The sequence below is a fragment of the Salmonella sp. 2018103 genome, from assembly GCF_026247685.1.
Taxonomy (GTDB): domain Bacteria; phylum Pseudomonadota; class Gammaproteobacteria; order Enterobacterales; family Enterobacteriaceae; genus Salmonella; species Salmonella enterica.
Genome location: NZ_CP111029.1, coordinates 346,030 through 403,700 on the forward strand (window position 1 = coordinate 346,030; position 57,671 = coordinate 403,700).

At 54.7% G+C, this 57,671-nt stretch carries 47 protein-coding genes (2 of these 47 only partly in view); 24 read left to right on the forward strand and 23 right to left on the reverse strand.

What is annotated here, in order from left to right:
* Both malP and malQ read left to right on the forward strand, forming a co-directional pair.
* Positions 1-1,793 carry the 3' portion of a maltodextrin phosphorylase gene (gene malP, locus OLG56_RS01575; protein WP_000082247.1) on the forward strand. Its footprint begins 601 nt before the window's first position, so 1,793 of the gene's 2,394 nt are visible here — the last part of the coding sequence; the start codon falls outside the window, past its left edge; its stop codon occupies positions 1,791-1,793.
* Positions 1,794-1,802: 9 nt separating this feature from the next.
* Positions 1,803-3,881 carry a 4-alpha-glucanotransferase gene (gene malQ / locus OLG56_RS01580; RefSeq protein WP_000428707.1) on the forward strand — a complete coding sequence of 693 codons (2,079 nt, stop codon included), beginning with the start codon at positions 1,803-1,805 and terminating at the stop codon, positions 3,879-3,881.
* A 118-nt stretch (positions 3,882-3,999) separates the two neighbouring features.
* Here the strand turns inward: malQ and gntT are convergent, their stop codons facing one another.
* The 3 genes from gntT to gntX form a co-directional block, all read right to left on the reverse strand.
* Positions 4,000-5,316, reverse strand: a complete 1,317-nt coding sequence (gene gntT / locus OLG56_RS01585) for a gluconate transporter (RefSeq protein ID WP_001131741.1) — start codon at positions 5,314-5,316, stop codon at positions 4,000-4,002.
* A 373-nt stretch (positions 5,317-5,689) separates the two neighbouring features.
* Entirely contained in the window at positions 5,690-6,265 is a 576-nt protein-coding gene (nfuA, locus tag OLG56_RS01590) for a Fe-S biogenesis protein NfuA (protein WP_000619387.1), read from the reverse strand.
* 58 nt (positions 6,266-6,323) lie between these two features.
* Entirely contained in the window at positions 6,324-7,007 is a 684-nt protein-coding gene (gntX, locus tag OLG56_RS01595; RefSeq protein WP_000958733.1) for a DNA utilization protein GntX, read from the reverse strand.
* Positions 7,008-7,044: 37 nt separating this feature from the next.
* On the opposite strand from gntX, the gene bioH reads away from it, so the two are divergent.
* Positions 7,045-7,815: a pimeloyl-ACP methyl ester esterase BioH gene (gene bioH / locus OLG56_RS01600; protein ID WP_000998138.1), complete on the forward strand. Its 771-nt coding sequence runs from the start codon at positions 7,045-7,047 to the stop codon at positions 7,813-7,815.
* 35 nt (positions 7,816-7,850) lie between these two features.
* On the opposite strand, the gene OLG56_RS01605 is transcribed toward bioH, so the two are convergent.
* The 6 genes from OLG56_RS01605 to greB all read right to left on the reverse strand — a co-directional run bounded on the left by OLG56_RS01605 (position 7,851) and on the right by greB (position 15,164).
* Complete coding sequence (locus OLG56_RS01605) at positions 7,851-8,777, reverse strand: Rpn family recombination-promoting nuclease/putative transposase (protein ID WP_001646535.1); 927 nt, start codon at positions 8,775-8,777, stop codon at positions 7,851-7,853.
* A 234-nt stretch (positions 8,778-9,011) separates the two neighbouring features.
* On the reverse strand, positions 9,012-9,248 hold the full coding sequence (feoC, locus tag OLG56_RS01610; protein ID WP_000157589.1) for a [Fe-S]-dependent transcriptional repressor FeoC: 237 nt from the start codon (positions 9,246-9,248) through the stop codon (positions 9,012-9,014).
* A 12-nt stretch (positions 9,249-9,260) separates the two neighbouring features.
* Positions 9,261-11,579 carry a Fe(2+) transporter permease subunit FeoB gene (gene feoB, locus OLG56_RS01615; RefSeq protein ID WP_000736973.1) on the reverse strand — a complete coding sequence of 773 codons (2,319 nt, stop codon included), beginning with the start codon at positions 11,577-11,579 and terminating at the stop codon, positions 9,261-9,263.
* 18 nt (positions 11,580-11,597) lie between these two features.
* A complete protein-coding gene (feoA, locus tag OLG56_RS01620; RefSeq protein ID WP_001160955.1) occupies positions 11,598-11,825 on the reverse strand; it encodes a ferrous iron transporter A in 228 nt (75 codons plus the stop codon).
* A 436-nt stretch (positions 11,826-12,261) separates the two neighbouring features.
* Complete coding sequence (locus OLG56_RS01625) at positions 12,262-14,592, reverse strand: Tex family protein (protein WP_000980661.1); 2,331 nt, start codon at positions 14,590-14,592, stop codon at positions 12,262-12,264.
* A gap of 98 nt (positions 14,593-14,690) precedes the next feature.
* Positions 14,691-15,164 (reverse strand): transcription elongation factor GreB, encoded by a 474-nt coding sequence (greB, locus tag OLG56_RS01630; RefSeq protein ID WP_000856695.1) that lies wholly within the window; start codon positions 15,162-15,164, stop codon positions 14,691-14,693.
* A 225-nt stretch (positions 15,165-15,389) separates the two neighbouring features.
* Between greB and ompR the strand changes: the two genes are divergently transcribed.
* Positions 15,390-16,109, forward strand: coding sequence for an osmolarity response regulator transcription factor OmpR (gene ompR / locus OLG56_RS01635; RefSeq protein ID WP_001157751.1), 720 nt, complete (start codon positions 15,390-15,392; stop codon positions 16,107-16,109).
* Positions 16,106-17,458 (forward strand): two-component system sensor histidine kinase EnvZ, encoded by a 1,353-nt coding sequence (gene envZ / locus OLG56_RS01640; RefSeq protein WP_001253818.1) that lies wholly within the window; start codon positions 16,106-16,108, stop codon positions 17,456-17,458. The genes ompR and envZ overlap by 4 nt, the downstream gene beginning before the upstream one ends.
* A 74-nt stretch (positions 17,459-17,532) precedes the next feature.
* Here envZ and pckA read toward each other — a convergent pair whose 3' ends face one another.
* Positions 17,533-19,152 (reverse strand): phosphoenolpyruvate carboxykinase (ATP), encoded by a 1,620-nt coding sequence (pckA, locus tag OLG56_RS01645; protein ID WP_001265689.1) that lies wholly within the window; start codon positions 19,150-19,152, stop codon positions 17,533-17,535.
* Between the two features lie 379 nt (positions 19,153-19,531).
* Between pckA and OLG56_RS01650 the strand changes: the two genes are divergently transcribed.
* Positions 19,532-21,241 (forward strand): DUF4153 domain-containing protein, encoded by a 1,710-nt coding sequence (locus OLG56_RS01650; protein ID WP_061377072.1) that lies wholly within the window; start codon positions 19,532-19,534, stop codon positions 21,239-21,241.
* A 108-nt stretch (positions 21,242-21,349) separates the two neighbouring features.
* On the opposite strand, the gene hslO is transcribed toward OLG56_RS01650, so the two are convergent.
* From hslO to igaA, 4 genes are all read right to left on the reverse strand, one after another.
* A complete protein-coding gene (hslO, locus tag OLG56_RS01655) occupies positions 21,350-22,228 on the reverse strand; it encodes an Hsp33 family molecular chaperone HslO (RefSeq protein ID WP_001135571.1) in 879 nt (292 codons plus the stop codon).
* 24 nt (positions 22,229-22,252) lie between these two features.
* Entirely contained in the window at positions 22,253-22,654 is a 402-nt protein-coding gene (gene hslR / locus OLG56_RS01660) for a ribosome-associated heat shock protein Hsp15 (protein ID WP_000660721.1), read from the reverse strand.
* A gap of 10 nt (positions 22,655-22,664) precedes the next feature.
* A complete protein-coding gene (yrfG, locus tag OLG56_RS01665) occupies positions 22,665-23,333 on the reverse strand; it encodes a GMP/IMP nucleotidase (protein ID WP_001520508.1) in 669 nt (222 codons plus the stop codon).
* Between the two features lie 64 nt (positions 23,334-23,397).
* The gene (gene igaA, locus OLG56_RS01670) at positions 23,398-25,530 is read right to left on the reverse strand and encodes an intracellular growth attenuator protein IgaA (protein ID WP_000104092.1); all 2,133 of its coding nucleotides are present in this window, start codon (positions 25,528-25,530) and stop codon (positions 23,398-23,400) included.
* A 322-nt stretch (positions 25,531-25,852) separates the two neighbouring features.
* On the opposite strand from igaA, the gene nudE reads away from it, so the two are divergent.
* A complete protein-coding gene (gene nudE, locus OLG56_RS01675) occupies positions 25,853-26,416 on the forward strand; it encodes an ADP compounds hydrolase NudE (RefSeq protein ID WP_061377073.1) in 564 nt (187 codons plus the stop codon).
* 95 nt (positions 26,417-26,511) lie between these two features.
* On the opposite strand, the gene mrcA is transcribed toward nudE, so the two are convergent.
* Positions 26,512-29,064 (reverse strand): peptidoglycan glycosyltransferase/peptidoglycan DD-transpeptidase MrcA, encoded by a 2,553-nt coding sequence (gene mrcA, locus OLG56_RS01680; protein WP_000673808.1) that lies wholly within the window; start codon positions 29,062-29,064, stop codon positions 26,512-26,514.
* Between the two features lie 120 nt (positions 29,065-29,184).
* On the opposite strand from mrcA, the gene OLG56_RS01685 reads away from it, so the two are divergent.
* The 12 genes from OLG56_RS01685 (at position 29,185) to trpS (ending at position 39,470) form a co-directional block, all read left to right on the forward strand.
* A complete protein-coding gene (locus OLG56_RS01685) occupies positions 29,185-29,964 on the forward strand; it encodes a hypothetical protein (RefSeq protein ID WP_000874747.1) in 780 nt (259 codons plus the stop codon).
* Complete coding sequence (locus OLG56_RS01690) at positions 29,964-30,503, forward strand: PilN domain-containing protein (protein ID WP_001608457.1); 540 nt, start codon at positions 29,964-29,966, stop codon at positions 30,501-30,503. The genes OLG56_RS01685 and OLG56_RS01690 overlap by 1 nt, the downstream gene beginning before the upstream one ends.
* Positions 30,487-30,960, forward strand: a complete 474-nt coding sequence (locus OLG56_RS01695) for a HofO family protein (RefSeq protein ID WP_000992474.1) — start codon at positions 30,487-30,489, stop codon at positions 30,958-30,960. Before OLG56_RS01690 ends, OLG56_RS01695 begins: the two co-directional genes overlap by 17 nt.
* Positions 30,950-31,351 carry a HofP DNA utilization family protein gene (locus tag OLG56_RS01700; protein ID WP_000648142.1) on the forward strand — a complete coding sequence of 134 codons (402 nt, stop codon included), beginning with the start codon at positions 30,950-30,952 and terminating at the stop codon, positions 31,349-31,351. The genes OLG56_RS01695 and OLG56_RS01700 overlap by 11 nt, the downstream gene beginning before the upstream one ends.
* Positions 31,266-32,504, forward strand: a complete 1,239-nt coding sequence (gene hofQ / locus OLG56_RS01705) for a DNA uptake porin HofQ (RefSeq protein WP_000832822.1) — start codon at positions 31,266-31,268, stop codon at positions 32,502-32,504. The genes OLG56_RS01700 and hofQ overlap by 86 nt, the downstream gene beginning before the upstream one ends.
* 464 nt (positions 32,505-32,968) lie before the next feature.
* Positions 32,969-33,490, forward strand: a complete 522-nt coding sequence (aroK, locus tag OLG56_RS01710; protein ID WP_000818621.1) for a shikimate kinase AroK — start codon at positions 32,969-32,971, stop codon at positions 33,488-33,490.
* A 56-nt stretch (positions 33,491-33,546) separates the two neighbouring features.
* Complete coding sequence (gene aroB, locus OLG56_RS01715; protein WP_000439821.1) at positions 33,547-34,635, forward strand: 3-dehydroquinate synthase; 1,089 nt, start codon at positions 33,547-33,549, stop codon at positions 34,633-34,635.
* A gap of 97 nt (positions 34,636-34,732) precedes the next feature.
* Positions 34,733-36,010: a cell division protein DamX gene (damX, locus tag OLG56_RS01720; protein ID WP_000343151.1), complete on the forward strand. Its 1,278-nt coding sequence runs from the start codon at positions 34,733-34,735 to the stop codon at positions 36,008-36,010.
* Between the two features lie 180 nt (positions 36,011-36,190).
* Positions 36,191-37,027 carry an adenine-specific DNA-methyltransferase gene (gene dam / locus OLG56_RS01725; RefSeq protein ID WP_000742132.1) on the forward strand — a complete coding sequence of 279 codons (837 nt, stop codon included), beginning with the start codon at positions 36,191-36,193 and terminating at the stop codon, positions 37,025-37,027.
* Positions 37,028-37,044: 17 nt separating this feature from the next.
* Positions 37,045-37,722, forward strand: coding sequence for a ribulose-phosphate 3-epimerase (rpe, locus tag OLG56_RS01730; RefSeq protein ID WP_000816283.1), 678 nt, complete (start codon positions 37,045-37,047; stop codon positions 37,720-37,722).
* Positions 37,715-38,473, forward strand: a complete 759-nt coding sequence (gph, locus tag OLG56_RS01735) for a phosphoglycolate phosphatase (RefSeq protein WP_000359650.1) — start codon at positions 37,715-37,717, stop codon at positions 38,471-38,473. The genes rpe and gph overlap by 8 nt, the downstream gene beginning before the upstream one ends.
* Positions 38,466-39,470, forward strand: a complete 1,005-nt coding sequence (trpS, locus tag OLG56_RS01740) for a tryptophan--tRNA ligase (protein WP_000165562.1) — start codon at positions 38,466-38,468, stop codon at positions 39,468-39,470. The genes gph and trpS overlap by 8 nt, the downstream gene beginning before the upstream one ends.
* 144 nt (positions 39,471-39,614) lie before the next feature.
* Here the strand turns inward: trpS and OLG56_RS01745 are convergent, their stop codons facing one another.
* The 7 genes from OLG56_RS01745 to tsgA form a co-directional block, all read right to left on the reverse strand.
* The gene (locus tag OLG56_RS01745) at positions 39,615-39,785 is read right to left on the reverse strand and encodes a YhfL family protein (protein ID WP_000472321.1); all 171 of its coding nucleotides are present in this window, start codon (positions 39,783-39,785) and stop codon (positions 39,615-39,617) included.
* Positions 39,786-39,978: 193 nt separating this feature from the next.
* Positions 39,979-45,633: a pectate lyase-fold domain-containing protein gene (locus tag OLG56_RS01750; RefSeq protein WP_207011581.1), complete on the reverse strand. Its 5,655-nt coding sequence runs from the start codon at positions 45,631-45,633 to the stop codon at positions 39,979-39,981.
* A gap of 336 nt (positions 45,634-45,969) precedes the next feature.
* Positions 45,970-47,343, reverse strand: a complete 1,374-nt coding sequence (gene cysG / locus OLG56_RS01755; RefSeq protein WP_000349904.1) for a siroheme synthase CysG — start codon at positions 47,341-47,343, stop codon at positions 45,970-45,972.
* A gap of 11 nt (positions 47,344-47,354) precedes the next feature.
* Positions 47,355-48,164 carry a nitrite transporter NirC gene (gene nirC / locus OLG56_RS01760; protein ID WP_000493571.1) on the reverse strand — a complete coding sequence of 270 codons (810 nt, stop codon included), beginning with the start codon at positions 48,162-48,164 and terminating at the stop codon, positions 47,355-47,357.
* A gap of 181 nt (positions 48,165-48,345) precedes the next feature.
* On the reverse strand, positions 48,346-48,672 hold the full coding sequence (gene nirD, locus OLG56_RS01765) for a nitrite reductase small subunit NirD (RefSeq protein ID WP_000084819.1): 327 nt from the start codon (positions 48,670-48,672) through the stop codon (positions 48,346-48,348).
* Positions 48,669-51,212, reverse strand: coding sequence for an NADPH-nitrite reductase large subunit (nirB, locus tag OLG56_RS01770; protein WP_079900370.1), 2,544 nt, complete (start codon positions 51,210-51,212; stop codon positions 48,669-48,671). The genes nirD and nirB overlap by 4 nt, the downstream gene beginning before the upstream one ends.
* Positions 51,213-51,529: 317 nt before the next feature.
* On the reverse strand, positions 51,530-52,711 hold the full coding sequence (tsgA, locus tag OLG56_RS01775) for an MFS transporter TsgA (RefSeq protein ID WP_000185267.1): 1,182 nt from the start codon (positions 52,709-52,711) through the stop codon (positions 51,530-51,532).
* 276 nt (positions 52,712-52,987) lie between these two features.
* On the opposite strand from tsgA, the gene ppiA reads away from it, so the two are divergent.
* The 5 genes from ppiA to argD all read left to right on the forward strand — a co-directional run bounded on the left by ppiA (position 52,988) and on the right by argD (position 56,331).
* On the forward strand, positions 52,988-53,560 hold the full coding sequence (ppiA, locus tag OLG56_RS01780) for a peptidylprolyl isomerase A (protein ID WP_000920478.1): 573 nt from the start codon (positions 52,988-52,990) through the stop codon (positions 53,558-53,560).
* Positions 53,561-53,673: 113 nt separating this feature from the next.
* On the forward strand, positions 53,674-53,841 hold the full coding sequence (gene ficA / locus OLG56_RS01785) for a FicA/YhfG family antitoxin (RefSeq protein WP_001519136.1): 168 nt from the start codon (positions 53,674-53,676) through the stop codon (positions 53,839-53,841).
* The gene (locus OLG56_RS01790; RefSeq protein ID WP_001280675.1) at positions 53,831-54,433 is read left to right on the forward strand and encodes a putative adenosine monophosphate-protein transferase Fic; all 603 of its coding nucleotides are present in this window, start codon (positions 53,831-53,833) and stop codon (positions 54,431-54,433) included. The genes ficA and OLG56_RS01790 overlap by 11 nt, the downstream gene beginning before the upstream one ends.
* 31 nt (positions 54,434-54,464) lie before the next feature.
* The gene (pabA, locus tag OLG56_RS01795; RefSeq protein ID WP_000601879.1) at positions 54,465-55,028 is read left to right on the forward strand and encodes an aminodeoxychorismate synthase component 2; all 564 of its coding nucleotides are present in this window, start codon (positions 54,465-54,467) and stop codon (positions 55,026-55,028) included.
* Between the two features lie 85 nt (positions 55,029-55,113).
* A complete protein-coding gene (gene argD, locus OLG56_RS01800; RefSeq protein ID WP_000190024.1) occupies positions 55,114-56,331 on the forward strand; it encodes a bifunctional acetylornithine/succinyldiaminopimelate transaminase in 1,218 nt (405 codons plus the stop codon).
* 42 nt (positions 56,332-56,373) lie between these two features.
* Here the strand turns inward: argD and OLG56_RS01805 are convergent, their stop codons facing one another.
* A protein-coding gene (locus tag OLG56_RS01805) for a YccS/YhfK family putative transporter (protein ID WP_000269311.1) crosses the window boundary here: on the reverse strand, positions 56,374-57,671 show its 3' portion. The gene runs 790 nt beyond the window's last position; 1,298 of the gene's 2,088 nt are visible here — the last part of the coding sequence; its start codon lies beyond the right edge, outside the window; it ends in the stop codon at positions 56,374-56,376.

The following is a 57,671-nucleotide window of genomic DNA, read 5'->3' on the forward strand; positions in this document are numbered from 1 at the left end:
AGGCCTGGGATCTGCCGGTGTTAGGCTATCGTAACGGTGTCGCGCAACCGCTGCGTTTGTGGCAGGCGACCCACGCGCATCCGTTTGATCTGACCAAATTCAACGACGGCGCTTTCCTGCGGGCGGAACAGCAGGGTATCGATGCGGAAAAACTGACGAAGGTGCTTTATCCCAACGATAACCACACGGCGGGCAAAAAACTGCGTCTGATGCAGCAATACTTCCAGTGCGCCTGCTCGGTAGCGGATATTCTGCGTCGCCATCATCTGGCCGGACGCAAACTGCATGAGCTGGCGGATTACGAGGTCATTCAGTTGAACGATACTCACCCGACCATCGCCATTCCGGAACTGCTGCGCGTGCTGATTGACGAGCACCAACTGAGCTGGGATGACGCCTGGGCTATCACCAGCAAAACCTTCGCCTACACCAACCACACCCTGATGCCGGAAGCGCTGGAGTGCTGGGATGAGAAGCTGGTGAAAGCGCTGCTGCCGCGTCATATGCAGATTATCAAGCAGATTAACGACCGCTTTAAGACGCTGGTCGATAACACCTGGCCTGGCGATAAGCAGGTATGGGCAAAACTGGCGGTGGTGCATGACCGTCAGGTGCGCATGGCCAATATGTGCGTGGTCAGTGGCTTTGCGGTCAACGGTGTGGCGGCGCTGCACTCCGATCTGGTGGTGAAAGATCTGTTCCCTGAATATCACCAGCTTTGGCCGAACAAATTCCACAATGTCACCAACGGCATTACGCCGCGTCGCTGGATCAAACAGTGCAATCCGCAGCTTGCGGCGTTGCTGGATAAAACGCTGAAAAAAGAGTGGGCTAACGATCTCGACCAGTTGAGCAACCTCGAAAAATACGCTGACGATGCGAAGTTCCGTCAGCAGTATCGCGACATCAAACGGGCGAACAAAGAACGGCTGGTGAAATTTATCCAGGCCCGTACCGGGATTGAGATTTCGAGCCATGCGATTTTTGATATTCAGATCAAACGTCTGCACGAGTACAAGCGTCAGCATCTGAATCTGTTGCATATTCTGGCGCTGTACAAAGAGATCCGCGAAAACCCGCAGGCTGATCGCGTACCGCGCGTATTCTTGTTTGGCGCGAAGGCGGCGCCGGGCTATTACCTGGCGAAGAACATCATTTTTGCTATCAATAAGGTTGCGGAAGCCATTAATAACGACCCGGCGGTGGGTGATAAGCTGAAGGTGGTTTTCCTGCCGGATTACTGCGTCTCGGCGGCGGAAATGCTCATTCCGGCGGCGGATATTTCCGAGCAAATTTCTACTGCCGGGAAAGAGGCGTCCGGCACCGGTAACATGAAACTGGCGCTGAACGGGGCGTTGACAGTGGGAACGCTGGACGGCGCTAACGTTGAAATCGCTGAGAAAGTGGGTGAAGAGAATATCTTTATCTTTGGCCATACTGTGGAAGAGGTCAAGGCGCTCAAAGCCAAAGGCTACGATCCGGTGAAATGGCGTAAAAAAGACAAAGTGCTGGATGCGGTGCTAAAAGAGCTGGAAAGCGGTCAATACAGCGATGGCGATAAACATGCCTTTGACCAGATGCTGCATAGCCTCGGCAAACAGGGGGGCGATCCGTACCTGGTCATGGCGGACTTCGCCGCTTATGTTGAGGCGCAAAAGCAGGTGGATGCGCTGTATCGCGACCAGGAAGCGTGGACGCGCGCCGCGATCCTCAATACCGCGCGCTGCGGTATGTTCAGTTCCGATCGCTCTATTCGCGATTATCAGGCCCGTATCTGGCAGGCAAAACGCTAAGGGAGCGCGATGGAAAATAAACGTCTCGATAGTGCCGCGCTGGCGGCGGGGATCAGCCCCAGTTACATCAATGCTCATGGCAAACCGCAGTCTATTGGCGCTGAAACCAAGAGACGTTTGCTGGCGGCGATGCACGGCACGACAACAGGACCACAGGCGGTCGTGCCGAATGTGAAGGTGTATACCGCGGGTAAAAAAATGGCGTTGCCGGTAGAGGGGCACGGTGAGTTTGCCTGGCTGCTGACTACGGAAGAGGGCGTGCATTACAAAGGGCGCGTGACGGGCGGTAAAAAACTTAACCTTCCGGCTACATTGCCGGAGGGCTACCACACCCTGACGTTGACCCAGGATGAACAGCGTACGCACTGCCGTATTATCGTCGCCCCGCCGCGATGCTATGAGCCGCAGGCGCTACTGGAAGGGAAAAAACTGTGGGGGGCCTGCGTCCAGCTTTATACTCTGCGTTCAGAAAAAAACTGGGGTATTGGCGATTTCGGCGATTTAAAGTCGATGCTGGTCGACGTGGCGACACGCGGCGGCGCGTTTATCGGCCTGAACCCGATCCACGCGCTTTATCCGGCGAATCCGGAGAGCGCCAGTCCCTACAGCCCCTCGTCTCGTCGCTGGCTGAACGTGATATATATCGACGTCAATGCCGTCGAAGATTTTCGCCTGAGCGAAGAGGCGCAGGCATGGTGGCAAATGCCCGCCACACAGCAAAAGCTGCGACAGGCGCGCGATGCGCAATGGGTGGATTACGCTACCGTTACCGCGCTGAAAATCACGGCGCTGCGGATGGCGTGGACGCGCTTTGCCGCTCGCGACGATGCGCAAATGGCGGAGTTTCGTCACTTTATCGCCCGTGAAGGCGAGAGCCTTTACTGGCAGGCGGCATTCGACGCGCTGCATGCGTATCAGGTGAAAGAGGATGAGCAGCGCTGGGGCTGGCCAGCCTGGCCGGAGGCGTACCAGTCGGTAGAGTCTCCCGCTGTAAAACAATTCTGTGAAGCGCACCGCGAAGAGGTGGAGTTTTACCTCTGGCTTCAGTGGCTGGCCTGGCGCCAATTCGCCGCCTGCTGGGATACCTGCCAGAGTTTTAAACTACCGATTGGTCTGTACCGCGATCTGGCGGTTGGCGTAGCGGAAGGCGGCGCGGAAACCTGGTGCGACCGGGAGCTGTACTGCCTGAAAGCATCTGTCGGCGCGCCGCCGGATATCCTCGGCCCGCTCGGTCAGAACTGGGGGCTGCCGCCGATGGACCCGCATATCATTGTCGCCCGGGCGTATGAGCCCTTTATCGACCTGCTGCGCGCCAATATGCAAAACTGCGGCGCGTTGCGCATTGACCATGTCATGTCGTTGCTGCGTCTGTGGTGGATACCGTATGGCGAAACCGCGGATCGCGGGGCATATGTTCAGTATCCGGTTGACGATCTGTTGGCTATTCTGGCGCTGGAGAGCCAACGTCACCGCTGTATGGTGATAGGCGAAGATCTGGGGACTGTGCCAGTTGAGATTGTCGGCAAGCTGCGCGATAGCGGGGTCTATTCTTATAAAGTGCTGTGGTTTGAAAATGACCTTGAGAAAAACTTCCGCGCGCCAGGCGCATATCCGCAACAATCGATGGCTGTCGCCTCGACGCACGATCTCCCCACGCTGCGCGGCTATTGGGAATGCGGTGACCTGACGTTGGGTAAAGCTCTGGGGCTTTATCCGGATGAAGTGATTCTGCGCGGGCTGTATGAGGATCGCGAGCGGGCGAAACAGGGGCTATTGGACGCGCTGCATAAATATGGCTGTCTGCCAAAACGCGCCGGGCATAAGGCATCGTTAATGTCGATGACGCCAACGCTAAATCGCGGACTTCAGCGCTATATCGCCGACAGTAACAGCGGTCTGTTGGGGCTTCAGCCGGAGGACTGGCTGGATATGGCCGATCCGGTTAACGTACCGGGCACCAGCGATCAGTATAAAAACTGGCGGCGGAAGCTCACCGCCACGCTGGAGCAGATGTTTGCCGATGAGGGCGTAAACAAGCTGATTAAGGATTTGGATAAGCGCCGAAAAGCGGCCGCGAAGAAGAAGTAATAAAGCCGGGGATTTCCCCGGCTTTATGATGGTGAGAGCACGTAGGCCTGATAAGCGCAGCGCCATCAGGCAATCCTGGCGCACATTGCTGCCTTATCCGGCCTACAAGCCGCCTCGCTTAAACCACCATACCCAGTAGCAGACAGCCGATCAGGCCGCAGACGGAGATGATCGTTTCCAGCATCGACCAGGATTTAATGGTCTCGCCGATAGTCAAATTGAAATACTCTTTGAACAGCCAGAAGCCCGGGTCGTTGACGTGAGAGAAAATCACGCTCCCGGAACCGACCGCGATAACCATCAGTTCAGGGCTAACGCCGGTAGTGGCGATCAGCGGCGCCGCAATGCCGCCTGCGGTAATCGCCGCGACAGTCGCGGAGCCCAGCGCGATACGCAACACCGCCGCGATAGACCACGCCATCAACAGCGGAGAGACATTGGTTTCATGCATCATTGAAGCGATGTATTTATCCACGCCGCTATCGACCAGCACCTGCTTGAACGCGCCGCCGCCGCCGATGATCAGCAGCATCATGGCGATAATTTTGATGGAAGAGACTAGCGTATCGTTAATCTGATCCATGGAACGTCCGCGGTTCAGGCCAAAGGTGAACATCGCAATCAGTACGGCAATCAACGTAGCCATGACCGGGTCGCCCAGGAACTCGGCAACGGGCAGGAAAGCGTGGCCTTTTGGCAGAATCATCTCGGCAACCGCACGCATCGCCATCAGAATCACCGGAACCAGCGACGTCCAGACGCTGACGCCAAAGCCCGGCATCTCTTCTTCCGTAAAAGTTTTCGCGCTGTACAGGCCTTCCGGGATCGGCTTATCGATGCCTTTCAGAAAACGGGCGTAAACCGGGCCGGCAAGGATCACGGTCGGGATCGCCAGAATCGTACCAAACAGCAACGTTTTACCCATATCAGCATGGAAAATCGTGGCAATCGCGGTTGGGCCCGGGTGCGGCGGTAGGAAGCCGTGTGTGACGGAGAGCGCCGCGGCCATCGGCACGCCGACGTACAGTAACGGGATATTCGCCGCTGCGGCAATGGTGAATACCAGCGGCAGCATCAGAACAAAGCCCACTTCATAGAACAGAGCGAAGCCGACGGTAAAGCCGGTTAACACTACGGCCCACTGAATATGCTTTTTACCAAATTTCGCGATCAGGGTAGTGGCGATACGTTGAGCGCCGCCGCAGTCGGCAAGCATTTTGCCCAGCATGGCGCCGAACCCCATAATCAGGGCCAGACTGCCAAGCGTACCGCCGACACCGGCTTTGATGGAGCCGATGACTTTATCCAGCGGCATTCCCTGCATCAACCCGACAGCGAGCGCTACCAGGACAAGGGCGATAAATCCGTTCATTTTGAAGCGGATCATCAGAAGAAGTAACAAGATAACACCGATAGCAACGATGACTAATGGCATGATTTACCTGGCCTTTACTTTGTTATGGGTAACGTCATTGTTTCGACGACAAATTCCTGTTGTTCCCGACGGGAACAGAGTCGCAATAGCACCAATACTGATTACCGTTGAAACGAATGAGCGTAGTCAGATGTTATATGGATGTTAGGTGCCCATAAGAATGATACGGGTAACATATGGGTGTTGAAAATGACCCTGGCAGGCAAAATTTAAATTATGAGACACAGGTCATGTTATCGGCGAAAGAAGAACCATTGTTCTGAGATGTGGCTGATGGCGCAGAATGGCGGCGTAGACGCCTTATTCGGCCTACGGTGGGGCAGACAAGGCCCGACAGGCGCAAGCGCCATCGGGCATGAATGCGGGGAAAATCTTAGTAGTAGGAGTGCTCGCCGCGCTGGTGTTCGGTCAGATCGCGAACCCCTTTCAGTTCCGGGAATTCATTCAGCAACTGTTTCTCGATCCCTTCTTTCAGCGTGACGTCAACCATCGAGCAACCGTTACAACCGCCGCCAAACTGCAGAATTGCATAGCCTTCATCGGTAATTTCCATCAGCGAGACGCGACCGCCGTGGCCCGCCAACTGCGGGTTAATCTGCGATTGCAGAGCATATTCCACGCGCTCCATCAGCGGCGCGTCATCGGCCACTTTGCGCATCTTCGCGTTTGGCGCTTTCAATGTAAGTTGAGAACCTAGCTGGTCGGTCACGAAATCAATTTCCGCGTCTTCCAGATAGGGCGCGCTCAGCTCGTCGACATAAGCGGTCAACAGGTCAAATTTCAGTGCAGTATCGGTGGCTTCTACGGCGTCGGGCGGACAATAAGAAACGCCGCACTCTGCGTTAGGAGTGCCGGGATTAATGACAAATACGCGGATTTGCGTCCCTTCTTCCTGATTTGCCAGCAGTTTGGCAAAGTGCGCTTGTGCAGCATCGGAAATACGGATCATAGTAATGGCCTAATAGTTGACTATTTTAGTTGGTTATAATACGCCCATCATCGAGGCTCTACAAGGTTCGACACAGGCACCATACCTGGACAGTCGCTGCGCCGTTGCGCAAAAGCAGTTGCGCGATTTCCGCGACGGTACTTCCGGTAGTGACGACATCATCCACAATAACCATATGGAGACCCTGTACCGGCAATTCAAGGCGAAACGCGTTTTTCAAATTGCGCTTACGTAACCTGGCGCTGAGATGATGTTGTGTTGCGGTCGCCCGTACCCGCGTGATGGTTTGGCTGTCCCACGCGCAGCCAAGCCAGCGCGCTAACGGTTGACATAACAGATCGCTTTGGTTAAATCCCCGCCGCCAGTGTCGGCGCGACCAGAGCGGAACGCTGACGATTCTGTCGGGAAGCTGCAAGCCAGTGCTGCGGCGCGCCATGAGGACTTCCTGCAACAGTAGACGCGCCAGAGCGGCGGCAATTTCGCTGCGGCGGGTAAATTTAAGCTGATGCACCAGTAAACTCAAGGGCGGCGTATAGTCACTGACGCTCACCAGACGCTGCCAGGGCGGTGGTTTTTGCAGGCAGCGACCGCAGGGGAGCGAAGGATGCGCGGCAGGTAATCCGCATTGCGGACACAGGCTGACGCGCTGACGAACGGCGCGCGCGCATACGGAACAAATCCCCCAGTGGCTTAACGCCAGCGGCATTCGGCATAGCCAGCATAATCCCGGTACTGTTAGCATAGGTGCATCCTTGTTAGACAAAAGAGAACAGTAACTGATGAATGACATCTGGTGGCAGACCTACGGCGAGGGAAATTGTCATCTTGTGCTGCTGCACGGATGGGGATTGAACGCGGAGGTATGGCATTGCATTCGCGAGGAACTCGGCTCGCATTTTACGCTGCATCTGGTCGATTTGCCGGGCTATGGCCGTAGTTCGGGGTTTGGCGCTATGACGTTTGAAGAGATGACGGCGCAGGTAGCGAAAAACGCGCCGGACCAGGCTATCTGGCTTGGCTGGAGCCTGGGCGGCCTGGTGGCGAGTCAGATGGCGCTCACACACCCTGAACGCGTTCAGGCGCTGGTGACAGTCGCCTCTTCGCCATGCTTTAGCGCGCGTGAGGGGTGGCCGGGAATAAAACCGGAAATCCTCGGTGGATTCCAGCAGCAGCTTAGCGACGATTTTCAGCGCACGGTGGAGCGTTTTCTGGCGCTGCAAACGTTAGGGACGGAGACGGCGCGTCAGGATGCCCGCACCTTAAAAAGCGTGGTGCTGGCGCAGCCTATGCCGGATGTAGACGTGCTCAATGGCGGACTGGAAATCTTAAAAACGGTCGATCTACGAGAAGCGCTTAAAAATGTGAACATGCCCTTTTTGCGTTTGTATGGTTATCTGGACGGTCTGGTGCCGCGTAAAATCGTGCCTTTGCTCGATACGTTATGGCCGCACAGTACATCACAGATAATGGCGAAGGCGGCCCATGCGCCGTTTATCTCGCATCCGGCGGCGTTTTGTCAGGCGCTGATGACGCTAAAATCATCGCTGTAACCAGGGCGTTGCCGGGCACAGGCCATTCTGCCAGATTAATGACTTTCAGACGCCAGATCGGCAGGCGCCAGCCCGGTAACCCTAAGCACGGTATCGCGATCGAAACCATCGTTTAGCATGGAGCGGGCAATGCGCAATGCGGCGAGCCGTTGGCCTTCCTGTTTGCCTTGCTGTAGCCCTTTCTGTAACCCGTTACGATGCCCTTCCTGACGTAATCTTTCTGCGATAGTCATGATCTTCTCCTTATGCTGTGGGATACGCATAGCCACCTGGCGGATAAACGTATTGAAGCGCGCGGCGTCGCCAGTGTGCATCATGTAATTAAACAGACTTTGAAGCTGGGTGTCATTAGCGTATCCCTTAACCAGCAGGGCGACCAGCTGTTCGACAAGCCCCATTAGATCACGCTGGCGGATGTGTTTTTGTATGAGTTCCAGCAGCGCGACGCGTCGGTGCCGCATAATCTCGTCGTCCGGCACGACCGTAATATCGACCAGAGGAAAGGCGGTGGCGTATAGCTTACGCGCCATCACCGGGTCGGCAAATTCATCCAGCCAGCATAATGAGAACGGATACGGGCTTCGGTTTCCGTGGTAAAACAGCATTGGCACCACTAACGGCAACGTCTTATGCCCGGCCTCCAGGTGCCGTTGCATTGCAGCCATCGCGTAACGCATCAGCCGAAATGCCATATGCGCGTCCGGCGTACTCTGATGTTCAATAACCACGTAAATGTAACCTTCACCTTCACTTGTTTCCAGCGACCAAAGAATATCGGAATAATGGGGGCGTAAATCCTCTTCAATAAAGCTACCGGACTCCAGCCGTAACGTATTCAGATTACAGATTTGACGTAATGTCGTCGGGAGATGAATTTCCAAAAAATCCCGTGCAGTATCGGGGTGGCATAAAAACTGTTTGAATACCGCGTCATGCGGCGTGGATGTTGTTGAGGTCGCCATATCGATCCGTCATCGGTGAAGTTCAATGGCGTGACACTACGCGCAGATCGGGCTGATTGCAGTAGAGGATTAGTGCGCTTGCGAGACGCATGGGGAGATAAATGCGCACGGCGGTAACGCTTTCATCTTTGTGGAAGGCATGACGCAAAATTGCCCGGCAGCGTGACGCGTACCGGGCAACATAACGCGGGATAAAGGTCGGATAAGACGCGTTACGTCGCTACCCGGCGAAGGCTAACGCAAGGCCCACCATTCGCGCAGGCAGGCTTTACCTTCCGGACAACTTTTACAGCTGCCTGAAAGGCAGCCGTCCGGTTCTTCCGGGATACGTACCGCTTTACCCATGATCTCCAGTTGATTCAGCATGGCGTCGATCATGGGCTGCGGAGCGTGCAGCGTATGGCTGATTTGCGTTGCCTCCATACGCCCCCGTAGCGCCAGTAGATCGCGAACCTGTATCAATGAAGCCATTTTTTACATCCCTTAGTGACAATTGCCCGCAGTGCCCGAACAACAGGAACTGACGTTTTTGCGGGTTGCCAGCAGTTCAATGTCTACACGGCTGCGGGCGCGGCGCAACAGGCTTAACACCACAACGTTAAAGACGATCACTGCCAGAATACAGATCAGGCTGTATGTCGGGTGTTGACTGAAGCTGGTAACCTGGTAGAACAGCGTGGCGAGCGAATAGGCGATATTCAGCCCCCACAGGATGGAGAAGCCCATCCAGCCGCGGCTGGACTCGCGGGCGATAGCGCCCATTACCGAGATACACGGTACGTAAAGCAGGACGAAAATCAGGTAACTGTACGCCGCCGCGGCGCTGCCGAATTTTTGATCCATCACGCCCATCGCGCCGGTCGCCATTTCGCCGTCGCCTTTACTCGCTTCGATCGGGTTAGCCAGTACGCTCAGGCTAAAGGTGTCTTTCAGGCTTTGCCAGGTATCGTCAACCGCGCCCAGCAGTTCATCGCCGAGGTGGAAGTCGGCAGGATTAAACGCTTCGTCCTGAATATTTTCGGCGGTGTAGAGCGTGTTCAGCGTACCGACGACAACTTCTTTCGCCATGGCGCCCGTAAACAGACCCACGGTCGCTTGCCAGTTATCCTCATGGACGCCGATCGGTTTAAAGACTGGCGTGATGACCCGGCTTACAGAGGCGAGGGCGGAGTCATTAATGTTATCGACGATTTTGCCGCTCAGCGAGAAACTGTTAAACGCGCTCAGGAAAATACTCACGATGATAATGACTTTACCGGCGCGTAGTACAAAACCTTTCAGGCGTTGCCAGGTCTGGATGATCAGGCTCTTGATATGCGGTACGTGGTAAACCGGCAGCTCCATCACAAACGGAGAGGCTTCGCCGCGCATAATGGTATGCTTCAGCATCAGGCCGGTTAATACCGCCATGACAATACCCAGCACGTACAGCGAGAAGACCGCCAGCGCGCCGTTTTGCCCGAAGAAGGCGGCGGCAAAGACGGCGAAAATCGCCAGGCGCGCGCCACAGGACATAAACGGCGCCATCATGATGGTCATCAGGCGTTCGCGCGGAGCGTCAAGCGTGCGGGCGCCCATCACGGAAGGCACGTTACAGCCGAAGCCGACAATCAGCGGCACGAAGGATTTACCCGGTAGTCCCAGCGCCTGCATCAGGCGATCCATGACGAAGGCCGCGCGCGCCATATAACCGGAGTCTTCAAGGAAGGAGAGGAACAGGTACATCATCCCGATTTGCGGCACCAGCGGCAGGACGGTATTGATCCCGCCGCCAAGACCTTGCGCCAGGAAGATGGTTAACCAATCCGGGAAGTGCAGCGTGTAGCCAATCCATTGAATGCCATGAATAAAGATGGCGACGGAACCGGCATCAAACAGGGGTTGCAACGCGCCGCCGATGTTAATGGCGAGCAGGAACATCAGGTACATCACGAACAAAAAAATCGGTAAGCCGAGGAAGCGGTTCAGGATAATTTTATCGACCGCCCTGGTGAAGCGGCTGGGTTCGGCTGTCAGGGTATTGCTGACCACGTCGCAAATAGCGGCGATACACTGATAACGGGCGTCGGCGATATGCAGCGCCGGGTCGTCCATTTCGTCCTTCAGACGGGCCAGGGAGGTGTCCAGGTTTTGCGCCGCCTCGCCTGCGTAAGCCCGGCTGTAGATATCGCCCTCCAGCATTTGCAGACCCAGCCAGCGGCGCTGTTGTAAAGGCATCTCCTGGGCCATCGCGTCGGCCAGGAAATCCGCTTCGCGCAGCAGCGGCTGGGCATAATGCACCAGTTCGACGTTGTCGTTAGCGTTGTGACGGTCAATGGCCAGTTTCAGCGCCTCGATACCGCGACCGCGAGTCGATACCAGCGGCACGACAGGGCAACCCAGACGCGTGGACAGAGCGTCGACATCAATACGAACCTGCTGTTTTTCAGCGATATCCAGCATATTGAGCGCGACAATACAGGGGATACCCAGCTCCAGCAGTTGCAGCGTCAAATAGAGGTTGCGCTCCAGATTGGAGGCGTCCACAACGTTTATCAACAGATCGGCGTCGCCGCTCAGGATGTAGTGGCAGGCGATCTGTTCGTCGAGAGAGGTTTGTGACGAGATGGTCGTCAGAGAATAGGTGCCGGGTAAATCTACCAGCGTGACCTGGTGGTCAGTTGTCGCGAACTGGCCCTCTTTACGCTCGACGGTGACGCCCGCCCAGTTCCCCACACGCTGACGCGCGCCGGTGAGTTGGTTAAATAAGGTGGTCTTGCCGGAATTAGGATTACCAATTAAACCAATGGTTAATTTTTTCATTTTTATAGACTCACTGTATTAACAGGAAACCGCTTCCACTTCTATTAACGCCAAATCCTTTTTACGCAAAACCAGACTCACGCGTCGTGTTTCGATATGGATCGGATCGCCTAAGGGCGCGACGCGGACGACATTAAATGAAGAGCCGGGCAACATGCCGAGCGAAAGCAGTTTTTGACGATACGCCGGGCTGATTTCACGCGCAAAGCCGGTGATTTTCCACGCAGTGTCAGGAGTGAATTGCATACGACCTACTTGTTTCTTACTAACTGGATGTATACCTCATGCGGCGCTCAGGGGGGCGGCAGGAGACCCGATGTTTAGCCAACGAAGGAAAGAGTAAATAATCAACAACACAATGATAATGAGAATGGTTTCTATCTTCAACGATTAAAATGTGACGGAATGTACAAATAAGCGATAATTTGCGCCGATGTTGATATGGCTCAACATTTATTTGTCTTTTTGCAAATACCCCTAATGCGCAAATATTCACCGTTTTTAATGTTTAATTAAGGTTTCATCTGTTAATAAAGTGATAATTAATAGTGCGGATAGCAGAAGAAAATTAATTAACAGGTTCTAATGGGTAAGATTTAATTGTTAATTAAAAAAGAAAGGGTTGGACGTATTGCAAAATCGCAGGCCGGATAAGAAGTAACCCGGCCTGCGTATTACCCGATTAGCGTTTTTTTCCCATTGCCGCTGCCAGCGCGTCCATCATGGCGCTGTTACCGGCTGGCTGGGCGTCACGACCGCGCGGTTTCGCCGCTTTAGATGCCGGGCGGTTGCCCTGAGCGCGATCGGCGCCGCCGCCGCGGCGAGCGGCGGTTTCGCCGGGCTGTTCGTCCAGGCGCATCGTCAGCGCAATACGCTTACGTTGCAGATCCACTTCCAGCACTTTCACCTTCACGATGTCGCCCGCTTTCACCACGGTGTGCGGATCTTCAACGAACTTATTCGAGAGCGAGGAGATATGCACCAGGCCATCCTGATGAACGCCGATATCGACAAACGCGCCGAAGTTAGTGACGTTAGTGACCGCCCCTTCCAGAATCATCCCCGGCAGCAGGTCGTTCATGGTTTCGACGCCATCGGCGAATTGCGCGGTTTTAAATTCAGGACGTGGGTCGCGGCCCGGTTTTTCCAGCTCTTTGATGATATCGCTCACGGTCGGCACGCCGAATTTATCGTCGGTAAAATCAGCGGCCTTGAGGTGACGCAATTCGTTGCTGTTGCCCATCAGATCTTTTAGCGCTTGCTGCGTCGCCGCCAGAATGCGTTCGACAACCGGATAGGCTTCCGGGTGGACGGTGGAGGCATCCAGCGGGTTATCGCCGTGGTTAATACGCAGGAAGCCCGCGCACTGCTCAAACGCTTTCGGCCCCAGACGGCTCACCTTCAACAGTTGCTGGCGGTTCTGAAACTGACCGTTCTCATCGCGCCAGGCGACGATGTTTTGCGCCATCATGCGCGTTAAGCCCGCGACGCGGGTCAGCAGCGGTACGGAGGCGGTATTCAAATCGACGCCGACGGCGTTTACGCAGTCTTCGACCACCGCATCCAGCTTACGCGCCAGCTGCGTCTGGCTGACATCGTGTTGATATTGGCCGACGCCGATCGATTTCGGATCGATTTTCACCAGTTCCGCCAGCGGATCCTGCAGGCGACGCGCGATAGAGACCGCGCCGCGCAGGGAGACGTCGAGATCCGGAAACTCCTGCGCCGCCAGCTCAGAAGCGGAATACACGGACGCCCCCGCTTCGCTGACGATCACTTTCTGCGCCGTCACGTTCGGGAACTGTTTCTGTACGTCGAGATAGAAGCGTTCGGTTTCACGTGAGGCCGTACCGTTGCCAATCGCGACCAGTTCGACGTGGTATTTTTCGCACAGCGCGGCGATCACGGTAGCCGCTTTGGCCGCCTGACCGGTATGCGGATAAATGGTATCCGTCGCCACCAGCTTGCCGGTGCCGTCAACGACAGCGACTTTTACGCCGGTACGCAGGCCAGGATCAAGGCCCATCGTGGCGCGCAGGCCTGCGGGGGCTGCCATCAGCAGGTCGTGCAGGTTACGGGCAAACACGTTAATCGCTTCATCTTCCGCACGTTCGCGCACGGTGCCCATCAGTTCGGTTTCGAGGTGCATTAAGACTTTGATACGCCACGTCCAGCTCACTACGCCTTTGCGCCAGCTATCCGCCGGGGCGTTATTTAGCCGCAGGCCGAGATGGTCCATGATGATTTGCTCGCAGTAGCTTTCTTTCGGCGGCTCATCAAACTGTGGGTCGGCATTGAGCGAAAGTTGCAGAATGCCTTCGTTACGACCACGGAACATGGCCAGCGCACGGTGAGACGGGACGTTAGCAATGGGCTCATGATGGTCGAAATAGTCGCGGAATTTTGCCCCTTCTTCCTCTTTGCCGCTCACGACCGTGGCGACCAGATGGGCGTTCTTCCACAGGTAATCACGCACTTTCGCCAGCAATGCGGCGTCTTCGGCAAAGCGCTCCATCAGAATGTAGCGTGCGCCGTCGAGCGCGGCTTTCGTGTCCGCCACGCCTTTGTCGCCATCAATGTACTTTGCCGCTTCCACGTCAGGATCGTGGGACGGTTCGTTCCAGAGCAGATCGGCCAGCGGCTCAAGGCCGGCTTCAATGGCGATTTGTCCACGGGTGCGGCGTTTAGGTTTATAGGGCAGGTAGAGGTCTTCGAGCTCGGTCTTACTTAACGTAGCGTTGATGGCGCCAGCCAGCTCATCGGTCAGTTTGCCTTGTTCGGAAATGGACTTGAGGATGGCCTGACGCCTGTCTTCCAGCTCACGCAGATAGCCCAGACGCGTTTCCAGGTTACGCAACTGCGTGTCATCCAGACCGCCGGTGATTTCTTTACGATAACGTGCGATAAACGGCACGGTGTTCCCTTCGTCAAGCAGGCGAACGGCAGCTTCAACCTGCCCGGCATTTGCCTGGATTTCACCCGCAATAATGCGGCAGAAAGAATCATTCATCATGGGTTAGCTTCGTCTTCAGGATAAAAATCAGGGGATAGTTATACGGATTGGCTGGCAAAAATGCCAGCCATCAGCGGGGGCTTAGGATTCTTCTTGTCTTATTTGACGTATTCGATCGCATTGACGTACCAGTTTGCTTCGCCGACAGGGGTGTTGACCACCGCCAGATCGCCCACTTCTTTTTTCAGTAGCGCCCGCGCCATCGGCGAGTCGATAGAGATGTAATCCTTACGTCCGAAAATTTCATCGTAGCCGACAATGCGGAACTTCAGCGTATCGCCGTCATCATTTTCAATTTCCACCCAGGCGCCGAAGAAGACTTTGCCCTCCTGCTGCGGGGAATAATCCACGATTTTGAGATTTTCCATGCATTTGGTCAGATATCTGACGCGTCTGTCGATCTCACGCAGGCGCTTTTTATTATACTGATAGTCGGCATTCTCGCTGCGGTCGCCCAGACTCGCAGCCCAGGTCACTTTTTTGGTGACCTCCGGGCGCTCTTCACGCCAGAGATAATTGAGCTCTTGTTTGAGTGTTTCGTACCCTTCGCGGGTGATCAGGGGCGTTTTCATCTCGTTGATTTACCTTTGCTGTCGATATTGCGCACACGGGGTATAACGTGATCGTCCCGACAGAATAAATAATGGGGTTGCCGATTAATTGTATATTTAAGCTGCTGTTAAATATGCTTTGTAACAATTTAGCCTGAAATTCATACCAGAATTTGCTGGTGACTCACGTGAGCTTTTTTAAGAATACACACTTACATTTGTTGCGAACCTTTGGGAGTACAGACAATGCAAGAGAATTATAAGATTCTGGTGGTTGATGACGATATGCGTCTGCGGGCGCTACTGGAACGTTATCTGACCGAGCAGGGCTTCCAGGTTCGAAGCGTCGCTAACGCCGAGCAGATGGATCGTCTGCTGACCCGTGAATCTTTCCATCTCATGGTACTGGATTTAATGCTGCCAGGTGAAGATGGTCTGTCGATTTGTCGTCGCCTGCGTAGTCAGAGTAATCCAATGCCGATCATTATGGTCACGGCGAAGGGTGAAGAGGTTGACCGTATCGTCGGGCTGGAAATCGGCGCCGATGACTACATTCCTAAACCGTTTAACCCGCGCGAGCTGTTGGCGCGTATCCGCGCCGTGCTACGTCGTCAGGCAAACGAACTGCCCGGCGCGCCGTCGCAGGAAGAGGCCGTTATCGCGTTCGGTAAGTTTAAACTGAACCTCGGTACGCGCGAGATGTTCCGTGAAGATGAACCGATGCCGCTGACCAGCGGGGAGTTTGCGGTACTGAAAGCGCTGGTAAGCCACCCGCGCGAGCCGCTCTCTCGCGATAAGCTGATGAATCTGGCCCGTGGCCGCGAGTATTCCGCGATGGAACGCTCCATCGACGTCCAGATCTCCCGCCTGCGCCGTATGGTGGAAGAAGATCCGGCGCATCCGCGTTATATTCAGACCGTCTGGGGCTTGGGCTACGTCTTCGTACCGGACGGTTCTAAAGCATGAGGCGAATGCGCTTCTCGCCGCGAAGTTCATTTGCCCGCACGCTGTTGCTCATCGTCACCTTGCTGTTCGTCAGCCTGGTGACGACCTACCTGGTGGTGCTGAACTTCGCGATTTTGCCGAGCCTCCAGCAGTTTAATAAGGTTCTGGCTTACGAAGTCCGTATGCTGATGACCGATAAGCTGCAACTGGAGGACGGCACGCAGTTAGTCGTGCCGCCTGCGTTTCGTCGGGAAATCTATCGCGAGCTGGGGATCTCTCTCTACACCAACGAAGCCGCCGAAGAGGCCGGGCTGCGTTGGGCGCAACACTACGAATTCTTAAGCCACCAGATGGCGCAGCAATTAGGCGGCCCGACGGAAGTGCGCGTTGAGGTCAACAAAAGCTCGCCTGTCGTGTGGCTCAAAACCTGGCTGTCGCCCAATATCTGGGTGCGCGTGCCGCTGACCGAGATTCATCAGGGCGATTTTTCTCCGCTTTTCCGTTACACGCTGGCGATTATGCTCCTGGCGATAGGCGGCGCGTGGCTGTTTATTCGTATACAGAACCGACCGTTAGTGGATCTTGAACATGCCGCCCTGCAGGTAGGGAAGGGAATTATTCCGCCGCCGCTGCGTGAATATGGCGCCTCTGAGGTGCGCTCTGTGACTCGGGCGTTTAACCATATGGCAGCCGGCGTGAAACAATTGGCTGATGACCGTACGCTATTGATGGCGGGCGTCAGCCACGACTTGCGCACGCCGCTGACCCGTATTCGTCTGGCGACGGAGATGATGGGCGAGGAAGACGGTTATCTCGCGGAGTCGATCAATAAAGACATCGAAGAGTGTAACGCCATTATCGAACAGTTTATTGACTATCTGCGTACCGGTCAGGAAATGCCAATGGAGATGGCGGATCTCAATTCCGTACTGGGCGAGGTGATTGCGGCGGAAAGCGGCTATGAGCGTGAGATTAACACTGCGCTTCAGGCAGGCAGTATCCAGGTGAAAATGCACCCGCTCTCGATTAAGCGCGCGGTGGCGAATATGGTGGTTAATGCTGCCCGTTATGGCAACGGTTGGATTAAGGTCAGTAGCGGCACCGAGTCGCATCGCGCCTGGTTCCAGGTAGAAGATGACGGGCCGGGCATTAAGCCGGAGCAGCGTAAACATCTGTTCCAGCCTTTTGTACGCGGCGACAGCGCCCGTAGCACCAGCGGCACAGGGCTGGGGCTGGCGATTGTGCAGCGCATTATCGATAACCATAACGGGATGCTGGAGATTGGCACCAGCGAGCGTGGCGGATTGTCAATTCGCGCCTGGCTACCGGTTCCTGTGGCTCGCGTCCAGGGGACGACAAAAGAGGCATAAGAAAGGGAGGTATTACCCTCCCTTTCTTCTTAACGCCGGATGACGCCGTTCAAAGCCGCCATCCGGCCTGTTCCTTACAGCTTCGGTCCGGCGCTAACCAGCGCTTCGCCTGCCGGGGTATCCGTATACTTCTCGAAGTTCTCAATGAACAGTTTCGCCAGCGCGGTGGCTTTTTCCTGCCATTGTTCCGGCGACGCGTAGGTGTTACGCGGGTCGAGAATGTGGGTATCCACGCCTGGCAGTTCAGTCGGGATCGCCAGATCGAACAGCGGCAGACGGAAGGTTTCCGCGTTATCAAGAGAACCGTTCAGAATGGCGTCGATAATCGCGCGCGTATCTTTGATGGAGATACGTTTGCCGGTGCCATTCCAGCCGGTGTTAACCAGATAAGCCTGCGCGCCTGCTGCCTGCATACGTTTCACCAGCACCTCAGCATACTGCGTCGGGTGCAGCGTCAGGAACGCGGCGCCGAAGCAGGCGGAGAAGGTGGGGGTCGGTTCGGTGACGCCGCGTTCGGTGCCGGCCAGTTTAGCGGTGAAACCCGACAGGAAGTGGTACTGCGTCTGGTTAGCGGTTAAACGGGAAACCGGCGGCAACACGCCGAAGGCGTCCGCCGTCAGGAAGATAACCTTGGTGGCGTGACCTGCTTTGGACACGGGCTTAACGATGTTATCGATATGATAGATCGGGTAAGAGACGCGGGTGTTTTCGGTTTTGGAACCATCATCGAAATCAACGGTGCCGTCTTCGCGCACGGTGACGTTTTCCAGCAGCGCATCACGGCGAATCGCATGATAAATTTCTGGCTCCGCTTCTTTCGACAGTTTGATGGTTTTGGCGTAGCAGCCGCCTTCAAAGTTGAACACGCCGTCGTCATCCCAACCGTGCTCATCATCGCCAATCAGACGACGTTTCGGGTCGGTGGACAGAGTGGTTTTTCCGGTACCGGAAAGGCCGAAGAAGACCGCGACATCGCCTTTTTCACCCACGTTGGCGGAACAGTGCATTGAGGCGATACCTTTGAGCGGCAGCAGGTAGTTCATTACCGAGAACATCCCTTTTTTCATTTCGCCGCCGTACCAGGTGCCGCCAATAAGCTGAATACGTTCAGTCAGGTTGAACGCCACGAAGTTTTCCGAGTTCAGCCCTTGCTCTTTCCACTGCGGGTTGGTGCACTTCGCGCCGTTCATGACAATAAAGTCAGGTTTGAAGCCTACCAGCTCTTCGTCCGTTGGGCGAATGAACATATTTTTAACGAAGTGGGCCTGCCAGGCGACTTCCGTAATAAAGCGCACGGAAAGACGCGTGTCGGCATTTGCGCCGCAGAACGCATCAACAATGAATAAGCGTTTACCGGAAAGCTGATGCGTCACCAGACCTTTCAGGTGTTGCCAGGTTTCCTGGGAAAGCGGCTTATTATCGTTTTTACCTTTACCCTTATCGGACCACCACAGCGTATCACGCGTGGTGTCGTCGCGAACAATATACTTATCCTTAGGCGAACGACCGGTAAAAATACCGGTATCAACGGCAACAGCGCCCAGGTTAGTTAACACGCCACGCTCATAGCCTTCCAGACCAGGATTAAGTTCTTCCTGATAAAGGGTGTCGTAGCTGGGATTGTAAACGATATCCTGGACGTCGTTGATACCATAAGCCTTGAGATCTTGCGGGGTTAAATTGTTAACGCGCATATCACTGCTCCTTAGCCAATATATATTACCGAAAATAGTAAGGTTTTTTGAGGTTGGTTAACCGCGACAAGGCTCATAGATTTACGTATCTGGACAAAATCACGATTGACGAAAAACACTGTGACTCCTGTCACGCAGCGGCGGTTATTATGGCAGGAAACCTACTTTTGTTGTGGAAAATGTTCTGAAAACGTTAAAAGGAAGTGTTTTTGACCGACATAATGTGACTGTAATCGCATTCATGTAAGAAAGTTACGTAACACCAACATTAACAATATCGATTCACCTCTCTGCGTTTTTTTCTGAATTATGCATGACGACGCCTGGCGGTGAACAGATGATGCAATAATGCGACTTTCTCATCATTCTGGATAACGACATGGAAAGTGTAGCGCTTTCACGTACTACTCGCTGGGGTATGTTGCTCACCGGTTTGCTGCAGGGCGTCTTGTGCTACCTGCTGATGGCCTGGCTGGTACCACAAAATAGCGACTGGCTGTTCTATGGTATGCCTGCGACGATAGCGTTGTCGTCAATGCTATTGCTTACCGTGGTCTCTTTTAAACAGCGCGCGCTGTGGGGCTGGCTGGGGCTGATCTTTGTGGTCGTGCTGGCAATGAGCGGCTGGCTGAAATGGCAGGTTGAGGCGGTGGAGAAATGGCGCCTGGCTGAGCTCCTCTGGCTGTATGGTCTCCGGCTTGTGTTGATGGCGATGCTGGTATTGCCCTGGATGCAATATCAGCTACATTCGCAAACCGGTTCGGCGCGTTATCCCCAGTTTTATCTGCGGTTATGGCATAACGTACTGACATTGTTTATCGTCCTGGTCGCCAACGGACTGTTCTGGCTGGTGCTTCTGCTCTGGAGCGCGCTATTCAGGCTGGTGGGCATCCGCTTTTTCAGCACCCTTTTCTTTGAAACTGAAGCCTTTATTTATGTGACCATCGGCCTGATTACGGCGCTGGCGGTCATTCTCGCCCGCACGCAGTCGCGCCTTGTGGCGGCGGTGCAAAAGCTGCTGACGCTGATCGCGACGGGTTTACTGCCGGTGGTGTCGCTGCTGGCATTGCTGTTTATTGTGACGTTACCCTTTACCGGACTGGAGGCGATTTCTGCGCGTGTTTCCGCTGCGGGGCTGCTATCCACGCTGACGCTGATGCTGCTGCTCCTCGTGGCGATTGTCAACGAACCGCAAAAGCGCGTATTACCCTATCCGCGCGTACTACGCGGCATGATTAGCGCCTCGCTGTGCGTTGCCCCGATATATATGCTGCTGGCGGGCTGGGCGTTATGGGTACGCATTCAGCAATACGGCTGGACGCCGGATCGTCTGTATGGCGCGCTGACGGTGTCTGTCTTGCTGGTATGGTCCTTCGGTTATCTGATCGGTCTGTTACGCCGCGGACGCGACCCTGGTGAGTGGCAAGGCAAGGTGATACTGAGCGTCTCTTTATTGACGCTGGTGATATTGCTGTTGCTGGCCTCGCCTGTACTTGATGTCTGGCGTATTAGCGTCAACAGCCATATGGCGCGTTACCATAGTGGTAAAATTACTGCGGATCAGATCAGCCTGTATATGCTGGATCACAGCGGCAAACCTGGCCAGGAAGCGCTGAAATCGTTGCGGGATGACGAGGCGTTTACGCAGAACAGAAAGCGCAATCGTGAACTGATGACGTTTTTGCAGAGAAATAAGGTCTCTCCGACGGCGGACGATTTAGCGCGGGTGGTGATGATTGCGCCCGGTAGCCAGAAGCCGGATGCCGCATTTTGGGCGTTTGTCAAAGAGCAGAGTTATTCGGACGATTCCTGCCTTGAACTGGATGCCTGCGTGCTGGTGAGTCAGGATCTTAACGGCGACGGTCAGCCTGAGCAGGTGCTGTATAACTTTATTGTTGCCGAGAGCCAGGTCTACGGCTTAAAAGAGGGGAAATGGACGCAGAAAGCGTTCGCCCGATTGCCGGACGGGTTTTCTAAGACGCAACTGTTGCACGCGATTGCCGGGCATCGGTTAGACTCAGCCCCCAAAGCCTGGCGCGATATCATTATTGATGGTCAGCGGTTGGATGTGGATTACTACAACGAGTAAGCTTTTTGCCTGATGGCGGCATAAATGTCTTATCCGGCCTACGGAGCGGGATGCTGTAGGCCAGATAAGCGCCGCCATCAGGCAATGATGTTGTCGACTGAAAGGCGATTAATGAACCTGTGGATCGGCAGGAGAGGCGTTGTTACGGATCTCCGCGATATCCATCGCATTGAACAGGTAATGATTGCCGCAGTAATCGCAGTGCATATCGATTTCGCCTTCTTCCGCCAGAATGCTGTCCACTTCTTCATCCGGCAATGTTTTCAGCGCGCCCGCGCAACGTTCGCGTGAACAGGTGCATTTGAATTCAACATCTTGCGGATCGTAGAGCGTGACTTCTTCTTCGTGATACAAACGCCACAGCACGTCATTTGCCGGTAACGTCAGCAGCTCTTCGCTTTTAATGGTTTCCGTCAACATAGCCAGATGGTCGAAATCTTCCGCCTGCGCATTCTGTGCCGGCATCACCTGAAGCAACATTCCACCTGCCGCCGGTTTACCGTCGACATCGCCGGTACGAATAAACAGGCGCGTCGGCAACTGCTCGGAGCGCAGGAAGTAATCTTCCAGGCACGCCGCCAGAGTATCGCCTTCCAGACCCACCACGCCCTGATAGCGCTCACCCTCTTCCGGCGTAATGGTGATCACCAGATAGCCGTTGCCAACCAGTGTTTTGAGATCCGCATTGTCAGGGATGTCGCCCTGAACGCGAGCCACGCCGCGCATCTGCTGCTGATTATTGCCATTGATCACCGCCAGGCTTAACGGCCCGTCGCCCTGGAGCTGTACCGTAATGTCACCGGCAAACTTCAGCGTTGCGGTCAGCAGGCTAGTGGCGACCAGCAGTTCGGCCAGTACGGTTTTCACCGGCTGTGGGTAGGTATGATTGTCGAGGATCTGTTGCAAGGTTTCCGAAACGGTCACCAGCTCGCCGCGAACGGCAAAGTTTTCAAACAGATAACGATGTAATTGGTCATGTTGCGGCATAATCATCTCTCTTGCGGGTGACAGTTATTCGCTGTCGCCGTGTTTAAATCGTAACAGGTCGCGGCGCTCTTTCTTGTCCGGTCGCCTGTCCGGATGCGGCATGGTCAGGGCGTTAAGCTTGCGCGCCTGCGCCATTTTTTCGCGTTTTTCCACGCTTTCCGCCGTCTCTTCATACAGAGCGACGGCTTCGCTGGCCGGACGGCGCTGTTCGGTGATGGCTTTAACGATCACCGTCCGTTCGTCATTTCCCTGACGCAGGGTAAGGGTTGCGTTCAGCTCGACGATTTTGCTCGGCTTACTGCGCTGGCCGTTGTAATGCACCTTACCGCCTTCAATCATCTCGCGGGCCAGCGCGCGGGTTTTATAAAAACGCGCGGCCCACAGCCATTTATCCAGTCTGACCTCAACGGAGGACTTTTCTTTCATGGCGTCTCCTTCACATCAGCGAGGGGATCAGACGGCGGTAGTCGTTCAGAGACGGATGGCGCGTATAGTGCTTTTCCGCCAGGCCGGAATCAGGATTCGTCACGCCAAGACAGTAGCGAATACCAAACCGGGCGGCGGCGTCGAGAATCGGTTCGCTGTCATCGATAAACAGCGTTTTCTCTGCGCTTATTCCCGTTTCCTCAGTGACAGCGCGCCATAACCGCTGATCCTCTTTGGGATAACCAAATGTGTGGGTGGAAAGTAATAAATCAAGGTGTGAGGCCAGACCGGTATGCTCCAGCTTCACCGCCAGGTTATGTGGATGCGCATTGGTGAGCAGAATCCGACGTTTTCCGCTGGCTTTTAACGCATTCAGAAACGGTACGGTATCGTCGCGCAAAACGGCGCGCGGCCCTTGCGCCGTCGTCATGGCGCAAATATCCAGACCCAGACGCTCGCTCCAGTAATCCAGACAGTACCAGTTTAGCGTATGCTGTACGGCATGATACTGCTGACGAATATATTCCTGCGCGTCCTGCGGCGAAATACCCTGCTGCGCGCCGTAGGTTTCCGGTACCAGCTTTTGCCAGAAATAGTTATCGAACGCGAGATCGAGCAGCGTGCCGTCCATATCCAGCAAAACGGTATCCACGTTTTGCCAGTCAATATCAATATGCATGGGGAACTCCAGGGTAACGCAATTTGTGCGACAGGGTAGCATACCCTGTCGCACGGCGGCGCTATCAGATGAGATTTTCCGGAGAGACGGTTAACCTGGGATTGAGGCAGCTTTCATAGTATTCCTGGATGTCCGCCATACGGGTACGGTGGCGTTGATAACGTCTGAACGCCTGAATGCCGTTGTAGACCGCGCTCACTATCATTGCCAGCATCAGCAGCGTGGTACCGAGGTAACGCCACCAGCCGGATTTATCGGGGATACGATGCAGGCTGATATGCTGCGTGCCGTTGGCATCGGTATACACGCTGGTGACAATGCCCTCGGCGCTAAATGGCGTCTGCATGAGCGTTTGCGCCAGACGCTGGAAGGCGCTCCACTGTTCCTGCGCGGGATAGTCATACAGCGGCGTTGACGGCCAGGCCTGATCAACCAGTTCGCTGCCTTCATCGCTGGCGATCAGGAATCCGCCGGGAGCGGGGCTATTCAGCGACTGGGCGGCACGCGCGGTCTCGCGAGAAATAAACGGCGCCGTTGAGGTCGTGACCAGATTTTCCAGCGACTCTGCGCTTACGGGGCGTAGCAGCACGTTGACGCCGTCCAGTTTGCCGGCGTTCGCGCGTTTCACCAGCGCGTTCCAGTCCTTACTGTTACCGAGATTAACCAGCGCATTTTTCAGGCGCACGCACTCGTCTTCCGCCGCGCACAAATCAGCGGTTTTCAGAACAATATCGCCAAAGTCATCTAATAATACCATGCCCGATTTTTGGATCGCGGAGCGTAAAGATGCGCTGACGCGCGAGTCGTCTTCGGGTTTTGGATGGAGCTGACGATTTACCGCCTGGCTTAGCGCCATCGCTTTATTCACCAGGTCTGATTCCGGTAGCGGTAACGCAGGCGCGTCATTCCAGATGATTTGCGAGCAATCGAACGGCATAAACGGTGAGTTAGACTGGCCGCTCCAGGTCGCGCCGGAATGAATATTACACATTCCTTTACCGCTCAGGTGCAGTGTATCGCCCACCCGCACGCCAGCTTTTTCAAGCTGTTTTACCGTCGTCGCTTCAATGGTTTGCGCGCCTTTCATCCACGATAGCGTGAACTTGATTGGCATATCCAGCGGGATCCAGAACAGCAGCATAAACAACACCAGCAGCGAACCGATAGCAATAACAGTGCTGCGTAACCAGTGCTGCAACGGGAAGTTTTTCACTTCATCATGCAGGGATAAAAACCGGCCCTGGCGAGCGACATGGCGATCAAGGTAAATATCAATATCCGTTTGTTGCCCAAGATCCTGCGTAATGTAGGGTTGCCAGTGGGCAGGGTAAATAAGGTCGATGATGCCCAGCGAAATATTGTTAATCTGCTCCTGATTATTCTCCCCAAACAGTCCCCAGCGGCGAGGCGTTCCCCGCAGACAGTGAATTTCCCGCAGCGCGCTTTTCGACGGCGGCGCAAAAAGTCCCCAAAGTCCGGCTGCCAGCAGCAGGATAGCACCGCCTATCATCCACGGTACAAAAACGTCTGGCGTTATCAGACAGAAAAAGAATAACAAAAAGGAGGCGACGATTAACAACGCTTCGCGCAAGCCAGCCGGGCGGCTGAGCGCATATTCTTCGTGGGTCTCCTGACGGATATTCAACAGCTCAATCTGCTCGCTCTCTTCGCCGCGAATCGACGCCTGCGTAGAGGCCGTATTCTGTAGCGCGTAGCCGCGCGACTCCTGCATATACTCTTGCAGCGTATGGCCGTTTAAAGAGATCACCAGCGGCAGCGTATCCGTGAGGATCAGCTCAACGTTGTTTTCATCATTGATGTACTGTTCCCAGAAAGGCGGCAGATGGACTTCGACGGAGTCGAGGTAGTAGCGCCATTTATTAGGATCGTCAGTGGTAATGCCGTAGCGGGTGATGGAGTGGGTCAGTATCACGACACTGTTGCTTTCCGCGTTCAGCGTCAGCGAGATGGGCGCAGCACTGGCACCTGTCGGCCCCGGAACTTGCTGGATCTGGCTAAGGTTATCGAGATAGTTTTCTACCGCGCTGCGCTCTTCGGGCAACAGTTTACGCGTTTGCGCGTCCTGAAAGGCGCTGATCCACGGTAAGCTCCCTCGTCTGGACTTTACCCGGAACCGCCATATTGCCAGTAGAGAGCAGGCCAGCAAAGCAGCTATAAAAATCAGAATGGTGCTCATGCTTTCCCCATCTTACTAAGTCTGTCAGGCGTGGTCAGTCGCACCCTGTCCAATAAACATTTTTCTGTGGTTGGCTATCGGCAAGCGTGGAGTTGAACTTGAGCATTGTAAAGCGCATCCCAGTGAAGGCAAATCATAGCAATACCACCAAAAACGGAATATCAGCAAATTCCTGGAGTTATTTCAACCTATTGACTTTTAATTTGAAATAAGAATTAATTTTTATTACGTTACATAAATGTAAATAAACGGCAATTCGCATTGCCGAAACCGTGCGGTATGTCGCACAATGACCACAGATTACACTGCAAAGATTCTCACAATGAGCAAATCATTACAAAAACCCACCATTCTGAAAGTGGAAACCGTCGCACAATCCCGACTGTTTAACGTAGAAAGCGTGGATCTGGAGTTCAGCAACGGCGTGCGTCGCGTGTATGAACGTATGCGACCATCAACCCGTGAGGCGGTAATGATTGTGCCGATCATTGATGAGCATCTGATTCTTATTCGTGAGTATGCGGTGGGAACCGAATCCTATGAGCTGGGATTCTCGAAAGGATTGATCGACCCGGGCGAGACCGTTTTTGAAGCGGCGAACCGGGAGCTCAAAGAAGAGGTCGGGTTTGGCGCGCATAACCTGACCTTCTTAAAAAAACTCAGCATGGCGCCCTCTTATTTTTCCAGCAAAATGAATATCGTGGTGGCGGAAGATCTCTATCCGGAGTCGCTGGAAGGCGACGAGCCTGAGCCATTGCCGCAGGTACGCTGGCCGCTGGCGCATTTAATGGATCTGCTGGAAGACCCCGATTTTAACGAGGCCCGCAACGTCAGCGCGCTGTTTCTGGTACGCGAGTGGTTGAAAGCGCAGGGCCGAATTGCCTGATGGCGCGGCGTTGATCAAGCCAACGGGAGGTTCGTCTCCCCGTTCGCCGTCATCCGCTAAACACAATAAAAAAGGCGCCGGAGCGCCTTTTTTGATCAGAACAGTTCGTGTGTTTCACCATTATCAATAATGGTGGTTCCCACCTCGTGTACCGCCTGTTGTGTCGGCTGCGTGCCTTCGATGAAATACTCTTCACGGCTGTTACCGCCGCTCGCCAGTTGTCCGGTACTGCGGTCGATATTCACCGTGACGATGCCCGGCGGCGGCGTTAGCGGCTGTTCCGGCACGCCTTCCAGCACGGCTTTCATATAGGCGTCCCATGCAGGTTGCGCGCTCTTCGCGCCGCCCTCATAGCCGGAGATTTGATCTTTGATCGCGCCGGAAGCGGTAGTGCGGCCTAAATCACGGCGGTGATCGTCAAAGCCGATCCATACGGAAGTGACGACGCCAGGACCATAGCCGGAGAACCATGCGTCTTTCGAGCTGTTGGTCGTACCGGTTTTGCCGCCGATATCGCGACGTTTAAGGTCACGCGCCGCACGCCAGCCGGTACCCATCCAGCCGGGTTCGCCGAAGATATTGGTGTTCAGCGCGCTTTTGATCAGAAACGCCAGCGGCGTATTGATCACATGCGGCGCGTACTCCTGCGTGCCGTTTTGCGCGACCAGCGCCTGGTTTGCCTGTTCCAGCTCAGGCATCGGTACGGCGCTGTTTTGCTGCTCTTGCGAAACCGCGACCTCTTCCACATTGGTGTTTTCCAGCACGTCGGATTTCTGCGTATTGCCGTAAATGACCGGGATATCGCACTCCGGGCAGGCGATTTTCGGTTTCGCTTCGAAGATCACGCCGCCCTGATCGTTCTCAATCTTGCTGATGAAATACGGGTCGATCAGGAAACCGCCGTTCGCCATCACCGCATAACCGCGCGCAACCTGCATCGGCGTGAAGGAGGCGGAGCCCAGCGCCAGCGATTCGGTATGCACGATATTCTGCGCCGGGAAGCCGAAGCGTTGCAGATATTCCGCCGCATAGTCGACGCCCATGGCGCGCATGGCGCGTACCATCACCACGTTTTTCGACTGCCCCAGCCCCTGGCGTAAACGAATCGGTCCGGCGTACTGCGGCGGGGAGTTTTTCGGACGCCAGTCTGAACCTGCCCCGGCGTCCCAGCGGGAAATCGGCACATCGTTGAGCATACTGGCGAGCGTCAGCCCTTTATCCATTGCGGCGGTGTAGAGGAACGGTTTGATGTTCGACCCCACCTGACGCAAAGCTTGCGTCGCGCGGTTAAATTTACTCTGATTAAAATCGAAACCGCCGACCAGCGCCAGTACCGCGCCAGTTTGCGGGTTAAGCGAAACCAGCGCGGAGTTCACTTCCGGTACCTGCGCCAGCCACCAGTCGTTATCCACCTGACGAACCCAGATTTGCTGACCTGTCTGGACGACATCGGTAACTTTACGCGGCGTCGGCCCCTGCTGTGTATCCGAGCGGTAAGGCCGCGCCCAACGCATTCCTTCCATATGTAGCGAAACGGACGTACCGTCGGCAAGCGCAGCGGTCGCCTCTTGCGGATTAGCGCTGGTGACCACGGCGGGAAGCAGCGGTCCGTAGGTCGGCAACGCTTTCAACGTATCGGTAATTTTTTTACTGTCCCACGCCGTTTCGCCCACTTTCCATAGCACATTCGCCGGGCCGCGATAACCGTGGCGCATGTCATAGTCCAGCACGTTATTACGCACCGCCTGTTGCGCGGCCTGCTGCACTTTGCGGGTGATGGTCGTGTAAATACGATAACCATCTTCATAGGCGCTTTCGCCATAACGGTTATACATTTCCTGGCGCACCATTTCCGACAGATAAGGCGCGGAGAAGGCGATTTCCGGCGCGTGATAATTTGCGTCGATAGGTTCGCTACGGGCCTGATCGTACTGCGCCTGAGTGATATATCCCTCGCTTAACATTCGCGAAAGCACTACGTTACGGCGCGCTATCGCCCGATCCATCGAGTAGAGCGGGTTAAAGGTAGAAGGCGCTTTAGGTAGCCCGGCGATAACCGCCATTTCGCTTAGACTAAGCTGGTCGACCGTCTTACCAAAGTAGACCTGTGCCGCCGCGCCAACGCCATAGGCGCGGTAGCCGAGATAGATCTTGTTCAGATAGAGTTCGAGGATCTCATTTTTATTCAGCAACTGCTCAATACGAATCGCCAGAAACGCTTCCTTGATCTTGCGCATCAGCGTGCGTTCGGGGCTAAGGAAGAAGTTTCGCGCCAGTTGCTGGGTAATGGTACTTGCTCCCTGCGATGCGTGACCGGAGAAGAGCGCGACGCTGGCCGCACGGAAAATACCTACCGGGTCAATGCCGTGATGCTCATAAAAGCGGCTATCTTCGGTGGCGATAAAGGCGTTGATCATTTCCGGCGGAATTTGATCGAGCGTAACGGGAATACGACGTTTTTCGCCATATTGCGCGATAAGTTCGCCATCCGCGCTGTAAACCTGCATCGGAATTTGCAAACGCACATCTTTCAATGTCGCGACGTCAGGTAGCTGTGGCTCAATATAGCGATAAAGGCCATAAATCGAGCCTGCTCCCAGCAGGATGCAACATACTGCAAGGATCAATAAATACTTTACGAACTTCACTGGAGATTTCCCATTTAGTGTCATTTGGGCAGTTTATAAACAAACGCGCGGTAGTATAAAGGCAAGCCAGACGCATTGATATACCCGTTAACGCGACGGGTGATAAGGAGATCGACCGTTATGGCTTTTAAAACCTGGCAAATAGGATTGCATATTCAGCAGCATGAAGCGCTGGCCATCGCCGTTATTCGCGGCGCATCGGGCTGGTCTCTGCAACGTTGGTGGCGACTGCCGCTGATGAACGCCTCCACGGCAGAGGGTACGATTCCTGACCCGCAATCGCTGGCTCACGTACTGCGACCCTGGAGTCGTGAGCTGCCGCTACGTCACCGTATTTATCTCTCTTTTCCCGCAAATCGGACATTGCAACGCGCTTTTCCACATCCGCCGATGCGTCTGCGGGAACGTGAGCAAGTCGCATGGCTTTCACAAACGATGGCGCGTGAGCTGGATATGGATCCGGACTTATTGCGTTTCGACTTTCAGGACGATGCGCTAAGCCCCGCGTTCAACGTTACCGCCGTGCAAAGCAAAGAAATTTCAGAGCTGTTAACGCTGGCGCAAACGCTCAATGTGCGCATCGCTGCTGTAACGCCCGATGCCTGCGCGTTACAGCGCTTGCTGCCGTTTATACCTTCGGGGCGGCAATGTCTGGTCTGGCGCGATGAGAGCCAGTGGCTGTGGGCGACGCGCTATGCGTGGGGGCGTAAATCGGCGCGCGAGGCGACGACGCTGCATGACCTTGCCGCAACATTGTCCGTCGTGCCGGAACATATTTCATTATGCGCCGAAGGCGAATTCGACCCCTGGCGCGCCGTTACCGTCCGCCAACCGCCGGTTCCGCCGGATGGTTATCGCTTTGCGATTGCGCTGGGTTTAGCCATAGGGGAGATACGCTGATGGCGCATTCTGTCAATTTGCTCCCCTGGCGGCGCCAACATTACGTAGCGCGTCTGCGGCTGTGGTGCGTGGTATGGGGCGCGTCCCTGCTGCTGATAGCAAGCCTCGCGACGATCGCCCGGTTGGTTTTTTGGCAGGAGGGGAGGATTAATGAACTGCTACTGACGGCGGAAAACGGACGCACGACGGCGCTTGCGGCGAACATACCGCAGTTGCAGCAACGTCAGCGGCAGCAACAGGCGCGATTACAACGTCAGGCGCAGCGTGAACTGACGCAAGCCTGGCAATCTATCTTGACTGACCTTGCCAACCTGTTGCCAGATCAGGCATGGCTGACAAGCCTCAATTATCAACAAGAGACGCTAGAGCTGGAAGGGCTGGCGAGAACGTTTGACGCCCTGCTCACGCTTGAGACATCGCTTCGTCACTATGTCAGTTTTCCGCTAAACCGCACGGGCACCACGCGGCAGGATACGCAAGGGCGCTGGCAGTTCCATTATCAGTTAACGAGGAGCGCCGCCCGTGAACGCGCTCTTTGATATCTGGTACGGGATGTCGCGCCGTGGTCGGGTTTTTTGTTGGTGTGCAGGCGTGCTGTGCCTGACGCTGATGGTCGCGTTATCTGTGGGCTATCCCGGCTGGAAAACGCTGGATACGCAACAAACGCGGTTAAGCCAGCAGCGCGAGGCCGCCCGGCAACAGTGGCGTCATCTGCGCCGTCTGAGCATCGCGGCTGAACTGCTTTTCGGGGGCACCGTTGAAAATCCGCGTCCTTTTTCGCCGTTAGATTTCCAGGCGCCTCCTCTGCGTTTGCTGCACTGGCAGCCATCGGCGCAGGGGGGAGAAATGGCGCTGAAAACGTCCTGGGATGCGGTGCCGTCACTGTTTGTCCGGTTGGCCGAAAGCGAGATGAGCGTAAGTCGGTTTTCATTGCGTAGAGAGGGGGCGGAATTATTGATAACGCTGCAACTGGAGCGCCTGGCGAATGAAGGCTAGCCGTAGTGTATTGCTCTGTTTTTGTTTGCTGACGTTGACGGGAATGCGCGATCCCTTCCGCCCGCCGGAAGATCGCTGCCGGATAGCGGAACTCTCGCAGTGGCGATATCAGGGCGCGGTACGTAAAGGCGAGCGATGGACAGGCATTCTTAAAGATAGCCAGCAAAAATGGCGGCGAGTGGAAGAAGGGCAGACGCTGGAAAACGGTTGGACGATTGTCCGCCTGACGGCGGAAGCCTTAACGTTAACGACCGGTAAAAATTGTGCGCCGCCGCAGTGGCGGTGGCTACGTCAGGGAGCGGGCAATGAAGCGATGGATAGCCATAATACTGATAGTCTTGATGCCCGCCGCACAGGCGGGAAAAGCGGCGAAAGTGACGCTGGTGGTTGACGACGTCCCTGTGGTGCAGGTTTTGCAGACTTTAGCCGAGCAGGAGCGGCAGAATCTGGTGGTGTCGCCGGACGTCAGCGGGACATTATCGCTACATCTGACGGATGTGCCGTGGAAACAGGCGCTACAGACGGTGGTCAATAGCGCGGGGTTGGTGCTGCGTCAGGAGGGGAATATTCTTCATGTTCATTCACAGGCCTGGCAGAAAGAACACAGTGCGCGGCAGGATGCCGAGCGGTTAAGGCTTCAGGCTAATTTACCGCTGGAAAACCGCAGCATTAGCCTGCAATACGCCGATGCCGGCGAACTGGCGAAAGCGGGCGAGAAACTCCTGAGCGCGAAGGGAACCATCATGGTAGATAAGCGCACCAACCGCCTGCTGTTGCGCGATAACCGCGCGGCCCTGGCGGAGCTGGAAAAATGGGTATCGCAAATGGATCTGCCGGTGGCGCAGGTGGAGCTGGCGGCGCATATCGTCACCATTAACGAAAAGAGTCTACGGGAACTGGGCGTAAAGTGGACGCTGGCTGACGCGTCGCAAGCGGGCGCGGTGGGTGACGTGACGACGCTTTCCAGTGATTTATCCGTCGCCGCCGCCACCTCACGCGTCGGGTTTAATATCGGGCGCATTAACGGACGCTTGCTGGATTTAGAGCTGTCAGCGCTGGAACAAAAGCAGCAGTTGGATATTATCGCCAGCCCCCGGCTGCTGGCTTCCCATCTGCAGCCAGCCAGTATCAAGCAAGGTAGCGAAATTCCTTATCAGGTTTCCAGCGGCGAAAGCGGCGCGACCTCCGTGGAATTTAAAGAAGCGGTGCTGGGAATGGAGGTAACGCCCACCGTTTTGCAAAAAGGGCGCATCCGCCTGAAGTTACATATCAGCCAGAATGTCCCCGGTCAGGTACTACAACAGGCTGATGGTGAAGTGCTGGCGATAGATAAACAGGAAATTGAAACGCAGGTAGAGGTAAAAAGCGGCGAGACGCTGGCGCTGGGCGGTATTTTTTCGCGAAAAAATAAATCGGGTAGCGATAGCGTGCCGCTGCTGGGGGATATTCCCTGGCTTGGTCAGCTCTTCCGCCATGACGGCAAAGAGGACGAGCGACGCGAATTAGTGGTGTTTATCACCCCCAGACTGGTGGCGACAGAATAATTTATGCATAAAAAAGCGCTGTTTTTGCACTGAACGCATCTGCGGGATTTGACGTGCGGATGTATTTAGCATACAAGGAGTACCGATTTGAGAGTCGTGCTTTTCGTTGCTGACGCATTGATTAATGCGCTTTGCCTTGCCGAAGGTGTGCATAAGACCGATGATAAACGGCTGAATGTCCGCTGATGCAGACGTATTGGTTCTGCGGATTGCGCACAATTGTTTGAAAGTAGAGCAATTTGTAGGCCGGATATGTTGTTCTGGTCGCCATCCGGCAACGCTAACTCGGGTTTTGCAACAATCAGGCTTGGTGATTTATTCAGTTGCCAAACCCGCTTGAGTATTGAGATAATTTTCAGTCTGACTCTCGCAATATCTTATGAGGTTTCAGTTCATGTCCTGCTGCGCTGGGTGTCTGTGAAGCGGGTTTACCATTAACGAATAGTCTTAGTAGTACCGAAAAAATGGCAGAGAAACGCAATATCTTTCTGGTTGGGCCTATGGGTGCCGGAAAAAGCACTATTGGGCGCCAGTTAGCTCAACAACTCAATATGGAATTTTACGATTCTGATCAAGAGATTGAGAAACGAACCGGAGCTGATGTGGGCTGGGTCTTCGATGTTGAAGGTGAAGACGGCTTCCGTAATCGTGAAGAAAAAGTTATCAACGAATTGACGGAAAAACAGGGTATTGTGCTGGCAACCGGCGGTGGCTCTGTAAAATCGCGTGAAACGCGTAACCGTCTCTCCGCGCGTGGCGTCGTGGTCTACCTTGAAACGACCATCGAAAAACAACTGGCGCGCACGCAGCGTGATAAAAAACGCCCGCTGTTGCAGGTTGAAGCGCCGCCTCGCGAAGTTCTGGAAGCGCTGGCTAACGAACGCAATCCGCTGTACGAAGAGATTGCCGACGTCACCATTCGCACCGACGATCAAAGCGCTAAGGTTGTGGCAAACCAGATTATTCATATGCTGGAAAGCAACTAATTCAAGCAGAATACGCTGGGTAAGCGGGCACAAGTAACTAAGGTGGATGTCGCGTCATGGAGAGGATTACAGTCACTCTCGGGGAACGTAGTTACCCGATCACCATCGCGGCTGGTTTGTTTAACGAACCAGCTTCATTCTTGCCGCTGAAATCAGGCGATCAGGTCATGTTAGTGACCAACGAAACCCTGGCGCCGCTTTATCTGGACAAGGTTCGCGGCGTACTCGAACGGGCGGGCGTTAACGTAGACAGCGTGATTCTTCCTGACGGCGAGCAGTATAAGAGCCTGACGGTGCTGGATACGGTGTTTACGGCGTTACTGAAAAAACCGCATGGTCGTGATACCACGCTGGTCGCGCTTGGCGGCGGCGTGATTGGCGATCTCACCGGTTTTGCGGCGGCCAGCTACCAGCGAGGCGTACGTTTCATCCAGGTGCCAACTACCTTACTGTCGCAGGTTGATTCTTCCGTGGGCGGGAAAACCGCCGTCAACCATCCCCTTGGCAAAAACATGATTGGCGCGTTTTACCAACCCGCTTCTGTGGTTGTCGATCTTGATTGCCTGAAAACGCTTCCCGCACGCGAACTGGCATCGGGACTGGCAGAGGTGATCAAATACGGCATTATACTCGACGCAGACTTCTTCACCTGGCTTGAGGAGAATCTGGATGCGCTATTGCGTCTGGACGGCCCGGCGATGGCGTACTGTATTCGTCGTTGTTGTGAGCTGAAAGCCGAAGTTGTTGCCGCCGACGAGCGTGAAGCGGGCTTACGTGCTTTACTGAATCTTGGACATACCTTTGGCCACGCCATTGAAGCGGAAATGGGATATGGCAATTGGTTACATGGTGAAGCCGTTGCCGCAGGTATAGTGATGGCTGCGCGCGCATCCGAGCGTTTGGGGCAGTTCAGTTCTGCTGATACGCAGCGCATCATCGCTCTACTCGAACGGGCCGGGTTGCCAGTCAATGGCCCTTGCGAGATGTCCGCGCAGGACTATTTGCCGCACATGCTGCGAGATAAAAAAGTGTTAGCGGGGGAGCTGCGTTTAGTGCTTCCGCTGGCCATAGGGAAAAGTGAAGTGCGCGGCGGAGTGTCGCACGAAGTCGTTCTTAGCGCGATTGCTGACTGTCAGCAGGCGTAACAACAAGAAAGGTCAGACTGATATTGCGTAGATGTCAGTCTTTTAGCTTCAGGTTATGTGCAATGTCGTAAGCATTAACCTTTGAGTGGGGTGTTAAATGGATGAATTCAAACCAGAAGACGAGCTGAAACCCGATCCCAGCGATCGTCGTACTGGTCGTTCTCGTCAATCTTCAGAACGCGATAATGAGCCGCAGATCAACTTTGATGACGTTGATCTGGATGCCGACGATCGCCGTCCGACGCGTACGCGTAAAGCGCGTAGTGAAGAACCTGAAGTTGAAGAAGAGTACGAATCCGATGAAGACGATACGGTGGACGAAGAGCGTGTTGAACGCCGTCCACGTAAGCGTAAAAAAGCGGCCCATAAGCCAGCCTCTCGTCAGTACATGATGATGGGCGTTGGCGTACTGGTGCTGCTGCTATTGATTATCGGTATCGGCTCCGCGCTGAAAGCCCCCTCAACGTCTTCCAGCGAGCCGTCGGCCTCTGGCGAAAAGAGTATCGATCTTTCCGGTAACGCCGCCGATCAGGCGAATGCGACCCAGCCTGCGCCGGGCACCACCTCCGCAGAACAAACCGCGGGCAATACGTCGCAGGATATTTCGTTGCCGCCGATTTCTTCAACGCCGACGCAGGGACAGTCGCCTGTGGTCGCTGACGGTCAGCAGCGCGTGGAAGTGCAGGGCGATCTGAATAATGCGCTGACGCAGAATCCAGAGCAGATGAACAATGTTGCGGTGAACTCTACGTTGCCGACAGAGCCTGCAACCGTCGCGCCAGTTCGCAATGGCAGCACGACGCGTCAGGCGGCGGTTAGCGAACCTGCCGAGCGTCATACCACGCGTCCGGAACGTAAACAGGCCGTCATTGAACCTAAGAAACCGCAGACCACGGCGAAAACCACGACTGCGGAACCGAAGAAACCGGTCGCGCCAGTGAAACGCACGGAACCGGCAGCGCCAGCCGCGACGCCGAAAGCGACCACCACGACGGCTGCTCCGACAGCGACGGCAAGCGCTGCGCCGGTACAAACCGCGAAGCCAGCGCAAGCCTCGACGACGCCTGTCGCAGGCGGCGGGAAAAGCGCCGGCAACGTTGGCGCATTAAAGAGCGCGCCATCCAGCCACTACACATTGCAGCTCAGTAGTTCTTCAAATTACGACAACCTGAACGGTTGGGCGAAGAAAGAGAACCTGAAAAATTATGTGGTATACGAGACGACGCGTAATGGACAACCGTGGTATGTGCTGGTAACGGGGATGTATGCTTCGAAAGAGGATGCTAAACGTGCGGTGTCCACCTTACCTGCCGATGTGCAGGCGAAAAACCCGTGGGCAAAACCGTTGCATCAGGTTCAGGCCGATCTGAAATAATCCAGGCTGTGTCCTGCAATTGCCTGTGAGTGTCGCTGACAGCTATTTTTGTTCAGGACAGGCGCGAGGGGCGCATTTGCTATCGTCAAATGCGCCGTAAAGCAACGCGGCACAGCCTAAAGCGCAGGATGCTGTCGGAGCTTTCTCCACAGCCGGAGAAGGTGTAATTAGTTAGTCAGCATGAAAAAAAATCGCGCTTTTTTGAAGTGGGCAGGGGGAAAATACCCTCTGCTTGATGATATCAAACGACATTTGCCAAAAGGCGAGTGCCTTGTCGAACCTTTTGTGGGTGCCGGATCGGTGTTTCTTAACACCGACTTTTCTCGTTATATCCTCGCCGATATCAACAGCGACCTTATTAGCCTCTATAACATCGTGAAGTTACGTACTGACGAGTACGTACAGGCTTCGCGCGAGCTGTTTATGCCTGAAACTAACCAGGCTGAGGTCTATTACCAACTCCGTGAGGAGTTCAACACCTGCCAGGACCCCTTTCGTCGGGCGGTACTGTTTTTATATCTGAACCGCTACGGTTATAACGGACTCTGTCGCTATAACTTGCGCGGGGAATTTAATGTACCGTTTGGTCGTTATAAAAGACCTTACTTCCCGGAAGCGGAGTTGTACCACTTTGCAGAAAAAGCGCAGAATGCGTTCTTTTACTGTGAGTCATACGCAGACAGTATGGCGCGTGCGGACAAGTCGTCGGTGGTCTATTGCGATCCGCCTTATGCGCCGTTGTCCGCCACGGCTAACTTCACAGCGTATCACACCAATAGTTTTAGCCTGACGCAACAAGCGCATCTGGCGGAAATCGCTGAGAATCTGGTCAGTAACCGGATACCGGTGCTCATTTCCAACCATGATACGGCGCTCACACGTGAGTGGTATCAACTCGCAAAATTGCATGTCGTCAAAGTTAGACGCAGTATAAGCAGCAACGGCGGCACACGTAAAAAGGTGGACGAACTGCTGGCTCTGTACCAACCAGGAGTCGCCACGCCTGCAAGAAAATAATTCTCAAGGAGAAGCGGATGAAACAGTATTTGATTGCCCCCTCAATTCTGTCGGCTGATTTTGCTCGCCTGGGTGAAGACACCGCCAAAGCGCTGGCTGCCGGTGCTGATGTTGTACACTTTGACGTCATGGATAATCACTATGTGCCGAACCTGACTATCGGCCCGATGGTGCTGAAATCCCTGCGTCAGTACGGTATTACCGCGCCAATTGATGTCCACCTGATGGTCAAGCCAGTCGACCGTATCGTGCCCGACTTTGCCGCCGCTGGCGCGAGCATCATTACCTTTCACCCGGAAGCCTCCGAACATGTTGACCGCACGCTACAGCTGATTAAAGAGCACGGCTGTAAAGCGGGGCTGGTATTCAACCCGGCAACGCCGCTCAGTTATCTCGATTACGTCATGGACAAACTGGATGTGATCCTGCTGATGTCCGTGAACCCAGGCTTCGGCGGCCAGTCTTTTATTCCGCAGACGCTGGATAAACTGCGCGAAGTGCGACGCCGCATTGATGCGTCCGGTTACGACATTCGCCTGGAAGTGGATGGCGGCGTGAAGGTGAACAATATCGGCGAGATCGCCGCAGCAGGCGCGGACATGTTTGTTGCGGGGTCGGCAATTTTCGATAAGCCCGACTACAAAAAAGTGATTGATGAAATGCGCAGTGAGCTGGCAAAGGTAAGTCATGGATAAGTTGCAGAATATTCGGGGCGTCGCCTTTGATCTTGACGGCACGCTGGTGGATAGCGCGCCGGGTCTTGCCGCGGCGGTGGATATGGCGCTGTATGCGCTGGAACTGCCGGTCGCGGGCGAGGAGCGCGTGATTACCTGGATTGGTAACGGCGCAGACGTATTGATGGAACGCGCGCTGACCTGGGCTCGCGAGGAGCGCGCCATGCTGCGTAAGACGATGGGGAAACCGCCCGTTGATGAAGATATTCCTGCCGAGGAACAGGTACGCATTCTGCGTAAATTGTTCGACAGGTATTATGGCGAAGTGGCGGAAGAAGGCACCTTTTTATTTCCGCATGTCGCCGACACGCTGGGCGCGCTGCACGCCAGCGGATTGTCATTAGGTTTGGTGACCAACAAACCGACGCCGTTCGTCGCGCCGTTGCTGGAATCGCTTGATATCGCCAAATACTTTAGTGTGGTTATCGGCGGCGATGATGTGCAAAATAAGAAGCCGCATCCGGAGCCGCTGTTGCTGGTGGCAAGCCGGCTGGGCATGATGCCGGAGCAGATGCTTTTTGTCGGCGATTCGCGTAATGATATTCAGGCTGCAAAAGCGGCGGGCTGCCCTTCGGTTGGCCTGACATACGGCTACAATTATGGCGAAGCGATCGCTCTTAGCGAGCCGGACGTCATTTATGACAGTTTTAACGATCTTTTGCCCGCACTTGGGCTTCCGCATAGCGATAACCAGGAAATAAAAAATGACTAAGCCCATCGTTTTTAGTGGCGCACAGCCCTCAGGTGAATTGACCATTGGCAACTATATGGGGGCATTGCGTCAGTGGGTAAACATGCAGGATGACTATCATTGCATCTACTGCATCGTAGACCAACATGCTATTACCGTGCGTCAGGACGCGCAGCAGCTACGTAAAGCGACGCTGGATACGCTGGCGCTGTACCTGGCATGTGGTATTGATCCTGAAAAGAGCACTATTTTCGTTCAGTCCCATGTGCCGGAACATGCGCAGCTTGGCTGGGCGCTGAACTGCTATACCTATTTCGGCGAGCTGAGCCGTATGACGCAGTTTAAAGATAAATCTGCGCGCTATGCGGAAAACATTAACGCCGGCCTGTTTGATTACCCGGTGCTGATGGCGGCAGACATCCTGTTGTACCAAACCAATCTGGTGCCGGTAGGCGAAGATCAGAAGCAGCATCTGGAACTGAGCCGCGATATCGCCCAGCGTTTCAACGGGCTGTATGGCGATATTTTCAAAGTACCGGAACCGTTTATTCCAAAATCCGGCGCGCGCGTGATGTCGCTGCTGGAGCCGACAAAGAAAATGTCCAAATCGGACGATAACCGTAATAACGTGATCGGCCTGCTGGAAGATCCGAAATCGGTAGTGAAGAAAATCAAACGAGCGGTCACTGACTCCGACGAGCCGCCGGTAGTGCGTTATGATGTGAAAGAGAAAGCGGGTGTCTCTAACCTGCTGGATATTCTTTCCGCCGTGACCGGTCAGAGCATTCCTGAACTGGAAAAACAGTTTGAAGGTAAAATGTATGGCCATTTGAAAGGCGAAGTAGCGGAGGCGGTTTCCGGAATGCTGTCTGAGTTGCAGGAGCGCTATCACCGTTTCCGCAACGACGAAGCGTTTTTGCAGAAGGTGATGAAAGACGGGGCGGAAAAAGCCAGCGCACGTGCGGCCGAAACGCTGAAAGCCGTTTACGAAGCCATTGGCTTTGTGGCGAAACCGTAACAGTTATTGCTTGCCCGATGGCGCGAGCTTATCGGGCCTACAAACGAGCGTAAGTTGGACAAGGCATCTGCGCCGTACCGTTTATCTGACCTGTAAAAAAACCGGGAAAATCCCGGTTTTTTTGTATCTGCGCAGTCGTTTCTATTATTGATCGGCAGCCGGGCCGCAACCACCAATAATTTTAGAAATAGAAATTGCAGGGTGCAGCAAATAATCGTAGCTGCAGTTGTTTTTTTTGTTTTCGATATGACCGGTACAGGCGGTGAGCGTTGCCAGAACCCCTGCCACAATGGCAATTTTTACAAATTTGAACATGTCAAAATCCTTGTTGATAAAACGAACACTAATGGTGGAATAAATATAAGATCTATTTAGCGTATAGTACGATAGCAATTAATAAACCATGCAGGTAGTCCAAATAAGGACTTCATCTTTACCTGGAAATCTGATTTAAAAAAGGCCGCTTAATAATAAGCGGCCTGTATTAGTGTTATATAATGTCGTTTATTTAACGAAATGTTTTCTTAACGTTAAGCATAAAGCCTTTATCGCTGATACCGTCTTCCTTCCACTGGTACGCATCCAGATGTAGCGCAGTATCATTGCTGCTATATTTCACGCTGATGGTTGCCAGGCCATTAACGCCGCCGCCTTTTTGACCGTCATCTATGCCGAACGATTGACCCGTCGCACCCTGTAATGACGCTGTACGCTGGCTCTTGCTGTAGCTCAGGTTCGGGCCACCTTCCAGGGTAGCGGTGGCGCTCCAACCGTCTTTCCTGGCGTAATCCAGCTTCAGGCCGACAAGAGAGTCTACCGCCGTTTCGTTGCCAGAGTTCATGGACAGGTTAAAATCTCCGGCGCTGCGCTCTTTGTAGCCATCTTCCATGGTGTGACGGAATTTCACCCCGGCATACGGCGTGACTTTCAGCGTATCACTCATCATGGTGAAAGTTTTCGCCCCTTCGCTGCGGAACTCAAGGTACTGCTGACGTACGTCGGAATCCGCCACCTTGCTGGTGTTGCCGTAAGAGACGGAGCGGCTGCTGTCCAGGTTATGCACGTCGTAGCGCAGGCTGTTATTCCACGCCAGGCCTTCTTCAAACGCCATGCTGTGCTTCAGGCCAAAGAACTGGCTGTAGCCGCCGGTCAGACCGTTATCACCGGCGTTTTGCGTGCCGTTGCCGTCGAGACGGGCGATGCCGTACTCCAGCGTCAGATTCTGGCTGGCGGTTAAGTCCAGCTTCTGGCGCAGCGCCAGCATGTCGTACTGAGTGTCGTTGCCCAGTTCGGCGCGCGGGTCGCCTTTCGCCACCACGTTGAACGCCAGACCGTTACCCACCTGCGGCGCGGCGTCGGCCAGCATACTGAAGCGGTTGCTCAGCACGCGGGCTTCGCGGAACACGGTGGTGGCCTGAGCGCCGCTGACCTGTTTCAGCGCGCTGTTCAGTTCGGCGGTGGTGCCAACGTTGAGGCTGGTGTACAGCTCGTTGTTGGTATAACCGGCGTCCAGCGCGCTCGCCACGCCGGAGACGCTGGCGTCGGTCGCGATATCGGCATAGGCGTTTTTGGTCATGGTGACGTCAACGTTGCCGTCGCTGTCCTGGCTTCCCTGCGCGTTCCACACCACGGTAGTGGACTGGATTGCGCCGGCGTCAGACAGGTTGCTGCCTTCGACCACGTTGTCGAAGCTGACGGTGGTGTCGGCGGTGCCTGCGGCAAAGCCGGTGTTGATTTCCACGCCGTTCATGCTGGCGTTGCTGACTTTAAGCTTACCGGCGCTGCCGTCGGCGCTGGTGCCGACCACGTAGCCGGACAGGTTGTTGGTGGTGGATGAGCCTGCGCTGTCGCCGGCTGTTACGGTCGTCATGCCATCGTTAATGGTCGGTTCCGTTGGCGCAATAAAGTCAACATAATGCACTTCCGTACCGTCGCCGTTTTCACCGCTGCCTTCGATGGTTTTACCGCTCTGCTTGATAAAGCCGGAGCCGGTTACGCTGTCATCAATATAAACCGTACCGTTGTTGACGATATGGCCGTTGCTGCCTAACTGGCTGAATGCATACGAATTACTGGCGTAGATATTGATGGTGCCGTTGTTTTCGATAACCGCATCGGATTTTGCGTCAGACTCAAGCTGCATCCCGACCATGCCGGTCTGCGTGGTGCCTTTAGTACCGACGTTAATTTCACCGTTGTTGACCATCTTCGCGCTGCCATGCGCCGACATCGCCACATTGCCGGTTTTATCAATGTTGATGGTACCGTCGTTAATTGCCTTGCTGCCGCCGTTATTTTTCGCCGTGGTGATCTGCCCGTTGATGACGCCAGTGCTGCCGTTATACAGAGTGTGTGTATTTTTTCCCGTCGCGATATCGGCATCGCTATTCACCGTTCCCCAGTTATTGAAGGCGCCAGCCCACAGGCCGTCGTTTATTAGCGTTACGACGCCGCCTTCGAGGTTATTAAACGTACCGCCTTTATCAACAGAACCATTGTTGATGATCCCTGCGTTATTAACGGTTGCGGCACCGGTAAAGTTCAGCTTATCGATTTCGCCGCCTGAGTAGTTATTCAGTACCGTACTGCCCGATGCGCCGACCCAGGCCGACACTGTGCCTGTGTTATTCATGGTGCTGGCCCACTGCTCAACCGCGTTCATGGAACCGCTGTTGTTGATAATGGAACCCGCTACCGTGGTCCCCGTTTTCCCGGTCACGGTGCCGGTATTGTTGAACATGCCGCCGTCTACGGAAACGGCAGCCGTTGTTCCCTCGTTGGTGTAGACGCCGCCTTTGTCGATGCCGACGCTGCTGATGCTGCCGGTGGCTTCGTTGATGACATCACCGTAATTTCTGACGGTGACCTTGCCGCCGCTGACGATGCCTGCGTTGGTGACGTGTACGGTCTGCGTTGCGATCGGACTGGTGATAATGGTTTCGCCAGTAAGCGTTTCACCTGCGGCGGTAATGACATCGCCATCAGCAAAAGCCAGGGAGACGTTGCTGTCGGTCGGGTTGTACTGGTCGCTGCTCTGACAGTTGCTGTCAAAGCACACGGTGCCGTAGTTAATCACGCTGCTGTTGTTGTCGGCCAGGAACGGTTTACCGTAAGAGGCATCGATATTGATGGTGCCAGTGGTATCGTTGATGACGGTCCCGCCGTTGAGCGCCGCCATGCCGACCAGCTGGTTATCATCGGTTTTGGTGACGCCCTCATCGGCGGTGAGATTAATGGTGCCCTGGTTAATGGCGACGCCGCCATTGAGCGCCATCATGCCAAACCCGGCGTTGTTAACGTTAATGGTGCCGGTATTGGTGGCGGTGGCGTCGCCATCACCGTCGGTTGAGCCTGCGACCATTCCTGAACTGGTGAGATAGAGCGATGACGGATGCCAGTAGTCTGTACTGGTAATATTACCTTCATCATCCAGCGTCGGAACAAAACCGTCCAGATAAATATCGCCTGCGTTCAGCGCCGTTCCTCTGCTGGCGCTAACCCCATATACGCCAGCACCCTGCAAATGGATGGCGGCGTCTTCATCATTGACAACATCGCCATATCCAGAAGCGAGCATTGCATAGAAGGTATGGCTGTACCATTTCAGCGGGAAATAGGAAATACCGTAATTTTTTACAGGTTGCCGGTCAGATATGATGGTGATATCGCCGCCAGATTGGTTATGAACCACTGAACCTGCGCCGTTGGCGCGGGTAACGGCAGTACGATCGTCGCCGCCGTTGTTGCTGGTTGCGTAAATCAGGATCTCACCGCTGTTGCTGATGGTTGCGCCATTGTCGGCGCGCATAATGGAATAGACGCCGTGGCTTGTGATATCGCCCTGGTTCGCAATTGATGAATTTTCTCCGTTAGCGATTAATAGCGCATTGTCAGTGTAAGCGTCAACATTGATATAATTGGCATTAATATCAATGGTTGAGTCGTCATCCAGAATCAGAGAACCGCCGTTGCTGACCCTGGCCAGTATGACCTCGCCTCCTGTAACGGTGGTTGTATCTATTGTGGACTGGCCGCTTAGCGTAACTTCGCTGTCGCCGTTGAGATTGATACCTGTGACGGTGCTGGACGAGGTATCCCCACCCTCGCTATGGGTAATGTCAATACCGCCGCGGATATTTACGTTGTTACCGTCACCTGTAATGTCCAGACCGGTGACGTCCAGAGCTTGCCCGCTGACTATCGACAGATCGCCGACGTTGATGTCAAGTGCGCCATTAAGGGCGATATCGTTGTTGGCGCCGCTCACGGTGATACCGATTAGTGAGGGCTGCCTGGCGATCAGAGAATCCTGTTCGTGCTCAGCGTTCATATTCACGTTGCCAGCGATATTGACGGTGTTGCTGTCGCCGCTCACGTTTACACCCGTCGCGCCGCGGAATACGCCATCGCTGTCCTGCACGGAAATAACGTTAATATCGCCATCCAGCGTAACCTGTGACGTATTGCCGCTCACCAGCGCGCCGGTGCCGTTGAGGCTGACGTTAATATTCCCTTTGTTGCGGAAGGCGTTTTGTTCGCCAGCGACCACAAAACCCACCGAGTCCTGATCGCGGACGGTGGCGTTACCGGTATTTTTTGCTTCATTTCCGGTGCCGTAGGTGATGATACCTATCGCGCCGTCGGTGACCAGCAGATCGCCCGCCTGGGTCAGACTGCCGTTGTCGCCATTGATAACTACAGCGGCAGAGCCTGCGCCATCCACTGCGATATCGCCGGTATTGGCGATACGGGCCTTACTGCCGTCAATTCGCGTACCGGTCGCGCCGCCGGAGATGGTCTGATCGCCTTCATTGATAATGAGCGTGTTATCGCCATCGACATACAACGCAGCGGACCCCGCGCCGCTGACGGTGGTGTCCCCGACATTATCGATAACCGCGTTGTCGCCGATAATATGGCCGCCGGTGGCGCCGTCGGTGATGGTCATATCGCCGTCGTTGCTGACGCGCGCGTTATTGCCGTCAATGGTGGTGCCAGTGGAGCCTGCGCCGCTGATACTGGAAGTACCGGTATTCTGAACCGTGGCGTTGTCGCCATCAATGACGATGGCGGTGCCGCCGCCGCTCACGGTAATGTCGCCGGAGAAATCGGTGGTGGTGTTATTGCCGGAAATCAGCGCGCCGGTGGCGTTATCCACCGTTGAATGGCCTGAAATGGCGTTGGTGGTGCTGTCGCCGGTGATCACCATGCCGGTGGCGCCGTCGGTCACACTGGAGTCCCCGGTGAGCGTGTTGACGGTTCGATCGCCGGAAATAATCACGCCGGTGCGATCCTGGCCGCTGATATCCATGCCGCGATCGGAGGTATGCGATTCGCCGTCGCCGGTGATAACCGTGGTGTTATCGTCGGCAATAATCAGATAGCCCCGGCTGTCGTACTTCCAGTAGAGACCGTTTTCCTGGGTGCCTTCAATCACGGCGGCATTGGCGTCAGTCACGTCCCAGCCGGTGACGTTCAGCGTTTTGCCGTCTTCGGTGGTCAACTGCCACTGGTCATCCTGTTCTGAATAATTCCACACGGCGCCCTCGAGAACGCTGCCGTTATCCAGTTTGAAGCTATCGAAGGCCAGGGTGTCTTTGCCTTTATCGATGGTGACGCCGTTGCTGAAGGTAGTAACAGAATTATCAGTGGGCGTGTCGTCGTCATCGCCGCTATCGTCAGGCGGGGTCACATCGTCATCGCCGCTATCATCGGGCGGGGTCACATCGTCATCGCCGCTATCGTCAGGCGGGGTTACATCGTCATCGCCGCTATCATCAGGCGGGGTCACATCGTCATCGCCGCTATCATCGGGCGGGGTGACGTTGCCGCCATCGTCGGGCGGAGTGACGTTGCCTCCATTGTCGGGCGTAGGGGGGGTATAAGAATGAGTAGAATCTCCGCCACCGTTATTTTCAACGCCAATAGCCACACCTGCGACCAGGGCAGCAACGCCGCCAGCAACCCAGCCCCAGTGATTATCATTTTCAGGTAATGTAGCAAGGCAGGTCGGTGAGAGTTTTGCGCGTTTTTCTTTAGGCAGGGAGGAGATATTACTGGGACATTCTTTTTCATCATCGTTATTTTCTGCGGCGATGGCCGGAGTGTAATAACTTTGTAGCGTTAAAGCGATCGCGATAGAAATAAGTTTTTTCTTTTGCATAGGGTTCATCCTTAATTAATATTTTCCTTGCGTACTAAACATATGCAGAGAGCGATACAGGCAATGATGAAATGGCCAGAAGAAAATTATGCTTTAGTGTTTATTTTATCACCCGATAACCAGGTCAGGTCAAATTGAGTGCTTAACGGTGTTATTTATTAGGTGAATGAATGATGGGGGAATTTGACGAATAAAAGGGTTTTTACGCAATATTATTAATATTTAAATTCACGTGGTGTATTTAAAATGGATTGCTTAATTTAATTTTAAGTAAAAATAATTTGGGGTTACGAGTAGTTGTAAAATAAAGCCCTGAATAACAGGGCCTTATTTTAATTAATGATTAGAGAACCAATTTAATTTATCGCGTAAACCAACGACCCGGCCAACGATAATCAGCGCCGGGCTTTCAACCTGTTGCGCTAATTCCCCGAGCTGCGTCAGCACACCGTGGACGACGCGTTGCTTCACGGAGGTGCCGTTTTCTACCAGCGCAACCGGCATATCGGCCTGCATACCGAATGCGATCAGTTTTTCCTGGATAGTTGCTGCCTGATTAAGCCCCATGTAGAACACCAGCGTCTGTTTTTCTGCCGCCAGGTTTTCCCAGTCCAGCTCGCCGCCGGTTTTCAGGTGACCCGTGACCAGACGTACGCTCTGGGCGTAATCGCGATGGGTTAGCGGAATACCGGAGTAGGCGGAGCAGCCGGAAGCCGCGGTAATCCCCGGCACGACCGAGAAAGGAATACCGGCATGGCACAGCGTTTCCAGCTCTTCGCCGCCGCGACCAAAGATAAAGGGATCGCCGCCTTTCAGGCGTACCACGCGTTTACCTTTTTGCGCTTCACGCAGCAGGATCTGGTTGATTTCCTCCTGTGGGACGCAGTGGTAACCCGCGCGTTTCCCCACAAAGACCCGATCGGCATCGCGGCGTACCAGGTTCATAATGTCGTCGGAGACGAGGCGATCGTAAACCACGATATCCGCCTGTTGGATTTGTTGTAACCCTTTCAGCGTCAGCAGTCCGGCATCGCCCGGCCCGGCGCCAACCAGCACGACTTCGCCACGGTGATCCAGCGGTTCGCTAAACAGGTGCTCGGTTGTCGCGTTAACCGCTTTCTCATCGGCATTCGCCAGCGACTGCGCCAGTCGGTCATTGACGAAAAATTTTTCCCAGAAGCGACGACGTTCGCCCATCGTGGCAAACTGCTTTTTCACTCGGGCGCGGAGTTGCCCGGCGTAGCGCGCGACCTGCCCCAGATGCTGCGGCAGCAGCGACTCCAGTTTCTCGCGCAGCAGACGCGCCAGCACCGGGGAAGTGCCGCCCGAGGAGACGGCGACCATCAGCGGCGAGCGGTCAATGATGGAGGGCATGATAAAGCTGGCGGCTTTCGGCGCATCCACCACGTTGCAGAAGATACGGCGTGACTCCGCCGCTTCGCTGACACGCTGGTTGACGGTATCGTCGTCGGTGGCCGCGATCGCCAGCCAACACGAGTCGAGAAGCGTTTCGTCGAACGGTCCCTCAACCAGAGTCAACATGCCTTCATTTGCCCATACGGTGAACTGTGGAATAAAGGTTAGCGCATTGACCGTTAAACGTGCGCCTGCTTCCAGCAATAACCGTGCTTTGCGTTCTGCGACATCGCCACCGCCGACGATCAGACAGTCGCGGTCGCGTAATTGACAAAATATAGGCAAATGGTCCACGACATTACCCCTTAATTATTGGCAGCAGCCTCTGGCTGATTGATTTTTGCCGGAGCCGGACGCTCCGATTTCGGCGTAGCATACCAATAACCCAATCCCATGAACACGACGCCGGACAAAGTATTGCCCAGAGTGACCCACAACAGATTGTGTCCGATTCCGGACAGGGTATAGGCGTCGCTGTGATGACCAAACCAGGAGAGGGCGAACAGCGTCATATTCGCGACGGAGTGCTCGTAGCCGGAAGCGATAAACGCCAGCAGACACCACCAGATAGCAAGAAATTTTGCCGTGCCTTCGGTGCGGATCGCCATCCAGATTGCCAGACAAACCAGCCAGTTACACAGCGCGCCTTTGAAGAACAGTACCGTGGCGGGCGCGGTGGTTTTCGCCAGCGCGACTGAGTGAACGATGCTGGTATCGACCGGCAACAAACTGCCGCCGCCCCAGCTGTAAAGCAGGGCGACAAAGACGGAGCCGACCAGGTTGCCAAGCCAGGTTTGCGGCAGGATAGCCCACATTTGACCGTGGCTGATGGTGCCAGCTTTGACGCCCAGCGTCAGGAACATGGTGTGGCCGGTAAACAGTTCGGAACCGGCGATGATGACCAGCGTTAAGGCGATACCAAAAGTGGCACCCATTACCAAAGGACGCACGGACGGGTCGAGCAGATTGCCGAGGGTGAAAATAAGAATGATGCCGAGACCGACATAAGCCCCGGCCATTGCCGAACTGACCCAGAAGCCGAGCGGATTATTCGCCGACAGGCGTGCGATGCGCGCAGCGTTAGCCGCACACTTATTAATAGTGTCTGTAAACATTTGATTATCCTTGAAGTACAAAAAATAAAAAAATCGTAACCGTAGGCCGGATAAGGCATTTATGCCGCCATCCGGCAATGTGCTTTTGCAATTGCCTGATGGCGCTACGCTTATCAGGCCTACCAATAAAAGACCTACAAATACGTCAAAAAAGGGGAGGCGTTGCGCCTCCCAAAAATAATTAACCGCGCAACTGCACCACGCCGTCTTTTACCCGCGCGTCGTAATGTTTCACAGAAAACTGTTCGTCTTCCATGCACAGACCGTCGCTTAAACGAAAGCGCTGTTTCTTCAGCGGGCTGGCGACCCACAGTTCGCCCTGGTGTTCCGCAATCAGTCCACGAGACAGCACGCTGGCTTCAAAGAACGGGTCGATGTTGCTGATCGCGAATACCTGATCGCTATGGTAAGGACGGAAAATCGCGACTTGTTCAGTGCCTGACAGCGCGCAGACGCCGGTTCCCGGCAGAATGTCATCGATTTTGCAGATGTTTTGCCACTGGCTCATGCGTTTTCCTCCACCAGAGTGACCGGGATACGTTCATACGGCGTGGCCGGACGATGCTGTTCGCGTTCCGGCACAACCTGAACATTTGGGTCGCGCTTGTCGCTGTTGATAAAGTGTTTGAAACGAACCTGTGCGGATGGGGTGTTGACGGTCTCCGTCCACTCGCAGACCACCGCTGCACGCAGGCGCGCCATCTCTTCTTCCAGATGTTCGTTCAGGCCCAGCTTGTCGTCGATGATGACCGATTTCAGATAGTCGATGCCGCCTTCCAGGTTGTCTAACCACGGTGCGGTACGGGTCAGTTTGTCGGCGGTACGGATGTAGAACATCATAAAGCGGTCGAGATACTTGAGCAGTGTTTCGCGATCGAGATCGGCTGCCAGCAGATCCGCATGACGAGGTTTCATGCCGCCGTTACCGCAAACGTACAGGTTCCAGCCTTTCTCAGTGGCGATGATACCCACATCTTTACCCTGCGCTTCCGCACATTCACGGGTACAGCCGGAGACGCCGAACTTCATCTTGTGCGGGGTGCGAATGCCTTTGTAGCGGTTTTCCAGCTCCACGCCGAAACCGACGCTGTCGCCCACGCCGTAGCGGCACCAGGTGCTGCCGACGCAGGTTTTCGCCATCCGCAGCGCTTTGGCGTACGCGTGACCGGTTTCGAAGCCCGCTTCAATCAGTTGACGCCAGATTTCCGGCAGATCGTCTTTTTGCGCGCCAAACAGACCGATACGCTGAGAACCGGTAATTTTGGTATAGAGGTTAAACTCGCGGGCGATACGACCCACGGCCACCAGACCTTCCGGGGTGATTTCACCGCCAGCGGAGCGCGGGATCACCGAGTAGGTGCCGTCTTTCTGGATATTCGCCAGGAAGTTATCGTTAGTATCCTGTAGCGGCGTGTGCTGCGGTTTGAGGATGTATTCGTTCCAGCACGACGCCAGCAGCGAACCGACGGTCGGCTTACACACTTCGCAGCCGTAGCCTTTACCGTGTTTCGCCAGCAGTTCTTCAAAGGTTTTAATGCCTTCCACGCGGATTAAGTGGAACAGTTCCTGACGAGAATAAGCAAAGTGCTCGCACAGGTTGTTGTTGACTTCAATACCCTGTTTCGCCAGTTCGGCGTTCAGTACCTGCGTCACCAGCGGGATGCAGCCGCCGCAGCCGGTTCCGGCTTTGGTTTCCGCTTTCAGCGCCGCCACGGTATGACAGCCTTTATTGATAGCGGCGATCAGATCGCCTTTAGTCACATCGAAGCAGGAGCAGATCTGCGCGCTGTCCGGCAGTTTATCCACGCCGATAGAGGGTTTACCACTACCCGCGTGCGACGGCAGGATCAGCGAATCCGGGTTTTCCGGCAGTTCGATGGCGTTCAGTACCAGTTGCAGCAAATTGCCGTAATCGCTGGTGTCGCCGACCAGTACTGCGCCGAGCAGCGTTTTGTTATCTTCGCTGACAATAAGACGTTTGTAGACTTCTTTGCTTTCATCGAGGTAAACGTAGCTACGCGCGCCCGGCGTGCGGCCATGCGCGTCGCCGATGCCGCCGACGTCCACGCCCAGCAGCTTCAGCTTGGCGCTGAGATCCGCCCCTTCAAAGGCGTTTTCACTGCCGAGGATATGGTCAATGGCGACCTGGGCCATTTTATAGCCTGGTGCGACCAGACCGTAAACGCGGTTGTTCCAACTGGCGCACTCGCCGATAGCGTAGATATCCGGGTCGGACGTCTGGCAGGTGTCGTTAATCACGATCCCGCCGCGCTGCGCGACGGCCAGACCGCACTGGGTAGCCAGCTTGTCGCGGGGGCGAATACCGGTAGAGAAGACGATAAAATCGACTTCCAGCTCGCTGCCGTCGGCAAAACGCATAGTCTTACGCGCTTCGTTACCCTGCTGAACAATCTCTTGCGTGTTTTTACTGGTGTGTACACGCACGCCCATGCTTTCGATCTTGCGACGTAGCTGCTCGCCGCCCATCTGATCGAGCTGTTCCGCCATCAGCATTGGCGCAAATTCAATGACGTGCGTTTCCACGCCGAGGTTTTTCAGCGCGCCAGCGGCTTCCAGCCCCAGCAGACCGCCGCCGACCACCGCCCCGCGCTTGCTGCGACGGGCGCAGGCTTCGATAGCGTTGAGGTCTTCAATGGTACGGTAAACGAAGCAATCCTGGGTTTCGGAGCCTTTAATCGGCGGAATCCACGGATATGAACCGGTCGCCATGATCAGCTTGTCATAATAAACGGTACGACCCGCGCTGGAGTGAATCACTTTCTCCTGACGGTTAATGGTAATTGCGCGTTCGCCAACCAGTACCTTTACGCCGTGCTTCTCGTAAAATCCTTCACGCACCAGAGAGAGCTCTTCCGCGGTGTGGTGAGAGAAGTAGGATGACAGGTGGACACGGTCATAGGCTTTACGGGGTTCTTCACAGAACACGGTAATGTCGAACAGGCTAGCGTCGGATTTATCAAGGAGATCCTCAATAAAGCGGTGGCCGACCATACCATTACCGATAATAGCGAGTCTGACTTTGCTCATTTTTGCCTCGATTTCTTTTCTATTACCGCCTACCTTAACGATTCAGCAACCCCGCTTATTGATGTAAATCAAATTCACCTTTATATACCTCTTAATGGGTATATGGCTGATTTGTCTGGATTTTTATAAGTGGCGGAATTGTCAGGCTTTTCAGGTTTGTACAAATAACATACAAAATGAGGGGTTTTTAGACCAACAGGCCTACCTCGTCAGGAGGGGGATAGAGTGCCGGAGGGCGACGTCGCCTTATCCGGCCTACCAACAGCTTACGCTGTAGGCCGGATAAGACGCATCGCGGCGCCATCCGGCAATCATTATCAATGCGTAGCCGGCGCGCTATGCTGGCGATGACGGGACACAAAGCCGAGCGCAAAGCACATCACAAAGACCACCGCATACAGACCATTCGCGGTGAGTAACGCCGCCTGTGGACCGCTGTGCGCCACAATCGGGCCGGTGACGACGAAGGTCAGCATCGTTCCTATGGTGCCGCAGGTCAGAATAAAGTTAACCAGCTTAGGCGAGGCCACTTTCGTTTGCTGCGATCCCAGCGTAATGATGGAGGTATAAATGGCGCTGGAGAAGAAGCCCAGCGTCAGAATAAACCACGGCATATGCGCCTGCGTGCCGGTAATAAACAGATACATCAGTACCGCCGCCATACCCGCCAGTACGGTCAGAATGCGTTGCAGATCGAAAAAGCGCAGGATAAAGCTGAACGCCCACATGCCAAACATATAGGACATCCAGAAATCACTCACCAGCGCCCCGGCGTCATTCAGGCTCATGCCGAGGCCTTTGGCATATTCCGGCACCCAGGAGATAAAGCCCAATTGACCGAGGATATAGCACAGCGCGGCGACGGCGAGAAACAGTACGCCAATGCCCCATTTTTCTTTGACGACAGGCGCCTGAGAGTGCTGCGCATGTTTACCCAGCGCCGGAAATTCACAGCCGAAGGTCAGGATGAAAATCGCCAGGTAGACCAGGCCGATACAGGCGTAGACCCAGTACCACTCAATACTACGCGCCAGCAGGAAGGCGGCGACCATAGGAAAAATCATCCCCGCCATGCTGAAGAAGGAGTCGGTAAACAGCAGCCGGGAACCGCGCTGACGCCCTTCATACAGTTGCGTAATCAGGAAGGTGCCAATCGACATGGTGATCCCGCTGACCAGCCCCAGCACAAACATCGCCGCTGAGAACAACGCCAGGCTGTGGCTGAACATCAGCCCGGCCACCGCCAGCACCATCAGGATAAAACCAAAGCGTAGCTGTGTTTTCAGCGGGATGATTTCCATCAGCCACGCATTGAGGAAGATCGAGATCAAAATCCCGGCGTTCAGGAAAGTGAAGGTGTTACTCATGCTGGAAACGGGCAGCTGAAAATAGTCTGCGATATTTCCCATCACCATCCCGGTGACAATCACCAGCGCCCCGGTCAGGGCGTAGGAAAGAAAGCTGATCCATGTGAGCTTGATGCGGTTGCTGTTAGTCATGTCTGGCCTTGAAGAGAAGTGAAGCGCGTGGAGGGCGCGTTAAGCGGGCAGATTTTAGGCGCTTTTGTGATGCATTTAAATAATTATTAGTGATAGTAATGTTCATTACATTTTTTAATGTGATGTTTGTCACATCATATTGCACGAATACGGCGTTGCGTCGTAACGTTACATTTGTTTCATATACGTAAAATTAGGTAAAGGGCTGGCCTGGCCCAGGAAGGCTCTTTAAAATCATTCCACTTGCTTTATTTCTGCTCTCTTTAAGGAAATCTCATGCTCAAATCGACTCTGGCGGCTGTCGCAGCTGTTTTCGCTCTTTCTGCTCTTTCTCCCGCAGCGTTGGCAGCAAAAGGCGATCCTCATGTGCTGTTAACCACCTCCGCCGGGAATATTGAGCTGGAGCTGAACAGCCAGAAAGCGCCGGTTTCTGTGAAAAACTTTGTCGATTACGTCAACAGTGGTTTCTATAACAACACTACGTTTCACCGCGTTATTCCTGGCTTTATGATTCAGGGCGGTGGTTTTAACGAGCAGATGCAGCAGAAGAAACCGAATCCGCCGATTAAGAATGAAGCCGACAACGGTCTGCGTAATACTCGCGGCACGATCGCGATGGCGCGCACCGCAGATAAAGACAGCGCCACCAGCCAGTTCTTTATTAACGTCGCGGATAACGCTTTTCTCGACCACGGCCAGCGCGACTTTGGCTATGCGGTATTTGGTAAAGTGGTAAAAGGTATGGATGTCGCCGATAAAATCTCACAGGTACCGACGCACGATGTCGGGCCTTATCAGAATGTGCCGACAAAACCAGTCGTTATCCTTTCCGCGAAAGTCCTGCCATAAAATAAAATATGACTGCGCGGGTGCGAGCCGCCCGCGTTTTCTCCCTGTCTCAGCGTAACCTGAAATTGCTGCTTATACTTGTGGTCAAGCACAGACATATTCAGGGAGGCCAGGTGAAGAAACTTACCGATAAACAAAAGTCACGCTTTTGGGAACAGCGGCGCAACGTTAACTTCCAGCAAAGCCGCCGTCTCGAAGGTATTGAGATCCCCTTAGTAACCCTGACCGCCGATGAAGCGCTGGCACGTCTTGACGAGCTTCGGAGGCACTATGAGCGATAAATTTGGCGAAGGGCGCGATCCGTACCTCTATCCGGGGCTGAATGTGATGCGTAATCGGCTGGGGATTCATCAGGCCCAGCGACTGGCGCAAGCGGCATATGAAATGACCGCGCTCCGCGCCGCCACGATTGAACTGGGGCCGCTGGTACGCGGCTTGCCTCATCTGTGCGCGATTCATCGCCAGCTCTATCAGGATATTTTCGACTGGGCAGGGCAATTGCGGGAGGTCGATATTTACCAGGGCGATACCCGTTTTTGCCACTTTGCCTATATCGAAAAAGAGGGCAACGCTCTGATGCAGGATCTGGAAGAAGAGGGCTATCTGGTCGGTCTGGCGCACGAGAAGTTTGTCGAGCGGCTGGCGCATTACTACTGTGAAATTAACGTGCTTCATCCGTTTCGTTTGGGGAGCGGGCTGGCGCAGCGCATCTTCTTTGAACAGCTGGCGCTACATGCAGGCTACGCGCTGAGTTGGCAAGGTATTGCGGTTGAAACATGGAAGCAGGCGAACCAGAGCGGCGCGATGGGCGATCTCTCCGCTTTGCAGGCGATTTTTCAGAAAGCGATAAGCGAAGCTCGCGAAACTGAGTAAAATAGTGCGGTTCTACTGACCCGGAGCCGCCATGATCCTGCTTATCGATAACTATGATTCCTTTACCTGGAACCTCTACCAGTATTTTTGTGAACTGGGCGCGGAAGTGCAGGTCCGGCGCAATGATGCGCTGACGCTGGCGCACATTGACGCTTTGAACCCGCAAAAAATCGTTATCTCTCCTGGCCCCTGTACGCCAAATGACGCTGGCATTTCACTGGCGGTTATCCGCCATTATGCCGGACGTATTCCGATGCTGGGCGTTTGCCTGGGTCATCAGGCGATGGCGCAGGCCTTTGGCGCGTCGGTGGTGCGGGCAGCGAAAGTGATGCACGGTAAAACGTCACCTGTTACGCATAATGGACAGGGCGTGTTTCGGGGATTGCCCAGCCCGTTAACCGTGACACGTTACCACTCGCTGATTGTCGACCCTGCCACGTTGCCAGAGTGTTTTGAGATCACCGCCTGGAGTGAAACGCAGGAGATTATGGGCATTCGCCACCGCGAGTGGGATCTGGAAGGCGTGCAGTTCCACCCGGAAAGTATTCTCAGCGAACAAGGACACGCTCTGCTGGAAAATTTCCTCCGGCGTTGATTTGTGGTTGCTATTGAGTGATTTTTTATTCATATTTTGTGATTATAATTTCACTGGCATTTCTACTTAACCGGGTGGTAATGATATGGCAACTGAACAAACGGCTATTACGCGCGCAACTTTTGATGAGGTGATTCTGCCTGTTTATGCACCGGCGGACTTTATTCCGGTCAAAGGTAAAGGCAGCCGCGTATGGGATCAGCAGGGCAAAGAGTATATCGATTTCGCCGGCGGGATTGCAGTGACTGCGCTGGGCCATTGCCATCCGGCACTGGTCGAGGCGCTGAAATCCCAGGGGGAAACCTTGTGGCATACCAGTAACGTTTTTACCAATGAACCGGCGTTGCGTCTGGGACGTAAACTGATCGACGCCACGTTTGCCGAGCGCGTGCTGTTTATGAATTCCGGCACCGAAGCGAACGAAACCGCTTTTAAACTGGCGCGTCATTATGCCTGCGTGCGCCATAGCCCGTTCAAAACGAAAATCATTGCCTTCCATAACGCCTTTCATGGCCGTTCCTTGTTTACCGTCTCTGTAGGCGGGCAGCCGAAATATTCCGACGGCTTTGGGCCGAAACCCGCCGATATTATTCACGTTCCCTTCAACGATCTTCATGCGGTGAAAGCGGTAATGGATGACCACACCTGCGCGGTGGTGGTCGAGCCGATTCAGGGTGAAGGCGGCGTGCAGGCGGCTACACCGGAATTCCTCAAAGGGTTACGCGACCTGTGTGACGAGCATCAGGCGTTGCTGGTGTTTGATGAAGTGCAGTGCGGGATGGGGCGCACCGGAGACCTGTTTGCTTATATGCACTACGGCGTCACGCCGGATATCCTCACCAGCGCCAAAGCGTTAGGCGGCGGTTTTCCGGTGAGCGCCATGCTGACCACGCAGGAGATCGCCTCGGCCTTCCATGTCGGTTCGCATGGTTCAACCTATGGCGGCAATCCGCTGGCCTGTGCGGTGGCTGGCGCGGCATTCGATATTATTAATACGCCAGAGGTACTACAAGGCATTCACACTAAGCGGCAACAGTTTGTGCAACATTTGCAGGCGATTGACGAGCAATTTGACATTTTCAGCGATATTCGCGGCATGGGGCTGCTGATTGGCGCGGAACTGAAGCCGAAGTACAAAGGCCGGGCGCGCGATTTTCTGTACGCAGGCGCGGAGGCCGGCGTGATGGTGCTCAATGCCGGAGCCGACGTGATGCGTTTTGCCCCGTCGCTGGTGGTGGAAGAGGCGGATATCAATGAAGGAATGCAGCGCTTTGCGCAGGCGGTAGGGAAGGTGGTGGCCTGATAGCGGATTGCCGGATAAGCGTAGCGCATCCGGCAGTCGGACTTAACCTTTTGTATCCCGTAGCCGCTTACTCAGCCAGATACCGTGATGCGGACGCTGACGCCAGGCCATCGACGAAATGGTGTGCATGGTGTTCAGATGGCCAATGATGCGCTGTAAATGTTGTTCCAGAGTGCTCAATAAGCCATGTGACGGCATGTCCGGCGACTCCAGAATATTGACATCGCCGGAGCCGCCTGGCCTGTCGTACTCCAGGCGCTGCTGGCAGCGCTGAATTGCAATCTCGCAAGATTCCAGATAGCGCTGCGCCAGATCCGGCGTCAGCATGGTGTGTTCCCGCGCCAGCGTCGTCATGGCGTTGATATGCTCGACAATAAACTGGCTGTGCGTGACCCACAGTTTCATATCCGACAGATAGTGGGTATTGAACCCGGGTTCCTGCATTGCCTGATTTAACGAGTTGAATAACGTGTTATGCGCCTGGTTGACCCGCATTCTTTGATAAGCGAGCGGGGTGGCTTGCGGATCGTTACTGAGGATCAGTCGGATAGCTTCTTGATCGGCTTCCAGCGCATCATGGGCGTTTTTACGTAATAGCCCGCTTTGCCATTGCGGCCACAGCCAGACCATGCCGCCAAAGGCAATTAAACAGCCAATCAGCGTATCGATCAGCCTCGGCACAATAAACTGCTCTCCGTTTAACGTCAGTAACTGGATGGTGTATACCGCCGTCACCGTAAAGCCGACCGTCGCCCAGCCGTAGTTTTTACGAATAATCAGATAACTTGCCAGCGTTAGTACCAGCATGACCGCCAGCGTAATGCTTTCGGGAATATGTAAGTGCAGCGTGACGCCGGCAATCACCAGGCCGACCAGCGTTCCGACCGAACGGTGCAGAATACGTACGCGCGTCGCGCCATAGCCGTTTTGGGTGACAAACAGCACTGTCATGAGTATCCAGTACGGTTTAGGCAGGTGCAACGCGCTGCCCATCAGACTGGCGATGCTCATCATCACGCTGATGCGTCCGGCGTTGCGTAGCGCCGGTGATTTAAGAGACATATAATTTTTCAGCGCCGGAAGTAGCGGCAAACGACGCTGTTTATCGGCCATCAGGTCGCGGGCGTACAGCGGTCGCTGAGTACGCAGCACACGGGCGATTCGACTGAAGTGCCAATAGCAGAACTGGCCTACCGGATTTTCAGGATGCTGATTGGCGATCTTCTCCAGAGCGCCAATCTGTTTTTCCATGGAGAAGCGCGTCGGCAGACGATGATAAAGAATGTCATCCGCCAGCACGCGCAGGCGGGCGGCGACCGTTTGCGCATTCCAGCGAATCA

Bases quoted from the DNA above. Each gene is read 5' to 3' on its own strand.
- malQ (WP_000428707.1), top strand. From the start codon at position 1,803: ATGGAAAATAAACGTCTCGATAGTGCCGCGCTGGCGGCGGGGATCAGC.
- gntT (WP_001131741.1), bottom strand. From the start codon at position 5,316: ATGCCATTAGTCATCGTTGCTATCGGTGTTATCTTGTTACTTCTTCTG.
- nfuA (WP_000619387.1), bottom strand. From the start codon at position 6,265: ATGATCCGTATTTCCGATGCTGCACAAGCGCACTTTGCCAAACTGCTG.
- gntX (WP_000958733.1), bottom strand. From the start codon at position 7,007: ATGCTAACAGTACCGGGATTATGCTGGCTATGCCGAATGCCGCTGGCG.
- bioH (WP_000998138.1), top strand. From the start codon at position 7,045: ATGAATGACATCTGGTGGCAGACCTACGGCGAGGGAAATTGTCATCTT.
- OLG56_RS01605 (WP_001646535.1), bottom strand. From the start codon at position 8,777: ATGGCGACCTCAACAACATCCACGCCGCATGACGCGGTATTCAAACAG.
- feoC (WP_000157589.1), bottom strand. From the start codon at position 9,248: ATGGCTTCATTGATACAGGTTCGCGATCTACTGGCGCTACGGGGGCGT.
- feoB (WP_000736973.1), bottom strand. From the start codon at position 11,579: ATGAAAAAATTAACCATTGGTTTAATTGGTAATCCTAATTCCGGCAAG.
- feoA (WP_001160955.1), bottom strand. From the start codon at position 11,825: ATGCAATTCACTCCTGACACTGCGTGGAAAATCACCGGCTTTGCGCGT.
- OLG56_RS01625 (WP_000980661.1), bottom strand. From the start codon at position 14,592: ATGATGAATGATTCTTTCTGCCGCATTATTGCGGGTGAAATCCAGGCA.
- greB (WP_000856695.1), bottom strand. From the start codon at position 15,164: ATGAAAACGCCCCTGATCACCCGCGAAGGGTACGAAACACTCAAACAA.
- ompR (WP_001157751.1), top strand. From the start codon at position 15,390: ATGCAAGAGAATTATAAGATTCTGGTGGTTGATGACGATATGCGTCTG.
- envZ (WP_001253818.1), top strand. From the start codon at position 16,106: ATGAGGCGAATGCGCTTCTCGCCGCGAAGTTCATTTGCCCGCACGCTG.
- pckA (WP_001265689.1), bottom strand. From the start codon at position 19,152: ATGCGCGTTAACAATTTAACCCCGCAAGATCTCAAGGCTTATGGTATC.
- OLG56_RS01650 (WP_061377072.1), top strand. From the start codon at position 19,532: ATGGAAAGTGTAGCGCTTTCACGTACTACTCGCTGGGGTATGTTGCTC.
- hslO (WP_001135571.1), bottom strand. From the start codon at position 22,228: ATGCCGCAACATGACCAATTACATCGTTATCTGTTTGAAAACTTTGCC.
- hslR (WP_000660721.1), bottom strand. From the start codon at position 22,654: ATGAAAGAAAAGTCCTCCGTTGAGGTCAGACTGGATAAATGGCTGTGG.
- yrfG (WP_001520508.1), bottom strand. From the start codon at position 23,333: ATGCATATTGATATTGACTGGCAAAACGTGGATACCGTTTTGCTGGAT.
- igaA (WP_000104092.1), bottom strand. From the start codon at position 25,530: ATGAGCACCATTCTGATTTTTATAGCTGCTTTGCTGGCCTGCTCTCTA.
- nudE (WP_061377073.1), top strand. From the start codon at position 25,853: ATGAGCAAATCATTACAAAAACCCACCATTCTGAAAGTGGAAACCGTC.
- OLG56_RS01685 (WP_000874747.1), top strand. From the start codon at position 29,185: ATGGCTTTTAAAACCTGGCAAATAGGATTGCATATTCAGCAGCATGAA.
- OLG56_RS01690 (WP_001608457.1), top strand. From the start codon at position 29,964: ATGGCGCATTCTGTCAATTTGCTCCCCTGGCGGCGCCAACATTACGTA.
- OLG56_RS01700 (WP_000648142.1), top strand. From the start codon at position 30,950: ATGAAGGCTAGCCGTAGTGTATTGCTCTGTTTTTGTTTGCTGACGTTG.
- hofQ (WP_000832822.1), top strand. From the start codon at position 31,266: ATGAAGCGATGGATAGCCATAATACTGATAGTCTTGATGCCCGCCGCA.
- aroK (WP_000818621.1), top strand. From the start codon at position 32,969: ATGGCAGAGAAACGCAATATCTTTCTGGTTGGGCCTATGGGTGCCGGA.
- aroB (WP_000439821.1), top strand. From the start codon at position 33,547: ATGGAGAGGATTACAGTCACTCTCGGGGAACGTAGTTACCCGATCACC.
- damX (WP_000343151.1), top strand. From the start codon at position 34,733: ATGGATGAATTCAAACCAGAAGACGAGCTGAAACCCGATCCCAGCGAT.
- dam (WP_000742132.1), top strand. From the start codon at position 36,191: ATGAAAAAAAATCGCGCTTTTTTGAAGTGGGCAGGGGGAAAATACCCT.
- rpe (WP_000816283.1), top strand. From the start codon at position 37,045: ATGAAACAGTATTTGATTGCCCCCTCAATTCTGTCGGCTGATTTTGCT.
- gph (WP_000359650.1), top strand. From the start codon at position 37,715: ATGGATAAGTTGCAGAATATTCGGGGCGTCGCCTTTGATCTTGACGGC.
- trpS (WP_000165562.1), top strand. From the start codon at position 38,466: ATGACTAAGCCCATCGTTTTTAGTGGCGCACAGCCCTCAGGTGAATTG.
- OLG56_RS01745 (WP_000472321.1), bottom strand. From the start codon at position 39,785: ATGTTCAAATTTGTAAAAATTGCCATTGTGGCAGGGGTTCTGGCAACG.
- OLG56_RS01750 (WP_207011581.1), bottom strand. From the start codon at position 45,633: ATGCAAAAGAAAAAACTTATTTCTATCGCGATCGCTTTAACGCTACAA.
- nirC (WP_000493571.1), bottom strand. From the start codon at position 48,164: ATGTTTACAGACACTATTAATAAGTGTGCGGCTAACGCTGCGCGCATC.
- nirD (WP_000084819.1), bottom strand. From the start codon at position 48,672: ATGAGCCAGTGGCAAAACATCTGCAAAATCGATGACATTCTGCCGGGA.
- nirB (WP_079900370.1), bottom strand. From the start codon at position 51,212: ATGAGCAAAGTCAGACTCGCTATTATCGGTAATGGTATGGTCGGCCAC.
- tsgA (WP_000185267.1), bottom strand. From the start codon at position 52,711: ATGACTAACAGCAACCGCATCAAGCTCACATGGATCAGCTTTCTTTCC.
- ppiA (WP_000920478.1), top strand. From the start codon at position 52,988: ATGCTCAAATCGACTCTGGCGGCTGTCGCAGCTGTTTTCGCTCTTTCT.
- OLG56_RS01790 (WP_001280675.1), top strand. From the start codon at position 53,831: ATGAGCGATAAATTTGGCGAAGGGCGCGATCCGTACCTCTATCCGGGG.
- pabA (WP_000601879.1), top strand. From the start codon at position 54,465: ATGATCCTGCTTATCGATAACTATGATTCCTTTACCTGGAACCTCTAC.
- argD (WP_000190024.1), top strand. From the start codon at position 55,114: ATGGCAACTGAACAAACGGCTATTACGCGCGCAACTTTTGATGAGGTG.